The following is a 57,114-nucleotide window of genomic DNA, read 5'->3' as shown; positions in this document are numbered from 1 at the left end:
CGCATAACGAAGAATGAAGGCTGTCGGGTTAAGATCGTCCAGCACTGCTCCTCCGAATAGATAGGAAGCGCAGAGCTTGGACAGCAGTAATACGATGAGGGCAAGCGCCAGCAGCATGATGGAAGCCGCAACCGCTCCGCGAGATTGATAGCGGATTTCCCAGAACACGTCGAATGGATGGCGCAGCACGCGCAATGCCTTGCGTAATTGCCCTGCGACAGCACTCCCATATCGCATTCCCGCTGCTTTACTTCCCTGCTCCTGTTTCAATACTGTCACCGCCGGCATCCCGCTTCCTCCCTTCCTTACGCCTGATCCAGATGAACCGCCCCGCCAAGCCTAGCGCAAGCAGGGCCGACGCAGTCGTGAGTAGCCCCGAAGCATTGGCATTCATCCACTCCAGCCGCACATACCAGAACGAATCCGAGTAACCGACTTTATCGCCTGCGCTGCGATAATGATAACGCGCTTGCTCCCAATCCCGCTGCTTGAACGAAGCCTTCGCCAGCCCCAACTGGGCCATATTGAACTTGGTGTTCAAATGCAAGACTTCCTTCCACGGACCGGCACTGCTCTCATATTCCCCGGCCATGAACTTCTCATTCGCCTCATGGACGAGGCCCGCGAATTCCGTTGGCCGGAAGCGCTGAATAACGCCCAGCGTCTTCTCGAGCACGTTGAGGGTGCCGCTAGGTTCGATCGCAATGGCAGCCGGCTGCTTCAACAAGCCAACCTTGTTGTAGCCGTTATCCTTGCTGGAGAATACAAACAACAATTCGCCAAGCGCATTATACTGCCTGATCTCCCCCATGCCGGCATCCAGAACGCTCATACTGCCGGTTTGGCCTACGGCCACATCGAGATTCATCGTGTCAATTGCCAATGAAGCAATACGCTCTCCCAGCATATCCCGTCCGAAGAAATCAAGCTTCTTCACTTGGCCTTGTTTGACCGAGACGCTTGTCGTGTATAAGAAGCCATCCGGCCCTAACGTCACATTGGAGACAGATCCCGGAATTTTCATAATTTCCTTGCTGAGCTGCTGCTCGGTGTAAAACATGCGCTTCAGCGTTTCCGTAAAAGTCCGTTCCGTCCGATTAGCCCCATAGAAGCCCTGAAAGACTCCAATATCATCGAGCAGCAGCAAGCCCTGATAGCCGTTATGAGTCGCAACGTATATAAATCCCCGCTTGTCTACAACCAGCTTAATCGGCTCAAACAGGAAGCTCTCCGGCAGGAAGTCCGTCTCCGGTTTGTTATATTGCTTGATAAACCGGCCGCCTTGATCAAAGACGGCTATGCGCATGTTTTTGGAATCTGCAACATAGAGCATTCCGTCTTCCGTGACGAATATGCCCCGTGGGGCCGACAGCGAGCCCTCCCCCTCCTCCGTGCCGTAGACCCGAACCGGCTGTCTGTCCGCACCTAGTTCAATAATGCGGTTATTGCCCGTATCGGCAATATAGAGATGATTGCGTTGATCGAGGAACAGATCATCCGGCTGGTTCAGCGTTGGCGGCGCATCGGCCGCCCACCCAGGAATATCACCTTCCAGGAACACGTACAAGTACGTGTCCGGTACATAAGCCGCCTGGACGTCGACAAGCTTGCCCTTGTCGTCCGATGTATAGGTTCGATATGGAAGCTCCGCACTGGCACGGACCGGGAACGACGCGATCCCTGCGGCAATGACGATACCTGCCAGCAGAGAGGCAAGCCAACGATAGGTTAGCTGTTTCTTCATGGCGCGCCCTCCTATTTGATGCCCGAATGAGCCATCGTGGATATGACCCTGCTCTGCAGCAGCAGGAAGATGATGAAGTTTGGCAAGAACATTAACAGTGCTGCAGCCGCAGCGACCCCTTGCCGGGCCACGCTGTTGGCAAGTCCGCTCGTTAAGGTGCTGACATAGAATGGAAGAGTCTTCATCGTTTCATCCTCCATAAACAACTGCGAGGCCTCCAGGTTGTTCCAAGCGCTCTGAAACGACAGGATTGCAGCCGTTGCGACAACAGGAATACAAAGCGGTACGATGATGTTCATAAAAACGCGAAATTCGCTTGCCCCTTCCATCCGTGCTGATTCGAGCAAATCGTTGGGAATCTGATCAATAAACTGCTTGAACAGAAACACGATGACAGGAAGAGCGACCATCGGCAAAATATGCGCAAAGTACGTGTTCACGATACCGAGGCTGCTGATCACGTAATAACGCGGAATTTGAACCGTCTCCGGTGCAAACATCAGGCTGACCAGGATCGATGAGAACAACAGCGTCTTTCCTTTGAATTGATGCTTCGATAAGGGAAAGGCGCACAAGATGCTAATAAACGTTGCAGCAACAACCGTGAGTACGGATGTAAGAAGGCTGTTGAATAAATATCTGGAAGCCGGCACAATCGTCGATTTCGATACCGTAAGCAAATCAAGAAAATTCACCCATGTTGCATCCCGTACAAGAAAGGTGGGCGGGTAGAGAAATAATTCATGCATCGGCTTAAAGGCATGGTTGAACAAAAAGACGATTGGCATGAGCATAAAGACGGCAAGCAAGGTCATTAGCAGGACCAGCAGCAGCTGATATGGCGAGAGACGATTCAACCGGCTCTTTCGCGGCCAAAGGCGCATATAAGCATTCACTCCCCTCGTGATCCGAACAGCTTCATGCAAATCTTGCTAGTCGCATAGACGAGTACGAGCAAGAAGACCGATAATGTCGCAGCGTAGCCCATTTCAAAGCGAATGAAGCCAAAGTCGTCGATGTGATTAATGATGAGATGACCGGAGTAGCCCGGCGTTGGATTGACGCCTGACAATTCCATCGAGATCGCCCCTGCCTTCAGCGTGCCCACGACCGCCATAATTGCGCCAAACAGCATCTGAGGCTTCATCGCTGGAATCGTAATATACCAAATTTCCTGGAGAGCCGATTTAATGCCATCGATTTTTCCAGCCTCATACAGCTGTGTGTCCACATTCTGAATACCGGCAATCATCGCCAGGAATCCGATCCCCATACTGGACCAGATCGATACGATCATCATGATCGTCAGCAGGTATCTGGGGTCTTGTGTCCACAATTGCGGCGAATCAATGAGATTGAGACGGATCAGCAAGCCATTCAAGTAACCGAGCCGGTCACCGCTGAAGACAATCAGCCAGACAACCGCCATCGCTACACCAGCTGTCAGTGAAGGGGCATACATCGCCAGCGTGTAATAGGTGCGAAGCCGCTGCGGCAGCTTACAGATGAACCAGGCCAGGGCAAAGGACATGAAATAGCCGACCGGGCCTACGATAATCGCAAATTTAAACGTGTTGGGTATGGCATGCTTCCAGAACACGAGATCCTGCGTCAATAGATTAATATAGTTCGTCCAGCCGATGAATCTGGGCTGCTCAACCGCATTAAAGGTGGTGAAGGACAGGATTGCCGCTGCCAGTGTAGGAATCGCGATGAACAAGAGAAAGACGATGAAGAACGGTGCAATGAACGCATAGGACAAAGCACTCCTTCTTAACTCCTGTACGAACCGCATGCCTAAGCTCGCTCTCTGCGGTGGCGCAACCGGCAACGCAGTCGATAGTTCCGGCCTAGCCATCATTCTTGTCCTCCTCTTCTCCAAGGCTTGTCGAGTACGGGAACCTGCAGCGGTTTCAGTACGTGCCCGGTAGTGTCGATTAAATTGAATTCCCGCTGCTTTCTCGCAAGCTCCCGGTTCATTTCGAAGACAGCCTTCTCCAGGCTCTCGCGCGGATTCTCTTTGTACAGCACGGTTCTGTTCCAAGCGAAGCTCAGTTCCCGCTGCGTGAAGTAGCCGCCCGGCACATTAGGCAGCTCCTGAAACCACTGCCATTGCTTAGCCATGGCTTGCTTATCCTCCTCGGGCCATGGAAGCTTCTCGAATGCGTCAAAATTGGCTGTATTCCAGCGGAATTCCACGCCGTTAATGAGCTCCATGTCTGTACCGAATCGCGTCTGCGTCTCCTCCGAGAGCCACCATTTCAGAAACGACCATGCATCCTGCTGGCGCTTGCTGGAGCGGAAGATGACCCCGCTCTGCAGGGATCCCCCTGCCCACCTGTTAATCTCTCCTTGGTCGTCCTTCGTTCCAGGCAGTGGCGCAATCGCCCACGAGCCTGTCAGTTCCGGCGCTGCTACCAGCAGCTGCAGATAGGTATTCACATCCGCAATGCCGATTGGAAGGCTGCCGTTGCGAAAATGCATGTAGAAGTTCGGCACTTCCTTCGGAAAGCCGTATACATTGAACCAATCCGTCCACTGCTTGAAGGACTGGAACGCCTCAGGCGTATCGAGCCCGCTGCTCAGTCCGCCGGGCTTGTAGACCTCAGCGCCATTCTGCAGGAAGAAAGGCAAGTATCCGAGAGGTGAGTAAAAGAAGTTCATCCCCCGCTGCTGCAAGGACGGCAGCAGCTCGACGACTTCGTCCCAAGTGTTCGGGAGCGGGAGCTTCAAGGCTTCAAATATATCTTTGCGGTAGAACATCATAGGCAGCATAATCGTCTCCGGCAGTCCATATACGCCACCATCATATTGAAATGGCATCAGTGAGCCCGGGTGAAACGGCTCGATGGCTTGCTGGAAATCCGGAAACTGGCTTAAATCCGCCAATGAATTACGCATCGCGAGATCGGCCGGCAAGCTTTGGCTGACACCAAGCGCAGCATCAGGCTGCCGATCCGACGAACTGCTTAGGATAAGCAGCTGCTCGTTGGGCATCAAGTTAATATTGACAGGGATGCCCGTCGCCGGCGTGAATGTCTCATCCACCAGCTGCTGGAGTAAGGACACATAATCGCGGCCCCGATTCACCCAGATGGTTAATGCTTCTTCATCGCTTCGCCCGTTATACATGTAATTGGGCGAGAACGAGCGCATAAAGCCGCTGACATCATTACCGAGCTTCTCTTTCCAGCCCGGCATCTGCACATCCGGCTTTGTTCCGGCAGCCGTAATATAAATCTGGTCCAGCGACAACGGCTGGTACGTAAGCGTATCGACATACGACGCTAATGCATCTTGAATCGTCCCCAATAATTGCGGCTTGCGCGGAATCAGATTCGGATCCTTGGCGATGTCAAGCAAATCATATAGTGCCGAACGCAGTGCAGCGCTCCCATTATCATTGCCAAGCAGCTGCTGGAGCTCGCCAATTTGCTCATAGAGCAGTTTTGCGTACCCCCGAAAATCTCCCGCCAATTCAGGCGCGTTCTTCGTGATATCCCAATCCCGGTTGGGATCAATCATATTCGAATCATGTACGCCGCTGACCAGCTTAATCTGATAGCTGACCTGCTGCAGCTCCGCTTGCAGCGCTGCGAGCCGCTCCCGGATTCCGGATGTCTCCGCTGTCTGAACAGACATGCGTAAGGTATGCTGCCCTTCAGGCAGAAACACCGAGTACGCCTTCCCGTTCGCATCCGCGATCGCCTGAATGGACCAATCCCGGTTATATGGGAACGCTGCATGCTGCCACTCCTCGTATGGCGTTTTCCCATCAATCGTGATCATACGATAGGAGGTCACATCCCGATTGAGGTTTTGCAAATATTTCAGATGAATGTCATACCAGCCGTCCTTCGGCACCTCGAACGCCCATTCCGCCCACTGGCCACCCCTGTACCAACGCTCGCCTCCCAGCGTATTGAGAATGGTACGTCCTTCGGAAGGAGGGAAGGCCAGATCATCGTTGCTCGCCTGACTCTGCACAGACGGATCGGATTTCGCGGCCATCTGCTCCGCTTCAATGACCGTCTGCCAAGCTGCATCAGAGCCTTTGGGCAGCTCGACGCTGGATGCGTTGTACGCGTCTACGGTGTGTGGAGGGACAAATGCGATGGACTTTAATGCCACCTGCTCCCTGATCAGCCGGATCCGAACCGTATGCTTGCCTTCTGTGAGCATCCAGCGCAGCGGTTCACGATGCGATAGCTTGCCATCGCTTAAAGTTACAATACGCCAGTACGGTATTTCTTCCTGAAGCGGCCGCAGATGATCGCCCCGCTCATTGGTAAGAGGCGGATATACCGCATCGCGGAATACGCGTTCAAGCGTGAGATATTCCGCTTCCTTATAAGGTGAAGCTCCGTCCAGCTCTACGGCGATTTGGACCGGAGCGAATGTTCCTTTCAGCGGCATGTAGCCGATTTCTAATTCATACAGCCCGCTGCTCGTGACATCGAAATCGTATTCGACCCAGCTTTGCGGCTCCTGCAGCTCGATGGAATCGCCTTCTGCTCCAGGCTGCACGTGCTCCGATGTGCCGGATGGGGCAGCAGCCGTTAATGCAATATGTTGACCAGTCGCCAGCTTGTAATTCTCGTTCTTCCACTGCGTAAGCAGAGCGGTGTACGTCCCAGTCAATCGTTCCCCAATAGCTGCCGGCAAGGGAATATCCTCCCCTTCCAGCTCGGCAATGGAGAAGGAAGACGGCGTATCACTATATATCGTTCGAACGCCATAGATAACAGCAATCAATAGAAGAAGCGGCAGTAATAAACCTCGTATCCATCTTCTCATCTTCGGCCTCAATCCCGTTCATCCGGCAGCCGCTCTTCCGTATCCGCATGGAACAACAGGAGCGCCTCCGGATGAAGCACAATGTCCACCAGTTCCCCGATGGGCACGCGTTCATAAGCCGGTGCACGAAATACGAAGGCGTCTGCGCCAATATGAACATGGATATAACGATCTGCGCCTACCAGCTCGCTGAAGAATACCTCGCCCCTGATCTCCAGCCCATCCGATTTACCCCCGTAATAGGCGGGCAGCGACGCGAATTCAGGCCGAACACCCAGGAAGACATTCCGATTCATCAGGCTCTGGCTTCGGATTGTCGCTTCATACCGCTTCGGCAGGCGAAGCGTGAATCGCTTCGTCGTAAAGGCAAAGCCCTTCTCCCCCAGTTCAACCACGGTCCCCTGCATAATATTAATGGGAGGCGTGCCAATGAATCCCGCTACAAATAAATTCGAAGGGCGTGTATACACGTCTTCTGGTGTACCTACCTGCTGAATCTTCCCGTTCTTCATAATGCAAATTCGTGTCCCCATTGTCATAGCTTCGATCTGATCATGTGTAACGTAGATCGTCGTCGTTGCCAATTGGCGGTGGAGCTCCACGATTTCGGCCCGCATCTGGACACGCAGCCGCGCATCCAGATTCGACAGCGGCTCGTCGAGCAGGAATACCTGGGGCTGGCGTACGAGCGCCCGTCCAAGCGCTACACGCTGGCGTTGTCCCCCTGAGAGCTGGCGCGGCTTGCGTTCCAGCAGGTGCTCGATCTCCAGCACCCGGGAGCTTTGCTTAACCGAGGAATCCATGATGTGTTTCTCCGTCTTTCTTAGCCGCATTCCGAACGCCATGTTCTCATACACCGACATATTCGGGTACAACGCGTAATTCTGGAACACCATGGAGATATCACGCTGCTTGGGAGGCATGTCGTTGACAATCGTGGGACCAATATAGATATCACCGTCCGACACGCTCTCCAGTCCGGCAACCATCCGCAATGTTGTCGACTTGCCGCATCCCGAAGGGCCAACAAGCACCATGAACTCACCGTCCTCAATCGATAAATTGATCCGATCGACGACATTCGTTCCGTTTCCTTCGTATCTTTTGCTCAGATTAGATAGTCGTACACTAGCCAATTGCCCTCTCCCCTCTCTGGCTCAGACCGGTTTCGTGATGAAGTCCGGGAGAGCTCTATGATCCGCCCGCTCAATCGTAAACGCTTTCAAATAGAATGCGTTCCAGATGCTGGGATGTATCGTGAATCAACTGCAGCGGATTATGGTCATATGGCGTTAATTCAGCCGTTACCGTATCCGTATAGCCGATGTCCTTCAGTGCTTCACGCACCTTCTTCCAATTTACCTTGCCAGACAGCAGCGGCACGAAACCGTCCAGTGTTCCAACTTGTGGATTGTAATCCTTGACATGCACACGACGGATTCGATGGCCAAGTACCTGTATCCACTGGTCGGGGTAGCCAACTGCAAGCACGTTTCCTACGTCAAAGTACGACTGAACGAAAGGCGATTGGAACTGATCGATGAAGGCCGCCATCTCAATCGGTGAGTATAGAAATTTATTCCACACGTTCTCGATTGCCAGACATACGCCTTTGCTTGCCGCATAGGGCACAAGCTCGCGAATCGAACGGCTGCTCGTGTCATAACATTGCTGGTAGGTGGTATCCTCATTCACCACGCCGGGCACGACGAGCACGGTGTCGATCCCCATAGCCTCAGCTAATTCCACCTGCTTGCGTACAACTGCTATTCCTTCTTGGCGAATCGCTTCGTCCTGTGAAGACAGGGGATAATCCCACAGCAGAATCGTGGACAAGCTTCGCAGCTGCAGGCCGTAGCCGGCTGCCTGGTCAACGATGTCCTTGGCTTGCTCTGCCGTTGTGAGGCGAGTAAGCCCTACGCCTCCATCCGGATTAACATTTAATTCAACCGCTTTCAATCCAGCTGCTTGACTGACCGAAAAAACAGTTTCAAGCGATGTTCCTTCAGGGAAACACCATTGATTTACACCTTTTATCATATTGCTTCCTTCCTCTCTGTTTGTTATTCGTACGTAATCGACTGGAATGTTCTCGCTTCCGCTGAAGCAGTCGCCTTCAAGCACATCAAGGCACTGAACAGGCCTTCCTCAAGCGGAGTCTTGGACTGCTCCTCACCCCGGATAATTCCAACGAAGTTTCGGATTAATGCCGTATCTCCCCCACTGTGTGCATCCTCAGCCGCCAGCGTTACAGCGATCCGTTCCGGCTCCTTATCTTCATGATGGGGATAAATGACGATGTCGCTTGTATACCAGTCAAATTCCAACGTACCCTTGAACCCGAGCAACCTCGCTCCCCGCTTGCCAGCTGCCTTGCGGGCGAAGAAATTCTGGGTGTATACGGCATGCATTCCGCTCTCATACTCAATGAGCGCGCTCCCGGAATCTTCATTCCCGGTATCCTCCGCGAAGCAGCACTTCGTCCCATACGGCTGTACCAGAGAGCTTTCCGGGCAAGTCTCATACTCCTCGCAGTTCGGACATTCAAGGCCGGCTTGCTTTGTGCCCTTGAATATTTGCTTGGACTTCATCGCTGTAATCCACTGCGCCTTCTCGCCAGTTATATAGTTGATGTAGTCAAAGTCATGCGTCGCTTTCTGTAAGAACAACCCGCCCGTAAGGGTTTCGTCCCGGTACCAATTGTGAAAGTACACGCCGCCGTAATACACATTGTTAACTGCCTGCACATGTTCGATTTTCCCAATCTTGCCTGCGTCAATCTCTTCCTTCACACGCTTGATTAACGGCGTGTTGCGCAGCGGGAACGATACGACAACCTCTGAACGCGAGTTCTCATAGACATGCTTGAGGCGCTTCAGATCTTCAAGCGTTGTTGCTACCGGCTTCTCAAGAAACAATGGAATACCCGTAGGAAGCAGGCGAACCGCCAGCTCAGTATGCAGGTTGCATCGCGTGCCGATCATGATGGCATCCAGCTTCTCCCCGTTGAGCATCTGCTCGGGCGTATCATAGAATCGTGTTTCTTCCCCCACCGTTTGCGCCAGTTCTTCCTTGCGCGGATCGCATATGGCGGCAAGCTTCGTTTCCGGGAAGAGCTGCTTCATCTGGGCGTAGACGTAGCCCGCCCGTAATCCGTAACCAATAATACCAATTCTCATGTTCAGCCTCCTGTTCTGCTTATCGATCGTTTAGTTAAATACACTATTTAACTAACTAAATGTGAATAACGTGCGGGCAGAAGCATAGGGTTGGGGGTCAGCCCAATCCTATGCCGGCACTGACCCGACTTATGGTTCGCTAGTGCTGCTTGCTCAGCTCGTCTTCGATTTCCGCGATAATTTCGCTTCCGCCCTGGCTCTTCCATTTCGCTACGAAGGCATCGAACGCTTCTAGAGGTTCTTCGCCCATAATGATCTTGTACAGCGTTTCCGTCTCCAGCATCTGCAGGTTCTCCCATTTGCGCTCCATGGTCTTGGTCATCGCCGTGTATTCGTTGAATACTTTCCGGTCCGCCGGCTGCATGACGGCATCCCCTCCGCTGAGAAATGCGTAGGGCGGGGACCAATCCGCCGCGTTGCTCTTTGGATTGGCGTTATCGCGCTGCCATTGCTCGAATAATACCAGATCGCCGGATAACATGTCCTCGGGCTTCACTTCGCCGCTGATTGCCTGCTTCAGCTTCATATTGGTCTTCTCCACGACATCCGTGTCCACGTAAGTCGTGTATAGAGGATATAGCGCCGTGATTAGTGTCGGATCTAGCTTCTTGTAATCATCGAACCGCACCTGAGCACGGGCCCGTTCCTTCTCGTCCTCGCTCTTCAAATCGTCGCCGCCCGTATACCAGTTAATGTAGGTCATCACCGCATCCGGATGCTTGAACCCTTTCCTCACGACGACAAAGCGAGAGCTGATCGGCACCATATGTGTGTTCAGCTTCCCTTCCCTATCTGCAATCCAATAGGGCTTCCAATTCGCCGATGGATCATTCGCGACAGATTCGGACAAGTGCCATGGCGACCACCAAGCACCGAAGAACAAGCCTGCTTCTCCGCTCGTCAGAAGCTGATTCGGGTCTTTGCGCAGCGCGAATTCCTTGTCGATCAGACCCTCCGCATACATGGTGCGCAGCTTGGCGATGGCTTCCCTTGTCTCAACGGTCGTTGAACCATATACAATCGAACCGTCCTCTCCTTTGAGCCAGAGGCCAGGGTACGCATTATGGCTTGCGAAGAGTCCCGTGAAATCATGAATGCCTGCATAGCCATTCGCGTACAGTGACGAACCCGATCCAGTCAAACCGATCGTATCCGCTTGGTTGTCCCCATCGGGATCCTGCCCGACGAACGCCTTTGCAATCGCTTCCACATCCTCCACCGTTCGAGGTGCCGGGATGTTAAGCTTATCCAGCCAATCCTGCCTTACCCACAGCAGGCTAATGGATTCTGCAAGCCCGCTCAAATTAGGGATTGCCATCAATTTGCCTTCATAGGTCGCCTTGGCTAACGCCACGCCTTGAGTGGCTTCATACTTGCTCTTCAGTTCCGGCTGTGCATATTTGTTGTACACTTCGGTCAGATCCTCGAGCTGTCCTGCCGCAGCCAGTTGGCGGAAGGCCGTTTCATCGACCAGCATGACATCCGGGATGTCGTTGCTGGCGATCGCAAGCTGCTGCTTTCGCACGAAATCCTGCCCCGTCGCGTACCAAGCCACTTTAAAATCGATGTTCGTATGCTTCTTAACAAAACGCGAGAATGAATTATCCTCGATCGTTTCCCCCTCAGGCAGCTTTAAACCTGGCGGAACGTCCTTAATGATCGTAATTTCGACCGGTTCCTTGTACTTAAAATAATCGAATGCTTCTTCGGCCTGCTTATCCTCCTGCAGGGAATGATCGTTCCCGTCCTTCGGAGCACCCGGCCGATTGCCGGTCTCTTTGCTCCAACTGCATCCCGCCAGCATGACAATAAGCAGGATGGCCATGATAATGCCTATTCGTTCCCACCATTTGCTCCTCTTCATTACAAAGCCTCGCTTCAAATGTGATGGATGTGAACTTACATTTAGTATAGGGCAGACATCCCCTTCAGGGGTCCACATCGGTCTCTTTTTTCCACCATTTTCGTCTTTATTGCAAAACAGGTGCAATCCAGTAGATAAGATTGCACCTGTTTTCGTATCATTTGTGACCTGCCCCGTTCTGGCGATAGACGCTCGGCAGCAGTCCGGTTGCGCTGCGAAACACTTTGGCAAAATATTTGACGTTCGGGTATCCCGATTGGACCGCCACCCAGCTGATCGATTTGTCCGATTGCCGAAGCAGCGTCTTGGCCCGTTCGATCCGCAGATCCCGGATATAATCATTACAGGTAAACCCCGAGATATCATGGAAGCAGCGGCTAAAATAGCTTCGGCTCATGCCGACCATCCTCGCGATTTGCGGCATCTGCAGCTCCTCTTCCAGATGGTTCCGGATATAATCCTGCGCTTTCACGATGCAATTGAGCACTTCGGAGGAGTAGGGCAGCGTCCGTGTCAACTCACTAACCGCAAGCCGCAGCCCTTCCAGCCATTCCGTCCATTGCCGCCAGGTGTGCAATCCGTCCGTCTCCATGTAAGGACGAAGCTCCGGCAGGATCCGTTCCCATTGAGGCACAGCCGCTTCGAACAGCATCTCGATGCGCTCGGGAGTAAGGCGCCGCACCGACATCTCCTCCATCAGCGCCGCGAACCGTTCGTCGTCAACCATCCAATCGAATGAACACCATCGTTCCTTGAGCAACTGCAGCTCCTTCTTCCCCGTTTCCGCCGATCCGCTCCTTACCGAATACACCGGCCCTTCGTAGAAATCGTCTGCAGCCGGGATTGCTGCCGCGCTAACCTGCTCGTCCTCCGCAATCCGGATCGCAATGCGCCGCAGCACCTCATCCATGCGATCCTCTTCCAGCTCCACCTTCGTAATATAGTCGAGTGCGCCAAGGCGGATTGCTTCCTGCGCATATTCAAATTCGTGGTGAAACGTCAGCACCACCATATGAAGCCTCGGGAGTTGCTGTTTCGCTTGCCGCATGAGCTCGATTCCCGACATGATGGGCATGGCCAAATCTGTAATTAGGAGATCAACCGGATTATTGCGCAGAAAGGACAGCGCCTTTTCCCCGTTGCCCACATCTCCCACGACCCGCAGCCCATGCCGGCTCCAAGGCATCATCGTGATAAATCCGGTACGCACCAAATGGTCGTCATCTACCACAAGCACATTAAGCATCGCCTTCCACCCCCGTTATGATAGGCAGCCGGAGCGTGATGACCGTCCCCGTATCCGGCTTACTTTCGATTTCCAGCTTGGCACGATCTCCGAATTGAAGATTGACGACTTTCCTTACGTAATTCAATCCAATGCCAAATCCGGCGCTTGAACCACGGTCCGCTTCGGGATCCTTGAGCTTCCGCAGCTGCTCCTCCGTCATCCCGGTTCCGTCATCTCTAACCTCGATCAGCGCATCCTCCCCTTCCGCAGCAATGCGGACGGAAATCCGCCCGTCCTCCCTCAGACCATGAAGAAGTGCGTTCTCGACCAATGGCTGCAGAATAAACCGGGGGATGACCCAGTCCAGCATGCTTTCCTCCGCCTGAAACTCGATCTCGTAATGAAAATGATACCGGACGGATTGTACCGACATATAGTTATGGAGCGCTTCCAACTCATCGCGTATTTGCGCCGTTTCACCCTTGTCGAGATTGTAATGAAGAATTTTATTTAATGTCGAGACGAGCTTGTCAATCTCCTTCTGCCCCCGCATTCTGGCCAGCCAGCGGATCGTATCGAGCGCATTGTGGAGAAAATGAGGATTGATCTGATGCAGCAGCTTCTCCACTTCCAGCCGCGCTTTGCGCTGCTCTCTGTGCTCTGCCTCCTGCAGAAGCTCCTCAATCCGGGAGCGCATGGATTCGAACCCATTGTGGATGTGGTCGAATTCCATAATAGAGATAGATTTCCCGCTGCTTGAAGGCTTCGAATACGGAACCTGCCGCATATCCTGCGAAAGTCTCTTCAGCGGTTCATACACAGAGCGCCATAGGATCCATGCCACCAGAATACCGACAGCAAGCGACAGGACCGTCAGTACGCCAAATTGCAGCAGCCAGCTTCGAAGCTCGCTGTCATAGGAGGCCCTGGGAATGGCGCCAACCAATTTCCAGTTCTGCTTTTCGTTCGTTTCTTCGAAGAAATAGTGGCCCGCGTAGCGGTTCGGACTTCCCTCGCTGGATCCATACAGGCTCCCCGAAGGAAACGCTTTCTCATCTTCGCTGAATAGGATCCGTCCTTCATCGTTCACGATGAGATGAGCGGTATCGGCCGCCGACCGATCCATGCTCAAGAGCGATTCAGCCAGCTTAAAGCTCGTTTCGATATACACATACACATTCTTCTCGTCAATCAAACTCACGTTGCGGACGATGGAGAATACCTGATGTCCGTCCCACGGATTTAGAGAGCGGTGCGGTCCATTGTACGATATCGTGCTGAACCTGGACAGCACGGGGAGCTTACGAATATCGACATCCTTCTCGATGCTGTAATTTTCAAACATGACCTTCCCGGAATCCGCAAAATAATAAAACGCGAGACCCATGGAAGGGTTCGTAAAGGCAACCAGGCTGATCTCGTTCTTGATTTCATCGTGCAGCAGCTTTCTCTCATACACAGCGGCCTTCAGATAGCGGTCGAGGCTCTTGCCGATCCGGCCGTCCAAGGCCAGCTGCTGGGAAGCATGATTGAGCTGATCGAGCGTACTCTCCAGCGACAGCATGACCTGGTGAAGATTACTCCGTACGCCCCGTTCGGCTTTGTTCTCCAGAACCGAGTAAATCGACGCATAAGATATGGCGCCAACGAGTACAAGCGGAAACATGGTTGCCACAATCAGCATGATGGTCAACCTATTTTTGAGCGAATAGGGAACCAACCGTTTCATCGAAACCATCCTTCACCCTCCCGCAGCCCCACTGAAGTAAGCCGGTTATCATGCTATTGAATGTCCATAGGCTTAAAGATCGTAAAATGTTTGCTTATTTGATAGGGTTCGCTGTCGAAGACTGCGTTTCCTCCACCCATACTCACAGTTTGGAGTACGGATGCCAAATTATATCAAACGAATCGTTCTCGTAACAAGAGAAATTCTGCAAATAGAAAAGAGGAGCTCCCTGATCGGACTCCTCCATACACACAGCATCGCCACAATGAATGATTACTTGTCTTCCCTCTGATTTCTTAGCACTCCTGCAAGTAATCTTGCTCCAAACCAAAGCACGAGGATAAGGCCGATATCATTCATTATCATTTCTACTGCTTCAAAAATGGCGTTTCCTCCCGTGATGTCCCTAGTCCACTCCGTAATCAAAGGGAATTCCGGCCAATTAATGAATAGAAAGACTGTTCCGACTAACAATCCGATTAGATTGTCTATCACTTTACGATCCATTGCAATTCCTCCCATCTACTGCTATAGACAAACCCTCCCCGTTCTAGCTTTACTAGTCCCTTATTGCAGACTTGAATAATGCTTTCAATTCATTTCTTGCGTATTTCATTGTCCTGAAATCCGTATTATCCGTAATCAGGTCGATGCTGCCGATCAAGCGTTGTCCGGCTAACTGGTGAAGATCTGTATTTATAATTTGATCTGCAAGACGTCTAGCGATTCCTTCCCCATTCATGACCTTGAAGGGGCGGTCGTAAAAGTACGAAACATCTTTAGCGATATTTTCAGTGATGTTCAATTCGTTGTGCATTCTTGATAAATGTTCATAAACTTTATGGAATGCATGCTCGCGCTCTCTCCAAGCGGAGGCCGTTTGGGCCTTCCACAGATGAGGCATTAATTCACCGGAGCATTTCAGATGCTTGAACGCGGTACCGAACCATTTTGGATAAGGGGCATAATGTCGCTCCATTAAGAAGCCAAGATTCATGATATCGCGGACAAGGCGCGAAGCAATAAGTGCTGATCCAAGCTCATCTCCCATAAAACCCGATCGGAGCATGAGATGCTCTTCTTGCCCGATTCGCTGCCAACAGGATGCCATCAGGTACAGCCATATATCATGAGGGTAATACTCAAATTTTTCACGCATCTTGGCTAGTTGACCATGATCGTCCCTATAGACGGCTCCCCTGGTTATCTCCAGAAGGGACTGCGAAGGAAATGTCAGCCAATCCAACGGCTCGATAGGTTCAGCCCTGCTAATCGCCAGGATACTTTCGATGAACCCCGGCACCGTTGTGATCACAATCCTCCTGATATCCAGCTGGAATCCATACAACCGTTCCGGAGCCCGTTCTTGCAAAGAAGCTTGAATTTGTTCGGCATACTCGTCGATAATCTGTTGGTCAAGAAACAGATACACACGGGGTCCCCAGTCGTGATCCGTTGACATTTCCGTATCATATCCGAGCACTTCACTGCCGGGACCAACCAGCGCCGATGAATAGGACAAGTGGTGATAGTCTTCCATCATGAGCGGTTCAACGACTTCCGTATGAAATCGACGGCACAATTCAATACCCTTTATAAAAGACATGGATGATTACCTCCGGATTCATCAACTAGTTTGTGAAGAGAACTCGTGACCCCCAATATATGGTATATTGGATTAAATGCGTGATGCTAGGAGTTGATGGTCTGTGCACATTGGGATAGATTTGGACAATACCATTCTTGATGCAACATCTGCACATCTACAATACTATAATATAGCGTCTGGATTATCGTTTACACCTGATGATGTGAATGATTTCTATTTATATCGTTTGTATGGGTGGGACAGGGCAGAGCGTGATGCTATTTATAGCCAATACGGACATGATATTCATTGGAACTCAGCCCCCTTTCCAATGGCTGTAGAAATCTTACAGCAGCTATTTGAGCAGCATCTAATTTCCATTATTACGGCCCGTCCCTTACTTTTTCTTGATGTTACTACTGAATGGCTCAAGTACCATAATATTAACTATCATACGATTACGCTAATTGAAAACAAACTCCAAGCATGCGTTCATTCTAAGGTAGATGTATTGATTGATGACGGTCCTCACTATGCTGAGGAGTTTGCCCTTGCCAATAAGCCTGTTATTCTCTATGAACAACCCTATAATTTGTCCGTGACGAATGAATTCGTATATCGGGCATCCAATTGGATGGAGGTCAAACAGCATGTCGATTACTTAGCTTGTAAATTGAATCGAGCATAGTATATTACGTTAAACCCGCTTAGAACGACTATTTCACAAATATAAGAGCAGGCTGCCGTAGGCACCTGCTCTTCCACTAGAAACATCTATTCGCTATAAACCAATGTCAGATATGGATTATGATTTTTTGAATTAAATTCGTTTAGACGATTGATGACCTCCTTATAGCCCTCTGAATCCTCCTCCCTTAATTTTTCACAATCAAGGATATGGACTCTTCTTGATGAGCCGCGAGAATGAGCAGCTGCTTCCGTTAAAAATGAACTGATGTTCCCTTCAAAATAACAGTTCCCAAAGATAAATTTTTCTTCGATATCCGCCGTGTTGGATATCCCCTGTTTTCTTGTAACCATGGTTTGCATTTCCCATGCACCATATTTATTCCCATCCGGATCATAAAAATAAAACTCCATTCCGCAGCCACCGTTATCTCGAAGCTCTTCAACCTGAGCGCCGCTTTGTTTCAATGAGCGATGTAGATTTTCTATGTCCTCAACTTGAAAAGACAACATGTTCATGTCAAAATTTTGACCCGACCATGCGTCTGTTTTATACTTCATTGTTGTCCCATCTTTCACTTCAATGAACATAAGATCTGACCCATCATCTAAGGTAAGCCATGGTCCTTCCGTACTTGATAATTGAAAATGTTCAGCGAACCACTTCGATGTCCGATCTGGATTGGAGGACGGAATATAGATACAAGACACCTTTTTCAATAATCTTTTTGGTACCGTTTGTATGTTCTCTGTTATAACGACTTGCTCTTCTAAGTTATTGCTCATTCTTCCGCTCGCCTCCAATTACCATAATTTACCTCAACAATAGACTATCCCATACCTTTCCCCGTGTAAATCATTTTCATTATTCATTTCGACAACTGTTCTATGGCTTACAAAAAAACAAGGAGCAGCTGCCGTGGCAAACTGCTCCTTGAAACTCCGACTCGGCGAAAGTTATTCTTCTTTAGCCGTTTCCGCATATTTTTTAAAATTGTCTAAAATCGCCTGCCATCCGGCTTGCTGCATCTCGACGGCATTGGTCTCTTCCGCGTCGAACGATTCGGTGATTCGCGTGTCGTTGTCTTGGCGAATAAATGCGATCTTCACTTTCCTACCATCGGCGATTGTATAGGAGATGCTCTCGTTAATGCTCACCTCGTCATATACTCCGCCGAAATCAAATCCAAAGCTGCCGTCTTTGGCTTCCATTCTGGAGACGAATTTACCGCCGACCTTCAGATCATTCTCGGCATATGGCGTGTGCCAATCATCGGAAGCCTTATTCCATTGCATGATATGCTTCGGATCCGTCCAATATTTCCATACGCTTTCAACGGGTGAATGAACAATTGTTTCCACTGTTATCGTTACTTGATTACCTGTTCCCATTACATAACCTCCTTGGTGGTTAAGATACACAATTTACCTAAACCAATTATAGCATGAAGCGGCAGCTAGATTTCTTTTCAATTGCTATTATATAAATTAAATACAAGGAGAGCTGCCCGCGGCAAACTGCTCCTGCCGTTCAACGGAATGGTGCGGAACCGCCATACGTCAAGAACGTATTGCTAGTGTAAAATGAAGCCATAACCAAGTGAGGTGTCGTGTATTGGCAATAGAGATTTCTAAATTGGTTACATCAAGAGGGAAGTTACAATTTAATATTAGAGGAAACGGCAAACCCCATATTGTTTTAATTAACGGCGGGTCTGGCCCCATAGAAGGCTGGATGAAAATATTGCCTGAAATTTCGGAGTCGTCCTCTGTGTTTTCCTATAATCGTTTGGGTGTGGCGGGTAGTGATAAGCCTAAAGAACCCCAAGATGGACTAACAATTGTCGAAACCTTACAGGAGGCATTAAAGATAGTAGGATTCGAACCTCCATTCTTGCTTGTTGGGCATTCATTAGGGGGATTATATGCAAATTTGTATGCCCGGCGTTACCCAAATGATGTAGCTGGCATCGTCTTTTTAGAATCCAGCCATCCGAAAGATATAAGCCTTGATGAATATCAAGGTACGGTAGTAAAACGAATGAACAAGCTATTATCTACGTTCGATTCCTTCTCTTCCCATAAACAATTCAGCGAGGTTCATTTTGTAAAAAAAACGGTGGAACAAATCCATGCAATTGATCATTTTCCCGACATACCCGTATATGTGATTACAGGTATGAAAGAAAATCGTATGATGCCAGAGAAGGTTCGTAAAAAACGGATCGAGCATCAGTTGGAACTACTTTCATTATCTAGATACAACAAACATATCCCCGCTGAAAAAAGTGGACATTTCCCTCAATTCTCAGAGCCAAAAGTCGTCATAGATACGATCAAGGATTGTATCCAACAAATCAAACAAATCACGCAGTAGCAACGTCCTCCGCCACACTCTACTGCCCTTTAACTTAAAAACAAGGAGCAAGCTGCCGCGGCAAACTGCTCCCTTGTTTCATTGACTAGCGTGTCCCGCTAGCAGACTATTCTATTCTGATTCAACAAATATGATTTCCATCTCTTCTAATTGATTATGATCAAACTCACTTAAAATATCTGAGGAAACCCACTCATAATTAGTTAAACCCATTCGTTGAGCTATTAAATATGCTGGCTGATTTTCAAAGTTTATTTTGCTATCCTTAAAGTCGAAAATTTGCTCAAGACCAACTATGGAGTTACCTTGCTGCAAAACCAATTCTTCCAAGAACTCGAGATCAAATAGCTTCTTCTCAATGACTAGATCTTCTCCTGCCCAGTCAGCTTCATAATCAAACACAAGCTCATCTTTATTGTATATCTTTAATGTCCACATATGATCTTCAAGATAGACGTAATGGACTAGAATTCCAGGATTTAATTCGCTTATTATCTCGTCTACATTTGCCCCTCTGTAATCAACTACAAAGGTAACCCACCCCTGCTTTTCCCCATAAACATAACCCGTCATTTCAGAATCGCGCAGCAGAGTTACTGCTTTTGTTTGATCCAAAGTCTTAAGATGAAAACTTTCACTGAATTCACTCATGCTGAGTCAGCCTCCGCAATAATAATGTTATGAAATCACTCTACCCTTTAGCTTAACCCATTTTGATCGCGAACCACACGGTTGATTATATCTCGTCAAAAATGCATTGCTGGTTCATTCGTTCTCATTTGGACAACTTTCCAATTAAACCACCCACTACTGTGACGTCTTTTTCTCCAGCGGCTTGTTTGGCTTGCTGAATAGCAGCTTCGACAGTATCTACGAACGTAAAACTTATACGGCCATTTTCTTTTGGTTTTCTCTCTGGCGCTTGCTCAGTGATGACATAAATTGGAACCTGAAATTCATAGGCATCGGCGTAGGCATCAGGATCACTTGCCATTTCAAAGGTTCTACGGCCCATAACTACCGCTCCGGTTGTGCGGATCGACTCTTGCATCAGGTCGGTTTGCTCAAGCTCCTTCAGGTCAGGATAGAGCAAGGCGACACTGCCATTCCCATCATTAATGAATCCATCGAGTGACATCGTCATACCAAAGATAACTTTTGCCACAATGACTCCAACTCCAATCTATTTTGTTTATTGTTTTCATCAGAAACATGTTTAGCTCATGTTAGCATCCATCACACTACCAGGCATTACTGGTTCACGGATAGCTCGAAAAATTTATTTAGATGACCGAGCAATGACTGGGGTTGAGTAGAAATATACGAAGCATGATCTCCAGTCACGACGACTAGTTTTGTGTGAAGCAACTTTGCCATCTCACGAGCGTAATCCGGACGTATAATATCATTATCTCCGATTACGAGCAGGACAGGCACAGTAATGGATTGCAGCTGCTCCGGCTCCAGAAAATCCTGTTTATTCACGTTATTAGCCATCTCTGCACCTTTGGCGATCAGTTTGGACCAGTTTTCAGGATGTGGAGCTACACGTTCGTATTCATGCTTCATCTGGGATGGAAAAGCTTCGGCGGAAGCATGTTTAAGTCCTTCGACAATAGAGGGATAATAGCCATCCATACTATATACGGTTGAGGCTAGTGCCAGTTTGCGGATCAGGCGGGGATTCGACTTGGCCAGCTGCAATGCGACTGTTCCGCCAGCACTGTATCCGAACACATCCGCTTCAGCGATTTGCAATTGATTCAATAATTCAGCGGTATCACGGCTCATTTGAGCAAAACTTAAGGGGCGGTCAATGTCTGCCGTATGACCATGACCTTGCTGTTCAATTAATACTACCTGACGGCGATCGGCCAACTCCGGCAATATCGGATCGAACATACCGGTAGTCGTAAACTGACCATGGAGCAAAACTAACGGTTCGCCTCTTCCATGGATTTCATAATACATATTCAATCCATTGACATTCTTGTAACCGCTTTTTGTATCACTCATGCCTAAGCCTCCTCTGCGTCCTGACGGACGATCGTCATTATCATTTCAATAATAGTACAATCAATGTTTCTAAGTTTCTTTTGAATTGCTTTCTTTGTTCATGCACTCCACCCTTTTCCGAGAGATTGTTTTATACCAGAGTTGCAGTTATCGGGCTTTTTCACAAGAGAAAGAGAGGTCATCGTATAACAATACAAACACCTCCACTGAAAGTACATCACTACGTTATCCAGCCCTTAATAAAAACAGGAGCAGCTGCCGCGGCAAACTGCTCCTTGGTTCCTTCAACTAACGTTCCCTCTTAGCGCAACAACATTACCGATGCTACTGACGGAATTTTGTCTAATTCTCGTAACTTTTTAGTGGCATACCAACAAATTCTTTGAATGACTTGATTTGATCGCCCTCAAATTCGAAAACTACCGTAAGTTCATTGCGATAAGGTTGTTTATTCAATGTCCCCTCAGCCTGAAAAACTACGACTTCAAAATGGAGATCGTAAAGTACAATAAGGGGAGTAAGCTTTACGCGCAGCACTTCCCTTTCAAAGCTGACCAGTTCTTTAAACCGTTGCTTACCAACCTGTTTATCTTTCCAATCATCGTATGGTAAAGGGATCGAGAAATGAAATTCCTCTGTAGCAAGGGCGAGGAAATCAGTCGTGTCCCCATCTTCAAATGCGGAACGAAAAGCCTGAAAGGCTCGACTGCATGGCGAAGTTTTCACATCTCTTCCATTTGGCTGGCCTGTATAATTATCCTTCATCATTGTGGTAAACTCCTCTTTTGCTCAAAATTGATATTCTGTACGAATTTGGCCATTGTCATCTAAAATAAGAAAAACGATCCCACTTGCAACGACCTCTCCACCTTGTGACGGAAGCATATCCCAGCTATACACGACAGCATTTTGGAGTGCTTTAGAGAGATTTGCACGGACGAATATATAACCACCTTTTCTAACAAACTCATCGTGAGCACTAGCGATTCTTTTTTCGATCTCATCGTATCCCCTTGCCTCAATCCCTTCAGCGAAATGGTTACCATCCCGGGTCCAGAGTTCGGCAATAACCTTACGCCGGGTACTTTCATCTGATTCATTCCAAACCGCTACATACTTTTCAACGAACTTGTTTACCTCGATCACTTTTTGATTCCCTCCTGAAACGATAATCTTTTCTCCTGACAAAACAAGAATATCCTATAAACATGACAGGTACTTACATGTTTATGTGATATGATAAAAAAAAATAAGGGATGCGGGCTTATGTATAAATCTCAACGATTATTGCGATTGATGATGATCATTAATGCAAAAAAATCATTTACCATTCCGGAGCTTGCGATGGATTTAGGTGTTTCACCACGAACGATTTCTAGGGATTTAACCGATCTGGGAGAACTAGGGGTACCCCTTTATTCCATTCAAGGGCGTGGCGGCGGCTACAGGCTTCTAAATGAACGTATACTTCCACCAATAGCGTTTACTGAAAGCGAGGCTATTGCGATTTTTTTCGCCGTCCAGTCTCTACGATACTTTGGTGCACTTCCGTTCGGTGATCAAGCGGAATCTGCACTAGATAAGTTCTATCACTATTTGCCGACTGATGTGAGAGAACAAATTAACCGATTACAGGATAAAGTAGCAATTTGGTCCCCCAACCGGAGTATGTCGGCCACATGCCTCACCGTTTTATTACAAGCAATCATGATAAAATCTGCCGTTACGATTGAGTACAATTCAAGCGAAAACGGACTGGATACCAGAAAAATTCAGCCCATTGGACTTTATTCTGACCGTGGTTATTGGTACTGTCCGGCTTATTGTTTTACCAGACAAGCGTACAGACTATTTCGAGTGGATCGAATTTTGACCGCAAGTCTGAATGATAACGTTTCTTGTCTTGAAGATGTAGATAGGAAGTCAGTGTTCAACTGGGATGCGGAGGAGTTAGAGCGTCAAGAAAAAACATTATTTTGTGTTCACTTAACACAAAAAGGAAAGAGAAAATTAGAGGAGAACGGAAGGTTGAGAGATTTCATCGAAAGTCAGGACGATGGAGGAGGAATTATTCGAATGCTCATACCAGCTAACAAATTGGAGTTTTATACGGACATGATATGGGAGCTGGGACAAGAAGCAAAAATTGCTGAACCTATGGAAGCCATAACGTATATAAAGTGTAAGTTAGAAGGGATGAAAAAACTATATCCTTAATGTTGCATGATATTCAAGTAAGTAGAAATGCCCTGTTAAGTTAATCTGCCCGTTAGCTGAACAGGTCACCGATCTTATCGGCAGCCTCGTCCTTGTTAGTATTGAGCTATAGTTCTAAAACGAGATTGATTATTTGCTATTTTAGAAGGAAATGTTATTTATTTGTTAAATAGTGGTAATTGGGAAAGTAGCCGAAAAAATCAAAAATTTACTAAGGGAGTTGTCTTATGAATAGAGCTAATGCTTGCAACATACAAAGTGGTGATGTACGCAAATTAATTCTAGGAGATGAGTAGCTTTGAATCAAAGATTCCCGTTAACTGCAAATTATGATCCAAGCTGGATTAATGAGAACAAGATGGGACCCAATCCTCTTTGGTTAGTTGAAGAACTAGTTAGGGAAATGAACCTCACCCCAGGTATGAAAGTTCTTGATCTTGGTTGTGGTAAAGGATTAACATCTATATTTCTAGCAAAAGAGTTTGGAGTTCAGGTATGGGCGAGTGATTTGTGGATAGATCCCACAGAGAACTTATCTCGTATTAGGACCGCGGGGGTAGAGAGTCTCGTCTATCCTATAAAAGCAGAGGCACATTCCATGCCTTTTCCAGATGAATTTTTTGATTGCATAATTAGTATTGATGCTTATCATTATTTCGGAACAGATGAGTTGTTTTTATCATGGTATTTGAAAAAGTTAGTGAAGAAGGGCTCTGAAATCGGAATCGTAGTGCCGGGTGTAAAGCGAGAAGTATCAAATGAACAAGATCTCCCTTATAAATTAAGGGAACTATGGACCGACGATCTTTATACTTTTCATACTGCAGAGTGGTGGGGAAATCATTGGTCAAAAACAAAAACAGTCACAATCAATCAAGTGGAATATATTAAAGATAGTCATAACCTATGGTGGCAATCAAATTGTGATACAGAATTGTTAAATGCCGATGAAGAAGAATTACTTACTTTTGTCAAATTTATTGCAACAAGAATCGTATAACTGAAAAGAAGGCTGCCTAAAGCAGCCTTCTTTTATGTTTGAATCTTTCTAATCACAAATTCCTCCTGAATATTTCCTTTTGCCCATTAGAAGCTACAAAGAAGCCCCTTCACTATAGTGTCCCGTTTAGCTTAACAAATAACTTTTCCGTTGGGTTTGGACCTATCATATCGATTCCATCCTTCGGAGATATACATCTCAATTCTAATGAACTCAGCCGGATTCCTTAATTCGCCGGATTCCTTGCACGATCCGCTCCTTGAGACTCTCCCGCAGCGAGTAAATGACCGGTGCCGAAGGGATGTCGAATTTCAGATGGGAGTGGGGAATTTCCGTGAGTATGGTGCCGATCGGATTGCCTTGCTTGTCATGGATTACGTTCCAAAATATTCTCGATCTGTTATCTTCCGTACCCCATTTTTCAAGGGAGTTTCGGAAAATCAAGCGCTTGGCGATAACGAAATCATTCTCTTCGAGCTTCTCCATAGCGCTGAAACCGGCATCTTCCAACTGTTCGAATATGAACGGCATAAGCTGATCCAAATAAAGACCATAGGCCGCATCTTCGATTTCAACAAAAGCAGCCGTCAATTGTTCATGCATGGATTCGTACATGGACCTCCACTCGGACTCGATATAACTGTTGGCCACCTCACTTATTTCTTCGATCGCCATGTCTTGCCGGAAAATCGGGATTCCTTTCTTCACAAACAAACGCCTCCTTCTCTTCATTTCAATTCCATTGTACAACTTGCAAGCCAATTCGAAGGTTAAGCAAAAAAAGAGAAGGAATGTCAACAATTTTTATAGAAAACCTTATAAGCAAGTTTAATTATGATCTATTGTAATGAGGAGAGATGACGAGTTGACGATGCGCCCAAAAAAAATGGCGGCGAAATTCATGATTAGCGCCAGTACTATAAGGAATTACGAGGCTAAAGGCCTAATACCTCCAGCTGAACGATCATCAAATGACTACCGTATTTATACGGACCAGCACGCAGCCTATCTGTCGTGTATCCAAGCCATGGCCCCGGCATTCGGAATGGAAGTGACGGCCGAGGTGCTTCGTTGTCTCCATCAGGACAAACCGCAAACGGATCTGTGGGCGTCGTCGTGGCTCCTCTTGGTCAAATACTCTTCGTACTCGAACTCACCGTTGCGGAAGGCAAGATTACCGAAATCGAAATGATTGCCGATCAGGCACGTCTTCGCCAGCTCGACTTGGCAGTTTTGAACGATTGATAGGTTGCGAGTCAAAAAGCTATAGCCACACTAAAATAGGACTTAAAAACACAAAAGAACGCACTGTCGCGGTCGCAGACAATGCGTTCTTTTGTGTCTAACAGTAAAAGCGTAAGAATGCTATTCCTGTTTACGTCCAATATACATGAGATGTTCCGCTAAACTCAGCAAATCCTCGCGCTCACACACTTGCTCTGCCAAGTCCAGCCAAGCGGATACAACTTCATGCGATTGACTAAGCAGTTCCGCCTCACGCAAATATAAGAAGCTTTCGCAATTGAGCAAATGCAGCTTTTCCAGATGAAACGGTTGGAAAAAGGGAAGCACATCTCGCGGGCGGATAAAGAAATTTTCCGAAAATCCATGTCCGGTAAAGTTCGCATCGTCTACTATAGCATTGAGCTGAGATCGTTTCTCCTCATTCAGAATCATGCTTGGATCCTGGATCAGATAATCCCACACAAAAGAATAAGAAGAAACAAAGGCTACGAAAAGCGTCCCGTTCGGCTTTAATATCCTCAAGCATTCATTAATTGTGGTGATCCTGTCGCATTCGTCTTTTAGATGATACATAGGGCCCATGCAGAGCACATGATCGTATTGTTCATCTTCAATTGCTGGTAAATGACGACAATCCGCACGTAAACCGTTTAGCGGCAGTCCGAGCTCCCGTGCCTTATTCAGCGCAAAATCTACGTTGTTTTGGGAAAGATCTGCCAAGGTCACTTGGCAACCAATTTGCGAAAGGTATAGTGAATACTTTCCCGGCCCTCCACCGAGGTCGCACACCTTGTCATTTGGTTTGACATAACGGGTTATATAGCGTTTGCTAAGCTCGTATTCGACTTGGTGGCGATCGAGCCGCTTCCACTCGTAGTTAACAGTCTCATCATAGAATTTTCTTACGATTTCAATGCTGTCCATGTAACCCCTCCTAACTGTCATCGATTTATACGATCGTTAACTCTTGACTTGATGTCACAAAACAAAAAAATCCCACCCCCAAGAACATAGTCTCAGGGACGAGATTTAAACTCCTCGTGGCACCACCCAGGTTCGCCGATAGGTCACCCTATCAGCCTCTTTAAGTACGGCCCCCCCTTGGAATGCTTATACTCTAGCTCTGTAACAGGAGCTCCTGTCACACCATCCCCTCCAAAGGCGGTTCCGATAATGGGAGCAACTGCCCAATAAATTACAGCGTTTTCCGTATAAATTCTTTAATATACTTTTCTTTAAAGCCAAGGCTGTCATACAGATTTCTGGCATAATTCCCGACAACACACCAAAGGTCGACTTTCGCATTGCCACGCTGATAGATCTCGTTGCATAAATACATAACAAACTTTCTTCCGATCCCAAGCCCCTGAAAGTCTGTACGGACGGAAATACTGCTGAGTTCATGACCAGAAATGTGGCTATAGGCGACGATCTCCCCATTTATTTCGAAGACAAAACGGTCTTCCGCATCCTCTTTCCATGCTCTTCGTTCTTTTTCGCTGGGCGTTGCAATTACAGAATCGGGAAAACACCCTACACTAAAGCGCATTTCATGAAATGCTGTGGCATACAGCGACTGACTGGCAAGATAGTCTTCATCCGTATACAGCCTCACGGGAAGCTCCTCCAAGGGAAAGGGATCGCCGGTTCGCTGCATTAAAGCCGATGAAAAGTATTTGTCATAACCGAGCTTGCGTGCAAACGCAAGAGAAGATTGATGGCCGGCACGAAAGGAACTTCTGACTTTATGGGTTCCGCCCGTCCTCAATTCGGTTTCAGCATACTTTACCATAGCAGAACCGATTCCTTGCCTGCGAAACTGTGGCGCGACAAACACAGTTAAATAGGACTGGGATGCAGGCTCGTTCACTTGAGCCAGTGCAACCAGCTTATCCTCGATAAACGCGGTAATAAACAATTCCGGTTCTTCAGCAAGCACCCGAAGGATGTCTTCACCCGCCTCGAAGTCAAAGCTTAATAATTCTCTTGCTGCATGATCATCTTTTTCACTGAAGTGTTCGTATCGGATACCTGCTATATTCATCAGCCTCTTGATTCCTCCGTTCTTGTCATTCGTCACACCATATCGTCTTTCGTCTTTGAAGATCGCGGGCGTCTAGTAAAAACAGTCGCAGAGTGCCGGCGGTCATGCCGGTGCCCCTGCGACTGTTTGGCGCGTAGAAACTTAGTTCATTGAGCTTCCTCGTCGGCCGAGGGGCCGTAGATGCCCGGCACCGGAATATCGAGAAGCCGCAAGTATACCCCGAGCTGCGCCCGGTGGTGGACCATGTGGCTTAATCCGAAGGTGCGGAGCGCAATCGCCCGCGGCTCGCGGAGGATGATATGGTCGCCGTGGCGCAACGTCCATTCCTCGCTGAGCGTTTTCTCATCGCATTCGGCGATCAGCTTTTCCAGCTTGCCGACGTTCGCGTCGAACTCCTCGAGAACATCTGTCCGTCTTTCCAAAGCGTCTCGCCGCAGCGGCACGGTCGAAAGATCGAACTCCGGGTACTGAAAAATTGCGATTTGCCAGTTCAGCAGGTTGATCAGATGCGTGGCCAGCCCGCCAAGCGTCATCGATTTCTCGTGCGGCTTCCATGCCATATGCTCCTCTGGCAAGCGTTCCAGAATGCGGCGCGTAGTAGCCAGTTCATGCATTGCGTCGCCGAAGATCAGTTGTTTGACCATAAATCCCTCTCCTCCCTTATGGTTTAGCATACTATAAATTCCAGTAGAGAGGAAAGGAATGTCTCGGTCGTTAGACGTTCGGTCGTTCGGAATGGTCCGACGGTATGGATGCCGAGCAAACGTACGCCCACCGTTTCAACAGGGATTAGCCACCCCCGTAATCAGCAACGGGCTCCGGTAGCGGTCGGACGATCGCGTCCACTTTATAGCCGAAGCCGTACCCGCCGCTCATGTTGTCCAGCTTGACAACTCCGTTCGTACGCGTATACAGGCTGGGATGGACGGCGGCCTTCGTACCGGGACGCTTCGGGGTAAAACTGCATGCTATTCGTTTCCGCGGCCATTATCGTTCCGGCATGCCGGCTCAGTAAACTATTAGAGAAGCGATAATGTTACTTCAACAGCATTATCAATGATTATTCGTTCGGGTCGAGACTTCATGATTACGGTTAAACCGATTAACGACACAACTAAAGCATGCGCTAAAGCTTTCGGATTCGTATCGGCTTTTAGCTCGCCCGATTGTAATCCTCGTTCAATTGTTTCCTGGAACAGGACAGCGAGGTACATTTGATGTTCTCTCGTAATAATTTCAAATTTCTCATCATGAGGTGCAAGTTCAACCATTGTATTAATACAGAAGCATCCCGGACTACCCTCTCCCTTATATTCCTCATCGACCAAGCTTTTAAAAAACGCATGAAATGCATCCCTGACAGACGTTTTACTTTGGAGTTGCGCTCGAATGTTAGAGGCATGCACTTGTGTATACTTGCGTAGAGCTGTTTCGAATAACTGTTTTTTATCACCAAAGGCTAAGTAAAGGCTAGGTCGCTGAATTTCCATTGCCGATGTCAGATCGTTTAATGAAGTAGCCTCAAAGCCTTTCTCCCAGAACAAACGCATCGCAGCGTTCAAAGCTTTCTCCTCATCAAACTCCCGGTGTCGAACCATTCCTACCCCTCCCAATTTTACCGAATGGTATAGTATAAATAATAAACTCTGAATAAAAAGCTGTCAAATATGATTGGACTTTCACTTGACTTCTTCGATTTTAAAGGATATTTTATTTATAATCATTTTGTATCGAACGGTATAATATGATTAATAATTCACAGGAGAAAAACAATCATGAAGAAATTTGAAACCGATGAAATGCCACAGATGGAAACTTTTAAAAGAGACTCGCATGACGTTCAACAACCGGCTTCTATGTCTCGTAATATGGCATTACTATTTGCCGTTTCCTGTGGACTATCCGTTGCAAACATTTATTACGCCCAGCCGCTTCTGGACACTATAGCGGACGAATTCGGAATCGCGCATTCCTCCATTGGTATCGTTATTACGATTACGCAGATCTGTTATGCGCTGGGCCTTCTTTTGCTCGTACCACTTGGTGATATACTTAACAGGCGTTGGCTGATTCCAGGGCAAATGTTATTATCCGTACTGGCGCTAGTTGGAATCGGTCTCGCCCCGACAGCCGGGATGTTGTTCACGGGATTGGCTATCGTGGGTTTATTGGCTGTCGTCACGCAAACTATGGTTGCATATGCAGCGAATTTGGCCGCACCAACCGACCGGGGGCGTACGGTAGGCCTGGTGACCAGCGGCGTGGTAATTGGCATTTTGCTTGCGAGAACAACCGCTGGAGTATTAACGGATCTCGCCGGCTGGCGGTCCGTATATCTTTTTTCAGCAGCATGCATGCTCGTTATTTCATTCACACTAATACGGACTTTACCTCTTGATGTACAACGAAATGTTCCGATTTCCTATTTTCAATTGCTTCGTTCGGTGCTCGTATTATTTAGAGAGGAACGCATTCTTCGTATCCGCTCCGTGCTTGGTTTACTAATCTTCACTGCTTTCAGCATCTTGTGGACATCGCTCGTTCTGCCACTCAGCATGCCACCGCTATCCCTCTCACACTCAATCATCGGAGCATTCGGTCTGGCAGGAGTCGCGGGAGCATTGGCGGCAACTCGAGCCGGGAGGCTAGCCGACCGTGGTCTGGGACAAAAGACAACAGGAATTGCTCTATTGCTGTTATTGATCTCATGGCTGCCTATCAGCTACACAGAGCGCTCGTTGACGGCTCTTGTCACGGGAATCATTCTCCTCGACCTAGCGGTACAAGCCGTACATGTGACGAACCAAAGCATGATCTTGAGTGTACGCCCAGAGGCACGTAGTCGTCTCACCGCAACCTATATGATTTTTTATTCCATAGGAAGCGCTACTGGTTCCATTGCTTCAACGAGTATTTACAAATATGCCGGTTGGAACGGGGTATGCCTGCTTGGGGCCGCCGTAAGTGCTTTAGCGCTGCTGTTCTGGGGAGTAACCCGCCGCTTGTCATAATGAGGCTTATATCTCTTACTCCTTTCGAAGATAGCTTCCTTGGTATCCTGCCCATTCGCGCAACGAGGCTGCCGATCCGTGTCGGCAGCCTCGTCTTAGTTTGAGTGTTGAACGATCGTGCCCGTTAGCTCACACGCTAACTATCGAATAGCCCTCTGCCAATTAAGTTTGCAGTAACCGGCTTTTTTTCTAGCTCTCGAGACCATATAGACAATTGACCGATGTGGTGAATCTCGTGGGCGATCACGTGCCGCATCACTTCGCCGTATGTATGGGCTTCCCGCTCCCCTGTATCCGTGATTTTGAGGAAGTTTGTTGTCTATTATTCTTGGGTGTCTTCATCACTTTTGTATTCTAAAATGTCTCCAGGATGGCATTCTAATGCTTTGCAAATTGCCTCTAAAGTTGAAAGCCTAATTGCTTTTGCCTTTCCATTTTTCAATATAGAAAGGTTAGCCATTGTTATTCCAACCCTTTCCGAAAGGTCTGTTACGCTCATTTTCCTTTTAGCCAGCATCACATCAATATTGATTATAATTGCCACGATTATCCACCTCAGACTATTAAGTCATTCTCTGATTTTATATCGATGGCTAAAGCTTGATACAAGGCAACGAAAAACGGTGTTACCGTTATATATGCACCTATCAAAAAGGGATACTGCAAGTAGGCAGTCTCTGGATGCGCTGCTGCATCTTTAGCGGCTATCCATGGCAACCCAAATATACACAAAGCAAGAACTGGAGTTCCGGCAATAAAAACAGCTATCTTTAAAAAGAATGTTGAACCTTGTTTCATAAAAAGCACCTCACTATTTATTGCCAATTTGACTGTAACACACGTTTTATCGTTTTTCAATAAATAGTTATTGTTTTTCATTATATTAATGTTGTTATATAAATATCCTTTTCATTTATAAATGATTGAACTATCGTTCTCCGTTGGCCTAATCGTCATCTTTTTCCCGATTATTTTTTATTCTGCTTGAATATGTACAGCCTAGGCACGGTCACTGAATGTAACCCGGTCATATTCTCCTTTCTTCTGTGTGCTGACGGATAAGGGTATTAAAAATGAAGGTAATGGAAAACTATATACGACTTATGACCAGCTTTATAAACAAAATGTAACGGAGGAAGCATATGCCTATTTTCAAACCTTCACAAATTGTGCGATCAATTTATGACATAGACGGAGACGCGCTGCAACGGGCAGGAATTAAAGGAATAATATTTAACTGGAGTAATACATTAATTCCGAAAAATTCTCCGTCTGCATCGGATTCTATGAAGGAATGGCTGAAAGACTTTAAATCCCGATATGCGATTAAGCTGATTATCGTCTCGAACAGTAAACCTCCTTCGCAAGGAAACGAGCTGGTTAATGAGATTCCGGCTTTATTCGAAGCGAGTAAACCGAAGAAAAAAGCATTTATGGCTGCTTTGGATATACTCGGAACCCGAAAGAATGAGACAGCGGTTGTCGGCAATGGAATTATTACTGATTTATGGGGTGGAAATCGATTAGGAATGTATACGATTTTTGTTTCTCCTTCATGGACAAAACCCCGGATTATAGGTGTAATAAAACGGTTGATGGTAAAAGTGCTTCGAGTGTAAAAGGAAAGAATGACGCGGGGATACTCCTTACTGTAAGGCTGGTCATTTACCAGCCTTTTTACGTATACGGGGGATACCGATGCCCAGCCATCAGAATGCGGGTTTCAACCTCACAAAAAACTGGCATTCCTACTTTATACGGTTTAGAATTTCCACTGTTTGCAAATAATCAAAGATATCTTCCATAATGACCCCCTCAACGCACTTTCATAACCAACCCGATATGCAAGCCGATTCCATTAATGTTACTTTGTATGATTATATAGCAGTAGTTTGCTTATAAGGAACGGCATTGAGAGGATTAGGCAATCAATTAAGATAAATTAGATATCACTTCTATGTTCAGGAATGCATAATAAAGTCATGCCACATAGGTACTACTGTTATCGCGATGGAAGTAGTCATGGCGTCCGTTTCATGGGGTTTACCCGTACGATCACGAATTGCGGCGACGGAGTAAGTCTGTTATGGATGTAATGGATAAGATCAAACCGATTTACAAATAATCCTAAAAAATTGGAGGATTTTATATGCAAAAAGTAATTTTGAATAATGGTGTTGAGATGCCTATACTCGGTTTTGGTGTTTTTCAGATTGCAGATCAAAATGAGTGTGAACAAAGCGTTTATGACGCTATTATGGCGGGCTATCGACTGATTGATACAGCTGCCTCTTATCTCAATGAAGAAGCCGTTGGCAGAGCGATCAAACGGTGTGGCATAACAAGAGAGGAATTATTTATTACTACGAAACTTTGGGTTCAGGATGCTGGCTATGAGCGGACGAAAAAAGCATTTGAAAAATCACTGGAAAGATTGCAATTAGATTATTTGGATTTGTATTTAATTCATCAGCCATTTGGCGATGTGTATGGCTCTTGGCGCGCTATGGAGGAGTTATATCGTGACCTCAAATACATCAAATACATCCCCTGAAACAACAGAAGTCATGCAATTCAGAGTAACCCTACCGTTAATTACAGATACCAGCTCCCTTCCTTTTTATTTAGGGGAATTCAAACGACTCACAAGGAATATGGCAAAGAGAACAAGAGATTTAACACTCATTAGAATCAAGGATCAATATGGTCGATCCTCAAATTTATTGGATGGTAAAATGTGGATAGATCGAATATCCGAAAGAATTGAAGCAGGTACCATTGAAATTTGGCGAATCATCAATATAATCGATGATGATCCTCACCCCATCCATCTCCATTTGGTTGACTTTCAAATTCTTGATCGTCAACCTTTTGATGTTTCTCTTTTTCAAAAAACGGAAACCTTATTTTTACGGGACCTCCCTCTCCTCCTGATCCCTTTGAAACGGGATTAAAAGATACAGTTCAGACCCCCTTTGGTTACATTACATCTATTATAGCCCGTTTTGGACCCTTCACCGGACGTTATGTGTGGCATTGTCACATGCTGGAGCATGAAGATCACGAAATGATGCGTCCCATTGAGGTCTTTAAAGCACACTGGTGAGGGGTATAGACAACAATAGGTGCAGAGAATTTATTAAACTCCCTCAGTACGATTCAGTTTTCTCACGAATGCTCGCTTATTCGCAGGATTTCAACCTTGCCAGAAATGCAGAAAGATACGCGTCCTCTTATCGGTGTCCTTCGGGAGTTGAACGCGCTACGCCGGCCGTGCCGCCCATCCATAGTTTGAGCGACCATGAGTGAAAGTTAGACTACCTTATTGCCATACAACTGCTTGTTCTAACGGCAATACTCAATTTCGATTGTGCTACCGTTTACACATTCAGTTAGTTGCAGATTAGTAGCCAGTCCTTTTCTTCTGTGAGTTTCCGTAGTTGTCATCAGCCACTTTAATGGTCGGTGAATTAGGAACCGACAAGCATTTGGCGATTAGATTTAGGCTTGCGGAATGACGGACAAAGGAAAAGACCCGCCATTGGCAGGTCAATTTAGAGGCAAAACACGGTATTTGGTTTTGGGATGGAGCCAGAACTTCACGCCTCCAAAAGCAACATACCACTCCGTATCAAGCTCCAGATTGGCTGGGAAAAAATAGGCTGCCAAGCTCAAACATAATCGGATCGCCGCAATGTAAGGGGTATAGAAGTCTCATTCCATCGTAGACGCGCCAGCGCCGAGCGAAAAAAGCTACCCTCCCGCGGAGCCGGAACGCTCCGAACAGGAAGATAGCTTCGCGGGGCTCGTTACATGGACGGCAGGCTGAGCGCTGTCTGCATGCTCTGCAGATCCAGCTGCAGCTGCTCCTGGGTGTTCCAGGGATGATACAGCCCCTTTTGCATCATGTACATCGTAATCGCCTTGTGCATGTCGATCGCTTCGTCGAGATGACGCAGCAGCGTCGCCTTCACCTCCGGCGTGCCCGACTCCGTCACCGCCGCGGCATAATTGCGTACGGCCGATTTGGTTGTCGTCAGGTAATCCATCGCGATCACCTGGTCCGTCATCACATGCATGCCGGTTATATGCTCCAATATTGTGTTCATTTGTCCACACTCCTATTGCATCGCTTTGTTCATAATCCCGCCAAGCTCCTGCAGCTGCCGCGTCGTGAGCTCCACATCCCGCTGCAAAATCTGCTTGAGCGCCGGGTCCGAGACCAGCGCCTGCATCGTTTTCGACTTCGTCAGGCAGACCGTCTTGAACGCCGCCATCTCGTGAACCTCCAGCGTTTCGTGCAACGCATATCCCATAAACATTGCCCCCTTCTAAGGCTTAAGTACAACCTTGATGCAGTTGTCCTGCCGCGTATCGAACATTTCGTACCCGCGCTTCGCTTCGCTGAGCGGAATGACATGCGTAACGATATCGCCGGGGTCGATCTTGCCGGTATCGACAAGCTCATACATGTAAGGCATGTAGTGAATGACCGGCGCTTGGCCCGTCTTCACCGTAATGTTGCGCTGAAAAATATCGCCCATCGGGAACGCGTTGTACCGGCCTCCGTAGACGCCGGTCACCTGAATCGTGCCGCCCTTGCGCACGCATTGGGAAGCGATCACGAGCCCGCCCATTGCGCCGCCGTGCAGCTTGAGGCCCGAGGCGAGCTGCTCGAGCGGAGACATCTTGCCGCTCATGCCCGAGCAGTCGATCACGACATCCGCGCCGCCCTGCGTCATCTCCTTCAGCTCGTTACCGACATTCTTGTACTGCTCGATGTTGACGATTTCCACGTTGTTGATCCGTTTGGCGTGCTGCAGCCGGTAATCGAGGAAGTCCAGCGCGATGACGCGCTTCGCGCCCTTCATCCAGCAAAACTTTTGCGCGAACAGGCCGACCGGACCGCAGCCGATCACGATGACCGTATCGCCGTCCTTGACGCCCGCGTTGTCAACGCTCCAGAAAGCTGTTGTCATCGCGTCGGCGATCACTGTCAGCTTCTCGTCGGGCTGCTCGCAGCTTTCAGGGATTTTGAAATGGGTGAAATCCGCGAACGGAACCCTTAGATACTCGGCCTGTCCGCCGGGAATGCCTCCGGTCGTGCCGGAATAGCCGAAGTAGGCGCCCATATCGCCATGCTCGTTCGAGTTGTCGCACTGGCTCTCCAGGTGGTTCTGGCAATACCAGCACTGCCCGCATGCGATATTGAACGGGATGATCACGCGATCCCCTTTCTTCAGCTTGGTCACGCCGGGACCGACCTCCTCGACGATCCCCATAGGCTCATGTCCGACCACGAAATCCTCCTGCATATTCGGAATCATGCCGTGAAACAGATGGAGGTCCGAGCCGCAGATGGCGCTTGCCGTAATCCGGACGATCATGTCGTCCGGCTTCTCGATTTTCGCATCGGGCACCTCTTTGACCTGAACGTTTTTAATGCCTTGATACGTTACCGCCTTCATGCTTGGTGCCCTCCCATATGCTCGTCCGGCGTGCGGTCGAACATGCCTTTGCGTCTAGTATCGTCCGGGAACAACCGCAGCTTCGCAATGTCCATCGTCTGCGTCGCTCCGAGCATGTCCAGCTGGAACTGCTCCTGCAGCTCGTAAGGGTGAAACCATTTCTTGCGGATCATCAGCTCAGAGATCTCCTGGTGCAGCGCGATGCCTTGATGCAGCTGCGCGCGCAGCAGAGCCCTGGCCTCGGGCGAGGCCGTCTCCGTGATCGCGAACGCGGTGTTGCGAACACCGTCCTTCGTGCGGATCAGGAAATCCATCGCGAACGTCATGTCCGCCTTCTCCGGCATGTTTAGCGCTTCCGCCGGATCCAGATAATCCATTGTCATTGTAAGCAGTCACCTCAATTCAGAATGGGAGTGGGCCGTTTTTCCGGTACCGGGGCGCTGAACGGCGCCCGCTTATATAATGCCTGCAAGTCGGTCAAGCCTTGGAGCGACTGTTCCACGTCCTTTTGCATCAAATCCTTCAATTCTTGGTCAAAAACGAGACCTTGCATCAGCTTCGATTTGGCCAGGCAGAGTGTCTTGAAGTTAATCGCCTCGTGAATTTCCAACGCTTCGTGTGGAGCCAATGTGGTCATTGCTGGTCACTCCTTTTTTGTGAGACACAGCTATTTTTACCTGAAATATGCAGAGGTATTCTGGTCCGGCAATCCAGGCTTGTTCTTCATGCTGCAAGCAGGAGTGATGGTCGCAGCCCGCTTTGCGCTTCGGACCAGAATCCCTTCCGACGGCCAATGGCATCCTCTGCTGACAAGCGGCCTTCTGGTTTACATGGCTGCCGATATTGATCTATTATCGCTGGCAGTAATCGGCCCGGAAGCCTTGATGTATGCTGCTTCGCGGCTGATCGCTTTAGGGATGGCGTTAATCTATCCGATTCTAGTTACTTACTTGACCTTCGTCGTGTCAGTGCCACCCGCAACCTATTGATTGGCCTGTTTATCGCCATGTCGGATCTGGGTGTTGTCCTTGGAAATATTGTAATGGGGAATATCGCGGATCGGACGTCTTATTCGTTCATGTTTAGCTTTGTGCAGTTTTGGCACTGCCAGATTATTTTTATCCATTACCGGCTTCCGCTGAGCGAATTGGTCAGCGGCTCCATAAATGTCTTGTAATGTACCGCGACCTTCATTTGCGGCCATTCTTTTTGCCAATCCTTTCTTTCGATCCGACTCTGAAAAGCCCCTGAAGCGTATGATCCCATGTTCAAAGGATCCACTTTCAGCTCCTGCATTTTTTTGAAAAGCGATACGGTTTGTTTATCCATATAGGCTCCGATGTTCCGGTTAAGCTCATCTAACTGGGCAGGGTCCAGTAAATCTTTATTTCCGTGGTACTCCTCGATTCGGCATCGGATTTCCATGTTAATTGTTACTCTCGCCTGTCTGCGGTCCACCTTCCAGTCGGGCTTGACATGGACATCGCTGACGTTGACCGACAATTCGGGCAGAGAAAGATCCTGAAGGCGATGATTTTTGTACTGAAGCTGGAACATTTGTTCTTCGGTTCGGCTCAATACGGAAACCAGCTTATCTTTACGGAATAGACCGGTTCCCTCATAGGTTAAGTCATTCTGATCCGCCTGAAATACGGGCAGAACCGGATCCGCAAGCGGTGAATAGAGATTTTTTATATATTGATGCAGATTGACGACGGTCATTTCCCCAGGGCTTCTGCTTTCATAATGCTTGAATTTGCGATATATATAATAATCGATAAGCGGATCCTTCTTAATCTGCTTTTGCAAGTACCCCTGTAGATCTCCCCGATAAACGGCCAAATAAAGACGCAGTGACAATTTGGGATCCGCTAGTATGGTGTCAATAATGGGCCGCATCCCTTGCCTTGCGAACTCCTCGCTGATGAACAGGACCCGTTTCTGGCCGGTCTTCAGCTCCCGATGATAGCTTCGGTTAAATTCTTTTTTGCCCTCCTTTAGAAGATCGGTATGAAGTGTTATCATCTTCTTCTCTTCTCTGCCTAGAGGAGGCACCAGCAAGCTTATTTCCAGCATGCCGTCCTGACCCTGATCGATGGTCCAGAGAATGATAGGCGCGATTTCTTCAATAATATTGTAATCCCGGCTCGAGCATCCTGGAGTTACAAATAGAATACCCGCCATAGCCCATAATGCGGCTTTCGTTCTCCAACTCATGTTAGGCACGCCCCTTTATTCTTACTGCGGCTATCATAAAGGCGGGTACCGCCAAGAAGGATACCGCAGCGAAACAGACCTGAAGCACCGGCCAGAAATGTCCCTGCGTACCGGATTTCCAGAACCAGTGGTAGACGATGAGCATGCATAGAAACAGTACCATGAAACTCGCAATGAAGCCGGATCTGCTGGCTGGTTTCATGGCTTTTCCCGCAATGATCCGGAGAGAACCGTAGAACAGCAGAATGAGCAGCGCAATGGCAAACACATAGTGGAAAATATGGATGCAAATCATCATGATATCCAGACGTTCGAAGATCGGCGATTGCAAATAGCGTACCATGTTGATGACCGGGTAGCTGCTTTTTCTCAAATATTCCGGCCCAAAATACAACGTCGAGGCGATAAACAGTGCCAGGTATTCCACAATCGTCAATGCGTTCCCGATCGCCATCGGCCTAAGCAGCTTGTCCCGGGGGCTGAACCAGGCACCGATGCATATGAGGTATTCTGGTCCAGACAGCGATGCCCAGATCAGCAGCATGCCCTGCCAAATCCCGTCGTCACGTTCCATCGAAATGATCGGGTACAGATCATGTATCGAGGCGATAGGAGGCAAGAAGAAAGGAATGTACAGCAGGATCAACCAGAACGAGCATAAATAGGCGATGAAGATGAAACGAATCGTCTTCTCCATGCCTTTCACGGCCAGATAGCAGCCAACAGCAAATAGGAAAGCAAGCAGCCATTCCCTCTGGATGGACGGCAGCACGAATTGATGTATGATTTCGGTATAGCCGAGCGTAATCACCGTAATCTTGACAAAGATGAACAGCATTCCGATGAAGGAGAACAAACGAACCTTCCTTTCGCCGAAAAGCTCGACAAAGCCGGCATAGCCTTTGCCGGAATAGGGCGAAGCGAACCATTTGGCAAGCAGCATCAGATTAATGTTGGATATAATGCCAACGGCGATGATGGCCCAGACCATATTGGGATGAACCAGATACTGGGGCATAAGCAGCACAAATCCACTTTTTCAGGGGGTTCAAAAATAATGGCCGGCTTCTTAAAGATGGCAGAGGAGCCCGGATGAATAGATCCTTCCAATCTCTCCAGAAAAAAGGGGCGACCGGCGCAAAATAAGGCTGTTTGAGGGAAGATAGCCCATTCAGGTGGATGAGCAGCAGAATAATACCCAGCACGACACCCAGAAGTCCTAGGTAAGAGGCTAGAATGAGCAAAGCGAATTGAACCATCGTATTGGCTTTCGTGATCATATAGTTAGGCACCAGGAATGAAGCGATGGCCGAGATTCCGACAAGCACGATCAGCACCTTGCTGGCAAAGCCTGCTTCGACTGCTGCTTGGCCGATCACGATCCCCCCGATGACCCCCAGCGTTTGTCCCGACTTGGCGGGCATCCGTAGGCTGGCTTCTTTCATGATTTCCAGCGTAATCAGCATGCAGCAGGCTTCCCAGAAAGGCGTAAATGGAAGCTTGCTCCTGGAATCAAGAAGCACGAACAGGATCTGCAGCGGAACCATCTGATAATGGTGGGTCGTTAATGCCACATATAGCGGAATTAACGTGATGGAAAGCATGAAGCTTAGATAGCGGACTAGCCGAAGGAAGCTGGCCACGAGCCAGCGGTTAATATAATCCTCGGGGGAATGGAACAAATGGAAGAACGTCATGGGAGCGATCAGAACAAAGGGCGTGCCTCCCACCATTATGACAAGCTTGCCCGTACCGAGGTAGTATGCTGACGCATCCGGCCGGTCGGTCTGCATAAACTGCGGAAAAACGCTGTGGACATGGTCTTCCATAAAAAAACCGAGATGGGACGCTTCCAGAATCATATCATAATCAATAGCCTCGATTTTCTCTCTGGCTATGGCGACATGCTTCGGATTGGTGATGCCTTCCATGTACATGATCACGATCGTGGTTTTGCTGAGGGAACCAACTGAGAATTGTTCGGTTTTCAGATCGGGCGTCGGTAGCCGCCTGCGAATGAGCGTGATGTTTTCATCGATTTTTTCGCTGAAGCTGTCTTTAGGCCCTAAGATAATGGTTTCCGTATCGGAAGACTCGATGCTGCGACCCAAGGAACTCGGCAGAGACACCGCCCACCACCGGTCAATTCTGTCGTCGTGCACCAGCACGGAGCCCTGCATAAGAAGCAGCTTCGCTTTCTGCTGACCGGTAACTTCCGAAATGCTGGACGCGGTGATGCATTCGCAAACCGTATTATCGGAAAGGACACTAAGCGGCCCGATGACGGATTCATTCAGCCGCTCGAGATCGATTAAAGTTTTTATATAAAGGAGAGTAATTGTCCGCTCGTCAAGAGCCGTACGTTCAATGACTTCCGCATCGGACATATTGACCAATATCTGTCTGAGGGCGTCCATTGTTAATGGGATTTCATCCTTTTCAGGGGAATCCTCGTTGCCGCGGTCAAGCACGTTCGTTACCTTGTTCCATACCATGGTTACCATCACCTGAACATGTATTTGGCACAACGTGGTTATTATGAACGTTTGCAGGTGATTTCATCCAAGCATACGCTGTCACTGGTAACCATAGTACCTCATATAACATGCGCGTAACACACGTCAACCGAGACGGTATTAACATACCTTTCACCGAGCGTAACACTTTCATGGCTGAACAATGAGGGGAACTATCACTTAAAAAAAAGATGTTAATGCAAAAAAAATATAAAATTACATAAAATAAGTAACTATATTACATCATGATATATATAATTTACCAGCCTGAATACTGGACCTAAAAACTCATCCCACTTGTTCGATACATCTTTTAACCTAACGGGATTAGGTAATTTGACTTCGGGAAGTTCTACATTAAGATGTATAAACACTTGGACCACATTTCGTATTATGCATACACCATAACCTTTCCATCAAGTTTTACAAACTCAACCTTATCACTCGTCAGATTGCTTCCGTCAGCCTTATGGAGTTTGTCACCCACTTAGAGTTTTGAGCAACCCCCACAAAAATAAACAATACAGCATCGTGAAGACGGTTGCTTTTTCATCATATAGAGCACTTCCCACGACCTCTCCTAAAAAATAGCAGAAATAAAATCAAACGGTGTTACCTGACTAAATTGTGTTTTTCCTAACATCTTGGTAATGATGAACAAGCCCACAAAGCCCGATAACAGTTTAATCGTTAATTGGAGAAACAAGATTTCATCCCTTTCTATAGCCGGATACGAAGGATTGCAAAAATGAGCGTTTTATATTGCAGGTTATATCATCGGTGATAGTAGTCGCGCTCCTTGCTCCATTATGCGCTGTGGAATTGAGCGATGCTGCAAATCTTGGATGTGTAACTGGACTGAATCAATGAGATCCCGCTCGAATTGCTCTATGAGTTCCCTGGCTATATCGGTGCTGAAAATAACCTGGCACACCTCGTAATTCAAACGAAAACTTCTCATATCATAGTTCGCTGCACCAACCTCGGCGATCTCCCCATCGATGACCATTACTTTAGCGTGCAACATTCCTTTATTGTACTGATAAATCTGGACCCCGGATTCCAATAGTTCTCCAAAATAGGTACGGCTTGCAAGATCTACAATTTTTTGGTCCGAATGGTAAGGGACCAACAATCTCACACGCACCCCGCGCGCCACAGCTGTCTTTATCGCCATGATGATATCTGCATCGGGAACAAAATAGGGGTTTGTGATGTCAAGAGTCTTTACCGCTTGTGTCAGGCAAATGAAAAAGACTTCCCGGATCACTTGAGTAGGAATGCCAGGATTACCTTCAAACGTCTGCATAAACGCATTTTGCAATACTTCTGTATTCGTGGAGTTGTCAGCAATGTTGCTGCTTAGGATGCCCAATTCTGCCGCATATTCTGCCACTTGTCCGGAAACAGCACCCCATTGTGGAGTCATGCTACGTAATGGATGACTGGGCAACTCAATGGGCTTTTCTGTGTTTTCAACGGTGTTCTTACGTGCGCTCACCTTTAGCTGTTCCGGTGAAGCAATATCCCAGTGGACGTTAAATATAGTGTGCAGGTCGACAGCAGCTTCACCTATGATTCGCAGATGGGTGTCGCGCCAGAACCCTACGTTCGGCTTTAGGCCAGTATACTCATACCCAATATTGATACCACCAGTGAAAGTTTCCTTTCCGTCGATCACGACGATCTTACAATGATCCCGGTAATTCCAATTGGACAATATCCAAGGGAAGCGTATTGGAAATACCGTACGGCATTCAATCCCAGCATCCATCATCCGTATGATCTGCGCTCGCGGAAATTGTCTGCTCCCTAAACCGTCTCTCACAAAGCGGACTCGTACACCAGCCTTTGCCCTTTCAATCAATAAATCCGTGATACGTCTGCCAATTTGGTCATCCCGATAGACGTAGTATTCCAAATCAATCGAGTTTAGTGCACTCTTTATTGATTCCATCAGTCTCTCATAGGTTTCATTGCCGTTCTTAAGCACCTGTACTCTGCCGGTTCGAAGTCCATATACGGACAAATGCCGTAAAGAATGAGCGATTACCGAAGCAGATCGGCTGAATGAATCAGGCAACGTGTCCGACTCATTTTGCGGAGAAGTCAGTCTTTCTCGAGAAATGCGCATGGGATTTGTTATACTGAGATAGAATACGAAACCGATGACAGGAAAAACGAGGCAAATGGCTAGCCAATTCAAAGCCTTGGCCGGTCTACGCACCTCGCGGATCGCTATGATTAACATCAAGAGTGTATTGATTAGATACAACCAAATAATCCACAACAACTGAATTTCCTCCTTTGTTATCCAATAACATGCGCAAGTTTACGCATGTATACTCTTAAAGTGTCCGATTAATTACGCCAATATTCTACAGAAATTTTATATATGCTTATCAGTATAATATCAGCGCAAATATGGATATGCACAGTTTTTGCAGCCAATTCGAAATCAATGTGGTCTTTTTGGACGTTGACCGCCTGGTACAAAATTAATACAGGGATCTTGGCGTAAGCGAGTAGATTTTGCTATCGGAGTTCGAAAAACGGCCTCTACTAAATGAAAGAAGTTTTGACCGGTTGCTCTAGCCGTTGTTCTAGGCGGAATCGGTAACACCAAAAATAATCCCATCTCGGTGAATCAAGATGTGATTATTTAGCCTTCCCACAACCCAATTATCCTTTAGGCTTAACGAATGAAGACAATGATCCGAATTACGCCAATATGGGGTAGTACCACATGCCCATCAAGCTAAAATTTTCGAATACCCCAAAACGAAAAAAGCTATCCTTTATTTACAAAAAGAATAGCTTTTTTCGTTTTGGGGGGTTATTAATTTCTTAGCTTGATGGCTATGTGGCGGGACCCCAATACTACTGAATAGAATTAGAAAAAACCGCCTACAAGAGGCGGTTGCTTCACTAATTAAGTTGTAATGTTAAAGGTATAAGAATCTGATGAGTCAATGGTCCCTCCCGCTAATTTTACGGCAAAGCGGAGTGGAATATAGGAGTATCCGTCAATTCTAAGGGTCTTAAAACCAGAGAAATTGCCATTAATAAAGATTTTGTTCGTATCATTAAATATTTTTAAAGATAGATTACCCTTTTTCAATACGATATTTTTAGACTTATCGAATTCGATCGCAAAACCGAAGATATTGGCAAAATCCTTGATATATAAATATGTGCTATTTTGTGCGGATATCATCGATTTATCTAAACTGTGATACATCCCGTCAATAGTTAAAGTTGAGAACAGCGTATCGTACTTCATACCGTTATCGGTATAGTAATTACAATCCCATGTTCTTTCATAAAACAGAGTGTAAGAATTACTAGATGATGACGTATCTTTTACTTTTTTGCAGTGAGGATATGGTGGATATTCATTGAGTACAACTTTTGTCTTCTTCACCTTAGTCGATTTGTATGAATTTGTGTTTTCCGAATTAGAACTTGTGCTCAAGCTCACATTTGAACTTCCGGCACTTCCCCCATTATGATAATGATAACCAGTGCACAATCCTTTACGCTGCGATTTTTCTGAACAATTGTGCCCCCCACTGCTGTCCGTCCTTCCCGAATGGGCGTAGGCCTGTAACGGGATAAGCATAAAGACGACAATAATTGTAGCGATGAACGATAGTAATCTCTTTCTCATATGAGCTCCTCCTTTTTATGAAACCTCATAGATTATACCAATAAGTTGTTATATTACCATATGAGACCATGAAATTTCTTTGACAAAATGGGTTACCGAACAGTTGGCATGTTTGAGAAATAAGGGAGGATCGATGACCAGTTTGTGGATGTTATGATTATGAAAAAGATGTTATAATGCTAAATACTCTTCTTTCCCATTCTGCCCGTTAATAAAAACATTACAACAGGCCGCCGCGGCAGCCTGTTGTTTAATTTTGAGCTATCGTTAGCGTAACGACAGATAAGATGTGGCCGTCCGGACTCTCCTATTTTTCGATCGCTTGGACACTCTGGGGCCAATAGAAACTTTATATCGTGCATGATCTCCCCCTGCCCGTTAGCTGAACAGTCGTCTGCCGTTCGTGTTCGGCAGCAGCTCATGTTGCATGAGTGGACAATTGCCTTGGGATCGCCTCTCAAGTATGGCGAATGATTTCAATTCGGTCGTTGTATTCAAGATCGATTGAAGTCCTACAAGCTGCGCTGGCTTTTAACACCCCGGATCTATAAACCAATGAGAACGGCTATAGTTCCTTATATCGTAGCATGTAAGTACTATTCCCACGTGTTTCTTCAACTACCTCAATAATTCTGCCACCGTACATCTCTTTTATGATCAAATCTGGCACTTTGAATTTATCCATGTATTGCTGATGGATATCTAACTTGTACTTATCCTTTAAGGGGTATTGTATTAATGCCGGTCCGATTATAGGGTCTTTTCTCCTTATTTCCCGATTCCCCCAGGATTGATTCAATACTTCCTCTGTTGGACCATATGCTTCAGAGTAAGCGCACTTCACAATTCTCTGGTTGAAATACCTTGCCTTGTTGCTGTCAGTTAAAGAGCCCTGTAGCAGCATAATATTAGGACCGTATATATGAATGGCTTCTTGTTTTGGATTTCGCCTGGTAATAACCAACATGAGGGTTTTGGACATCGGAATAAGATATCCTTTACCCAAACCGTAACCGTAACGTTGCGCGTTAAACGTAGCATATCCCAGGTCACTTAGGACAAAAGGAGTTTTACTCTGATTGTGTAACAATCTCCACTCCGCATTACATAACAAGCCGCAATTAATCTGAAAGTCGATAAGCCGGTTGAAGTTGGTATTATCACTGACCCCATGTGGGCCAAAGTGTTCATCCAATTTTTCTAAAGCAGGAGCCCGGGCCAACAAAAGCTCTCCATAATCTTCCCCACGTACAAAGAGCTGCGCAATGAATGGAACTAAAATGGTCGACCAAATAGTTCCATTAAATAAAAGTGTTTTATTATGCTCTTCAAGTGTCTGGACTGCAGATGGTAAATTCTCTTCAACATATTTCCAAGTTTTGTCCACATATCGTTCTTCCAAATTTTCACCGTACAACGTGTAAATATGTTTACGGATCCCAAGCGTTTCTGCCTTGAGATCCGATGCATTTTTCATACCATCACGTCGATACCAAACAGGTCTCTTCCGTTTTGGTGTGATGTCGGAATTTGAGAAGCTTCCAATATGACTGGCAGGAATTATGTGCTGACGCACTCCAGGTTGTTGTGTCAATGTATATATTTCCTCCTCGAATAAACGTAAGATACTAAAACTAGAACACCTCGTATAAAAGTCGCTTTACCGAACATGGAAACCGGTAAGCGACTTTTATTTATTCGAATAATTCGTCCATTAAAGATTCGATCTCACGTTTCCGTTTTTTCGTGTCATCTGCATCAATCCGGAACGTATCGCCTTCGATGATGACGGTATCACCCGATTTGGCACCGCGCGGCAGCTTAGACTTTGGAACGTCAATCGTCGCCTCGTCCGTTTCAATGACTGCGATATCACCTTCAAATCGATCTATCACTCCACGCCGCATTACTTCACCTTCTTGATAGTAATCATCTTGCCATCGCTGACAGCTGTAACAGTCCCGTTCAGATCCGTACGATAAATAGTCGCTTTAGCGGCTTTTAAGGCATCCAAAACCGATTTAGTCGGATGGCCGTAGCTATTTTTCCCGACGCTTATCACTGCATATTTCGGAGATACAACTTTTAGAAATGCCGCTGAAGTGGACGTATTTGATCCATGATGGCCAACTTTTAAGACGTCAGCTTTTAACGTTGCTTTTGCCTTCATCATATCCGATAGCGACTTAGACTCCGCATCACCGGTAAATAGGAACGTGTTTGTGCCGTAAGTAAGATGTAGCACAGCACTCCAGTCGTTTAACTCACTAGCTGCGTATGCCTTAATCGGTCCTACGAATTTAGCAGTAACACCTTTTAGCGGAAGTGTTACGCCGGCTTTAGCTTCCTTGATCGTAAGTTTCTCAGCTTTTACCGCATTGAGAAAGTCTTTAAAAGTCTGCGTTGTATGCGAAACTTTCGGAGCGTACACATTCTCTACTTTAAAGGCCTTGAACACCGAATCTAGCCCTCCAACATGGTCAGCGTCCGGATGCGTGGAAATCATTACTTCGATGTCGTCCACGCCGAGTTGCTTAAGATACGCAACAACCGTATCGCCAGCGTTATTATTACCGCCATCGATTAGTATATCGTCACCAGCGGCAGTCTTAATGTACGTTGCATCCCCCTGACCTACGTTAAGATAATAAACGGACAATTTACCTTTTGTCGGTGCGGTCAATTTCTCCACTTTTAAGGATGCTGGAGTAGAATTCTTCGGCTCTTCTGTTTTCACCGGCTCCTTCTCGGTGGCCGCGCTACTACCATCATGCTTGTGATATTCACCGTCTTCTAACCCCCACTTAGCACAGTTAGTCCGACAGTAATGTCCACCATCTGCATCTGTGCGTCCTGGGTGCGCGATAGCAGGCAAGGTCCGTGCAATTGGGGTTAGTAACTTCCAGCCGGATCGTCTGATCGATTTGATTATTCATAATGAAGTCGTTCCTGCCGTAAACCAGGTTGAAACGCACCCTTTCAATCAGCAAATCGAAAGTGCAAATTTCATGAAGGAGAACAATGTTCAGATCCAATCCTGGGCGCCTTTTGCTGAAGGAAAAAATAACCTGTTCCAGAATGAGATATTGGTCTCGATAGCTGAAAAGTATAATAAATCCGTTGCTCAGGTGGCTTTACGTTGGCTAACACAAAGAGAAGTCGTTGTGATTCCAAAGTCTGTTCGTAAAGAAAGAATTATCGAAAACTACAATATCTTTGATTTTGAATTAATTCAAGAGGATATGAAGCTGATTACTGCGTTAGACACAAAACAGAGCCTGTTCTTTTCACATAACGATCCTGAAATGGTGAAATGGATTGGTACCCGTAAACTCGATATTTAACGATAGTTATTTCGAAAGGCCTGCGGCAGATTCTGTTTAAGCAAAAGAACCGAATTTAACAATAAGATATTAAAACAAGAAGCAGCTGCCGCAGCAAACTGCTTCTTATTTCGTTCAACTAACGTCCCTTTAGTTGAAGACCAGACTTTGTTTATGCACCGAAAGCGATGCCTTAACCATTATTATCACGGATGGTCAATTCACTCCATCCAGACTATCAACTTATTCGTTTAGAATTATGCTGCCACTAGTTTACTCATACAGAGGCCCGATTTTATCAATCCGATTCGTCCAAATACCGCCACTATAATTTGATGGCAGACGTTCAATGTCCTCAGGAGTATCCAACCCGCTTGAGAAATCACTACCATCCCCACCGACAACGATCACACGGGTATTGTTGCTTTCCATCCGATTTAGAAATCGATTAGGCCATCCCCATAACCAGGGCGCAATTTTCTCGGGAATGTGTAATTCTGTATGTTCACATGCGTTGGGCACATATCCGGTCCACCCGACTGCCAGATAGGGTAACAAACAGCTTTTCATTGTTGCCTTTGACATCACTCGCATATCAGGCATCCTTTCTTTCAAAGCGGCAATGGGTTTATCTCCTCCATATACTGCTAGCAAGCTTTGTTGGTTTTCCGGCAGCGCGGACAGATATTCAGCGAGTAGTTCTCCCTCATAGGGATCGTTGCTTTTTATATCAATTAAAAAGGATTTGTCAGGAAAATGGCTTAGAACTTCTGTTAAAGACGGCATCAAATCTATCCCTTTGCCACGGAACGGAAAGGTCTGCCCATGATCGGCCGTATATCCGTACCCAATATCCATTTTTTTCAACTCAGCCATTGTATAGTCCTTGGTCGTGCCTTCTGCATTCGTACGGCAGTCCAGTGTCCAATCATGAAAAACGGCAAATTGCTCATCTTTGGTAATATGTATATCAAATTCAACGACGTCTGCCCCTGCTTGAAATGCCGCTTCCATGGATGGAATCGTATTTTCCAAGAAAGGATGCTCTGGTTCATAAATCCGTTCGGCCGTACAGGTTTCGTTCGTGATGCCTTCCATCGTGAAGGTTTGTCCCAATCCCCGATGAGCTAGAAGTAGGGGGTCTCCACTGTCTTGTTTCGTGAGAAGAGAGCTGTTATTCAAATAAATGAAGACAATAAGCACTACGAGAAAAATTACGATCTTGTTTTTAAATATTTTTTTCAATCTATTCATCGGCAATTCCCTCCCATACCACATCCAACTGCCGTTGTAATAGTTCAAAAAGTTCTTCTTCATTCAAGCTCGAAGACCCATTTATTAATGTGTTTATAAATACACCGACTATAACGGAGGCGCTCATGTTTGGATCCCAACTACTTCGGAGGGCACCGCTTTGTTTAGCTTCTGTAATGATGGTACCCAATGTTTCTCTGAACATCGTAATGTTGGTTGATGCATCTTTTGTTTCGATTGTTGATTTTATCGTTTCTACTAAGGCTAGGCGTAACAAACCGGGATGTCGGAAATAAATAGATAATATATCCCGTAGAATACGCAGCAGACGCTCCTTAACCGTTCCTTCATGATGTCTATGAACAATTTGATCCATTAGCTGCATATAAGAATTCACTATATGCAATAATAGATGTTCTTTTTTCTGAAAATAGTTGAAAAAAGTGCCTTTGGCGATGCCACTTTTGAGTGCTATCTCCTCTACAGTTACATTTTCATAGCCCTTTTGTTTGAATAACTCAATTGCAACTTGAGTGATCGTTTCATTAATTTTCTTTTTTCGGACTTCTCTTAGCATTGAGTGCACCCCCTCTAATAATGACCACAGTCATATATGACTGTGGTCATTATACGTCAAAAATGGTATTGACGCAACGCGGCTATTCTCATTGAAAGCCGCTTACCTTGTCAGACGGCTGAAGACGACTCCCGGGCTGGATTTTATTTATACTGTACAGTCACGGCTGTGCCGAGTTTTCAGAAATATCATCGCCCAAGAGACACGAAAAGAACAGATCACCTCCATAAGTTCTAAACATCTCTCCCCTATGATGATAAGTAATAGTTCATTCACTGGAGGAATAAAGCATGATAAAAAACAATCCACTCGTCTCTGCAACCCGAATTGGCCTCACTTTGTTTGCCGTCTCCATCTTGCTGCTGCACGTTCTGCAGCCGGATATCACATTTCTTTACGATGCCATGAGCTACTATGTATTTGGATCGGGTGGGTGGCTACTCCCGGCAAGCCTTGTTAGCTTAGGGCTCGGCTCACTGACGTTGTCTCTTGGGTTGGCCCGTAGGGTGCGCGGAACGCGCGCCATCGCCGGAATCTCGTGCCTGGCGCTCTGGGGCGTCTGCCTGCTCGTTTCGGCTGTCTTCCCGACCGATCCCAAGGGTAGCTGGGACCAGCCCCCGTCCACAAGCGGAATGATTCACTTTATGGCCGCAAACCTTGCCTTTGTCTCCCTCACCATAGCCGCCCTTATCCTGGCACGGGAGCTCAGTAAAGACTCGCGATGGATGCCGGTGAAAAGGGGAATGGTCTGGATGGCAGTGTTAACGGCTGCTTCGTTTCTCCTGCTCATGCTCTCCATCGTCTCGATCTTCGCCTCGAGCGGAGCCCCTCTTTATTTCGGATTGACGGAACGCCTGTTTTTTCTTATGGGAGCTGGCTGGATTGGCATCGTTTCGGTAGGATTGATTCCCTATAACTAATAATCACATCCGAGCTTCAGGTCGCCTGATAACGAATTCGATTTTATTACTTCTTGCCCTTGGAGATAGGTATTCGGAAAACATTGTGATGAGCGTCTTTGGATGAGATAGAAAAATATGCATATAACTAATTACAAATCTCAGGAAAGGAGCATTAGAACATGGCCGATTCGATTAAGCCCAACGGTTCACAGCATGCCGCACCGCCATCGGACGATCCGAAGAAGCAAGGCAGATCCGCAGCTAAGAAGAAATCGAAGTAACTCTGATATCAAATGAATGGATAGGACGCCGGTTGGCGCTTGGATCAGCCGGCAGCCTTGCTGTTTATTGAACTATAGTCCCCGTTAGCGCAATGAATTTTTTCGTCGAATTCAAAAAGACCTCCAAATCAATTGGAGGCCAGGTATTCAAGCAGGTTATCTTGCGTTCTTAAGATTTGCACTCGTATGGCCAGCTGCTGCGGTGTGTAGATTCAAATATCGATGACACTGGACTCCAGTTACAGCCCCCCAGTAACAGGGGTATACGATCCGGTAATAAAACGCGAATCGTCGCTTGCCAGGAACGAAATAACACCTGCAATATCATCAGGTTCCGCCACACGCCTCAGTGGTGTAAAGCTACTAATGGTTTGTTTCTCTTCCTCTGATAAAAAGGCGGTCGCATCGGTTTGCACTAATCCGGGTGCAACCACGTTGGCTGAAATTCCTTGTGGTCCGAATTCTTGGGCAATATAGTCGGAAAAAGTATTCACCCCTCCTTTTGCCGTCCCATGAGCGATCATGTAAGGCGAGGGATCCTTACCTAAGCTGCTGGATACATAAATGATACGTCCGAACTTTTGCTTGATCATGGACGGAATAACGGATTTAGTCGTCACGAATGCCGCTTTTAGTTCATCGTTTAATTTCTGAGAGAACTCCTCCCAATTCATTTCGGCAAAGGGCTTCGCAGTGAAACTCATATTCGCGTTGCAGACCAATATATCAATTTTCCCAAAAGCATCTAAAACAGCGTCTACGAGCTTTGCAAATTGGTCTGAATCACGAACATCCGCCCGGAGAGCAATGGCTTCTCCGCCGCTGGATCGAATATCGGAGACCACTGCTTCAGCAGCATCTTGATTTTTTAAATAATTAACGACGACTTTCGCACCCCGCTGGGCCAATGATTTTGATGCAGCACTTCCAATTCCTCTTGCGCCTCCGGTAACGATAACAACTTTCCCCTGCAGATTCATAGTCATCTTCCTTTCATCCTACTATTTAATTTCGAATGTTCAAACTTTAGATTCGAGCTTCATAACAACATTCCGGGTAGTCTTAGCGAAGCTGACCAAAGAACTTTCGAATGTCATTAACTAATAGATCAGGAGCTTCCATTGCCGCAAAGTGACCACCGCGATCGAATTCCGACCAGTGCACGACATTATGCTCGCGTTCGACAATACCTCGGATCGAGATGTCTTTCGGAAAAACTGCGACTCCGGTAGGAACCGTAGAGCGCTGAGCAGGCATGCCCCAGGATTTCGCCTCCTCTTTATAAATCCGTGCCGATGACCCCGCCGTTCCAGTCAGCCAATACAATGACACATTTGTGAGCAAGTGGTCGAGATTAACGGCATCCTCCGGAAGATTTGCTATAGGGTCTGTCCATTCCTTGAACTTCTCAACGATCCAAGCAAGCTGCCCGATAGGCGAGTCAGTTAGACCATAGGCAAGCGTCTGAGGTCGTGTAGATTGTATAATCGCATAACCCGTTGTCTCATAGCTTTGTTGAGTCAACTTATCGTAGCGCGCTCGCTCAATTTCAGTTAAATCAAGTGATTCTGCGGGATCTCCGGACGGGAATGTTGTAAGCCCGTTTGCATGAATCCCAATGACAGAGTCTGGAGCAAATCGTCCAAGCTCCGGAGAGACCATTGCCCCGGTGTCACCACCTTGTGCGCCGTAACGTTCATAACTTAGTCGACGCATCAGTTCAGCCCAAGTTCTGGCTACTCGATTAATGTTCCACCCTACCTCGGTTGTCGGTCCAGAAAAGCCAAAGCCGGGTAGCGAAGGGATAACGACATGGAAAGCATCTTCCGGGTTACCGCCATGAGCGCGGGGATCGGTGAGCGGTCCTATAATGTTCATGAACTCTACGATCGAACCTGGCCAACCATGTGTGATGATTAGCGGCATTGCTCCAGGTTCCGGTGAACGAACATGTAGAAAGTGGATGTTCTGTCCGTCTATGGTGGTGGTGAACTGCGGGAATTTGTTAAGAGATTTCTCGTGTTTGCGCCAGTCATATTTGGATCTCCAATATTCCGCCAGTTCCTTGAGGTAATCAACAGGGATACCATAGTCCCAGCCTACACCGGCCAAAGCATCCGGCCAACGGGTGCGGGTTAAACGGTCTCGTAATTCATCAAGGTCAGCCTGCGGAACATCGATGCGGAAAGGCTTGATATCATTGCTCTGGTGGCCATTGCGTACACTTTGTTGTTCTGAATGAGCCATTTTTTTTTGGAAATCCTCCTCAAAATTCTCTGTATCTTCTTGTGACTGATTAATGTGTTCACTCTATTTAAACTCATAATAAACCAAGCTTGTTGACAACTGTGTGTCAACGAGCGATATAAAGTTTAGATATCTCCAAAGCACTTTTCCGTACCGCTTCAGCAATATGCGGGGGTTCAAGAATGAACAAATCCGTTCTAAATTGAAGTAAAAAACCGATTAACCAGTCGTTATCCGGGTATCGGACCCGAACGATAAGCGTACCATCGGGCTGCCGTTCAATTTCATCCGAATCAAAATGATCTTCTGCTGGAACCTTAGCCGGCCCTGTAAATCTAAGCACCAGATCGACCATCTTGGAATCGCGCTGCGGATCCCAATTTGCATTCAACTCAGACAGCGTCACCATTCGACGCTGGAACGTATCCTCAAGAATGAGTAGATTCCGGATCCGTGAGAGCCTGAACATGCGGTAATCATTTCGGTTTAAGCAATAGCCGTGAAGATACCACGTATAGCCTTTGAGCACCAGCCCCATAGGTTCAATACAACGTTCTGTTTCTCCCCCTTGTCCGTTGGTATATGTAAAACGGATCAGCCTTTTATCGCTTACGGCTTTATGCAGCGTGTCATACTTGTTTCGTTCTGAAGAGCTGCTTTTCCACGGATTTAAATCTACGATGACCTGATCAGCACCAGCCATACGACCTTGTTCTGCCTTCGAGACCAATGCGCCAACTTTATCGAGCAGCCCGTCCAAATTTTGGTTGCTAAATGCCTGTGTAGATTGAAGCCCTCGCAAAGCTGTAGAGAGGGCAATAAGCTCATCAAATGAAAGCATTTGCCGATCCAATCGAAAGTTTTCCATGATTTCGAATCCGCCTTCCGCTCCCGTGTACGAAACAATAGGAATTCCTGCAAGATTCAATGATTCCAAATCGCGATAAATCGTACGCAATGACACTTCCAGACGATCAGCCAATTCTTGGGCCTGTACGCGTTTGCGGTTTAATAGAAGGATCGTAATGGCCATAAGTCGCTCAAGTTTCACTGTTTTCCCCCTAATTCAAAAAATCTTGTTACAGTTTCATTTTCAAGGTAACTAATTAATAAAATGTTTCACTTCCACGAACACGTTGCCTTAACTCCTGCGGGTAAATAGGGTTCTTACTTACATAATAAACTTTCATTGTTGACAAGAGTCTGTCAGGATTAGATAATTCACCTGTGTGCCCCTATTTGTTTCTATGCCTGGTTCTTCTCCAGAGCAAGGAGGCGAGCAGTATCCCTGCCCAGAAGCCAGTGATTGGCGCTACGACCAACATTCCGATGATGTTGCCGCCCGAGGTTAGCAGCAGTTTACATCCTGTCATGAAGACTGCGACCATCACCGCGAAGCCCCAGTACAACAGTTTTTGTTTGTACGTGATGAATGGGATCTCTTTCGTATAGGGATCCGTTCTGTAAAGCGCGACTCCTACTGTGCCGACTATAACCATCATCCCGGTCATCGACAGACTGTGCTGTAAAATTTTGTACACCGGCAGGTCCAATAAGACGATAGACTGCAGCAAGGTAAGCTGCTGAACCATATAACCGCTTTCATGCGTGAAGGCGTCGACCGCAACATGCGAGAGAAAGCCGATAGAGACAGACACGATGTAGATAATCCAGTCGCGAAGCGTTCGCAGGCTCCATGTGCATAAAAGGCTGTACGCCCTCCGATTCAAGCCAAAGGCGGATGGCAGGTGCAGGACGAGTGATTCCTTAACAAAAGTGTGAATAAGATAGGCGAACAGGATACATAGCGGAATCACCTGAACGACCAAGCCTAAGAACGAATGACCAACTGTCCGATGCGGCTCCAAAGCAAGAAAATATTCAAAATCAGAAGCCATACTCCCCAGCACGAGGCCGGTTACACTCAACCATCGCGGGCTGATGAATTTTAAGGGGAAAGCAAACGTCGGGTGCGCAAAGGTAAAAGGCATCGGTTAGCGGCTCACCTCCTCTTTTTAGCTACAATTTTAGCACCTAAAACTCAATCAATTTATTATTTCGGTCAAAATACTGAATACCGCCCTGTCCTGTAGGGAATACAAAACACTTCTGATTTGGTTCTTTAGTAAAGGTACCTGCTCTGGTACCTGCTCTGGTTGTATACGTGTGTATTCGATTTAACATACTTTCATCGATGATATATTCAACTAAATATTTGTCAGAAAATCCACCTATAAATCGCTTCGGAATCTTTGTTCCCTCTATATTCTCCCAATGTTTTGAAAACGTCCCGTCACCTGTTTGGTCCAAGTAGAAACCTACCTCTGTATCGATCTTATATGCAATTGCTGTGTATTGCTTGTACTTCACCAACTCAATTACATGTATTTTATTCTAACTGATAAAGGCCTCAATCTCTTTATCATCTGGTCTGACTGGTTGTGACTTACATCCAAAAACAAGGGTAGTAACGACTACCATTGTTAGAGATAATTTTATAGGAGACATTGTTCACACTACCAAAGATTTGTATTTGGCCTATAATACTTTTCAGCATAATTTTATCATAACCATCACTCTGTTGATGGATCTCTGCCCTTTACTTGAGAAAAGGCAGCCGATCAGAACGATCGCCTGCCTAGGTATATTTATCCCATATCAAAGGTATACCAACCATGTGTCTGTAATAAATTGTTTGTTTCCTTAAAAAGTGCATTTGCCTTCCCGCTGTTTCCATTTTCTTAACTTCTCAATAAAGTTCCTTCTGTAAGGATACACAAACTTTGTCCTCGGTACCGTGAAGAATTCAATGTACATTGGAATAGCAAATGCATCTCTCCATCCAACACAATTAGTAGATTTAATGCTTCGATTATTTATTGTTTCTTTGAATTAGATCAATGATGACATGTCCATACAGTACGCCAGCCTTTTGGCTTCCAGAGGCAAACCGAGCGAAATAAGCTGGTCGCAGATCGCCTGGATAACTTCGTAATCATCCACTCCTTGGACCTGACAGTCGCGGATAAAGCCAAATAGCCCTGCTTGCTCCGCGCTAACAATATAGGACTTTAACTGTTCTAATTCCCGGTCCGGAATTTCTTTCATGTGCCACGGGTGAGGGACCGGTTTATTTTGGCCATCAACTGATGTGCTCCGTACTATGACCCCCAAACCATCAGAAGTGGTCACGATCAGTTCGTTCCATCGCGCTTGTCGTACCTCTTGCATATAGGCATATCCATCAAGGATGGGCTGAAATCCGAATCGCAGCATAGCGAAGTCACGTACCTCATTCTTCTGCCATTGCCATTTCTTCTTGTCGAAATACTCGCTCTCCTCGTCGTCTCCTTCCTGATCTTTCAAATAGGTCAGATAGTGTTCTTTGGATTCAAAATCGTTCAGCAAAAGACCTTCATGATCTGAAAAATGAAGGGTGAAAAAATCTCTGATATTTTTGGCGACTATTTTTGCACAATTTCCAAAATCCATAGGATCAACGCGAATAATAGGCGCCAAACTTAAATCAGTCACGGAACCGAACTCCGTTAGGAAGGAAAAATGAATACCATCCATGCCTGTACCCGCGAACATTATCGCATCAGCTGGAGAACTTCTGTACCCGCCGTTTTCGGTTGGGTCAAATTGCAGAAAATAGCCTGTCGGTGTCTCCAAGTAAGGGACTTTCTGCTTAATCTCCTTCTCCCATGTCATGATCTCTTCTAGCAAAGACGGTATTTCGTAGGAATGCACCATGATGCCCTCTCCTTCAAACAGTATTATTTGTTAATTATAGTATATTTAATGTAAAAGTCGCCCCCTCAACGATAGCAGATGCCGCGGCAAACTGCTCCTTGTTTCGTTCAACTTACGTTCTCCGTCCCTCGTTTTTAGGTCTTTATCTCACATATACTCACTCATTCGCAGGATTTC

Annotated in this window: 59 protein-coding genes and 5 pseudogenes (1 of these 64 only partly in view); 14 read left to right on the top strand and 50 right to left on the bottom strand. The window is 46.9% G+C overall.

What is annotated here, in order from left to right:
* The 13 genes from NNL21_RS32965 to NNL21_RS32905 form a co-directional block, all read right to left on the bottom strand.
* Positions 1-288 carry the 5' end (the start) of a YIP1 family protein gene (locus tag NNL21_RS32965; protein ID WP_204822024.1) on the bottom strand. 396 nt of this gene lie to the left of the window's left edge, so the window shows 288 of its 684 coding nt (coding positions 1-288); its start codon is at positions 286-288; its stop codon lies off the left edge, out of view.
* Positions 248-1,744, bottom strand: coding sequence for an NHL repeat-containing protein (locus tag NNL21_RS32960; protein ID WP_204822025.1), 1,497 nt, complete (start codon positions 1,742-1,744; stop codon positions 248-250). Before NNL21_RS32960 ends, NNL21_RS32965 begins: the two co-directional genes overlap by 41 nt.
* 11 nt (positions 1,745-1,755) lie before the next feature.
* Positions 1,756-2,628 (bottom strand): carbohydrate ABC transporter permease, encoded by an 873-nt coding sequence (locus tag NNL21_RS32955; RefSeq protein ID WP_204822026.1) that lies wholly within the window; start codon positions 2,626-2,628, stop codon positions 1,756-1,758.
* 8 nt (positions 2,629-2,636) lie between these two features.
* Positions 2,637-3,602 carry a carbohydrate ABC transporter permease gene (locus NNL21_RS32950; protein ID WP_373567629.1) on the bottom strand — a complete coding sequence of 322 codons (966 nt, stop codon included), beginning with the start codon at positions 3,600-3,602 and terminating at the stop codon, positions 2,637-2,639.
* On the bottom strand, positions 3,602-6,541 hold the full coding sequence (locus NNL21_RS32945) for an extracellular solute-binding protein (RefSeq protein WP_204822028.1): 2,940 nt from the start codon (positions 6,539-6,541) through the stop codon (positions 3,602-3,604). Before NNL21_RS32945 ends, NNL21_RS32950 begins: the two co-directional genes overlap by 1 nt.
* Before the next feature lie 8 nt (positions 6,542-6,549).
* Complete coding sequence (locus tag NNL21_RS32940; RefSeq protein WP_204822029.1) at positions 6,550-7,677, bottom strand: ABC transporter ATP-binding protein; 1,128 nt, start codon at positions 7,675-7,677, stop codon at positions 6,550-6,552.
* 70 nt (positions 7,678-7,747) lie between these two features.
* Entirely contained in the window at positions 7,748-8,581 is an 834-nt protein-coding gene (locus NNL21_RS32935) for a sugar phosphate isomerase/epimerase family protein (protein ID WP_204822030.1), read from the bottom strand.
* A 23-nt stretch (positions 8,582-8,604) separates the two neighbouring features.
* Positions 8,605-9,720: a Gfo/Idh/MocA family protein gene (locus NNL21_RS32930; RefSeq protein WP_204822031.1), complete on the bottom strand. Its 1,116-nt coding sequence runs from the start codon at positions 9,718-9,720 to the stop codon at positions 8,605-8,607.
* Between the two features lie 139 nt (positions 9,721-9,859).
* Entirely contained in the window at positions 9,860-11,584 is a 1,725-nt protein-coding gene (locus NNL21_RS32925; RefSeq protein ID WP_204822032.1) for an extracellular solute-binding protein, read from the bottom strand.
* 157 nt (positions 11,585-11,741) lie between these two features.
* The gene (locus NNL21_RS32920; RefSeq protein WP_204822033.1) at positions 11,742-12,830 is read right to left on the bottom strand and encodes a response regulator; all 1,089 of its coding nucleotides are present in this window, start codon (positions 12,828-12,830) and stop codon (positions 11,742-11,744) included.
* Positions 12,823-14,550, bottom strand: coding sequence for a sensor histidine kinase (locus tag NNL21_RS32915; RefSeq protein WP_204822034.1), 1,728 nt, complete (start codon positions 14,548-14,550; stop codon positions 12,823-12,825). The genes NNL21_RS32920 and NNL21_RS32915 overlap by 8 nt, the downstream gene beginning before the upstream one ends.
* A 264-nt stretch (positions 14,551-14,814) precedes the next feature.
* Complete coding sequence (locus tag NNL21_RS32910) at positions 14,815-15,048, bottom strand: hypothetical protein (RefSeq protein ID WP_204822035.1); 234 nt, start codon at positions 15,046-15,048, stop codon at positions 14,815-14,817.
* A gap of 52 nt (positions 15,049-15,100) precedes the next feature.
* The gene (locus NNL21_RS32905; protein WP_204822036.1) at positions 15,101-16,147 is read right to left on the bottom strand and encodes a DUF4037 domain-containing protein; all 1,047 of its coding nucleotides are present in this window, start codon (positions 16,145-16,147) and stop codon (positions 15,101-15,103) included.
* Between the two features lie 103 nt (positions 16,148-16,250).
* Between NNL21_RS32905 and NNL21_RS32900 the strand changes: the two genes are divergently transcribed.
* Complete coding sequence (locus NNL21_RS32900) at positions 16,251-16,817, top strand: 5' nucleotidase, NT5C type (protein ID WP_204822037.1); 567 nt, start codon at positions 16,251-16,253, stop codon at positions 16,815-16,817.
* A gap of 86 nt (positions 16,818-16,903) precedes the next feature.
* Here NNL21_RS32900 and NNL21_RS32895 read toward each other — a convergent pair whose 3' ends face one another.
* The gene (locus tag NNL21_RS32895; RefSeq protein WP_204822038.1) at positions 16,904-17,602 is read right to left on the bottom strand and encodes a VOC family protein; all 699 of its coding nucleotides are present in this window, start codon (positions 17,600-17,602) and stop codon (positions 16,904-16,906) included.
* 171 nt (positions 17,603-17,773) lie between these two features.
* The gene (locus NNL21_RS32890) at positions 17,774-18,208 is read right to left on the bottom strand and encodes an SRPBCC family protein (protein WP_204822039.1); all 435 of its coding nucleotides are present in this window, start codon (positions 18,206-18,208) and stop codon (positions 17,774-17,776) included.
* Between the two features lie 223 nt (positions 18,209-18,431).
* Here NNL21_RS32890 and NNL21_RS32885 point away from each other — a divergent pair, with 223 nt between their 5' ends.
* Positions 18,432-19,193, top strand: a complete 762-nt coding sequence (locus NNL21_RS32885) for an alpha/beta fold hydrolase (RefSeq protein WP_204822040.1) — start codon at positions 18,432-18,434, stop codon at positions 19,191-19,193.
* 111 nt (positions 19,194-19,304) lie between these two features.
* Here the strand turns inward: NNL21_RS32885 and NNL21_RS32880 are convergent, their stop codons facing one another.
* The 5 genes from NNL21_RS32880 to NNL21_RS32860 all read right to left on the bottom strand — a co-directional run bounded on the left by NNL21_RS32880 (position 19,305) and on the right by NNL21_RS32860 (position 22,397).
* The gene (locus NNL21_RS32880) at positions 19,305-19,844 is read right to left on the bottom strand and encodes a hypothetical protein (protein WP_204822041.1); all 540 of its coding nucleotides are present in this window, start codon (positions 19,842-19,844) and stop codon (positions 19,305-19,307) included.
* A 124-nt stretch (positions 19,845-19,968) separates the two neighbouring features.
* Complete coding sequence (locus NNL21_RS32875; protein WP_204822042.1) at positions 19,969-20,358, bottom strand: dihydrofolate reductase family protein; 390 nt, start codon at positions 20,356-20,358, stop codon at positions 19,969-19,971.
* 86 nt (positions 20,359-20,444) lie between these two features.
* Positions 20,445-21,209 (bottom strand): alpha/beta fold hydrolase, encoded by a 765-nt coding sequence (locus NNL21_RS32870; protein WP_204822043.1) that lies wholly within the window; start codon positions 21,207-21,209, stop codon positions 20,445-20,447.
* Positions 21,210-21,551: 342 nt separating this feature from the next.
* Positions 21,552-21,977 (bottom strand): nuclear transport factor 2 family protein, encoded by a 426-nt coding sequence (locus NNL21_RS32865; RefSeq protein WP_256555644.1) that lies wholly within the window; start codon positions 21,975-21,977, stop codon positions 21,552-21,554.
* Positions 21,978-21,998: 21 nt separating this feature from the next.
* The gene (locus NNL21_RS32860) at positions 21,999-22,397 is read right to left on the bottom strand and encodes a hypothetical protein (protein WP_204822044.1); all 399 of its coding nucleotides are present in this window, start codon (positions 22,395-22,397) and stop codon (positions 21,999-22,001) included.
* Positions 22,398-22,475: 78 nt separating this feature from the next.
* Between NNL21_RS32860 and NNL21_RS32855 the strand changes: the two genes are divergently transcribed.
* The gene (locus tag NNL21_RS32855) at positions 22,476-23,426 is read left to right on the top strand and encodes a helix-turn-helix transcriptional regulator (protein ID WP_204822045.1); all 951 of its coding nucleotides are present in this window, start codon (positions 22,476-22,478) and stop codon (positions 23,424-23,426) included.
* Positions 23,427-23,724: 298 nt separating this feature from the next.
* Positions 23,725-24,426, top strand: a complete 702-nt coding sequence (locus NNL21_RS32850) for an SAM-dependent methyltransferase (RefSeq protein ID WP_204822046.1) — start codon at positions 23,725-23,727, stop codon at positions 24,424-24,426.
* Between the two features lie 213 nt (positions 24,427-24,639).
* Here NNL21_RS32850 and NNL21_RS32845 read toward each other — a convergent pair whose 3' ends face one another.
* Complete coding sequence (locus NNL21_RS32845; RefSeq protein WP_256555643.1) at positions 24,640-25,134, bottom strand: DUF6022 family protein; 495 nt, start codon at positions 25,132-25,134, stop codon at positions 24,640-24,642.
* A gap of 139 nt (positions 25,135-25,273) precedes the next feature.
* Between NNL21_RS32845 and NNL21_RS32840 the strand changes: the two are divergent.
* A pseudogene (locus tag NNL21_RS32840) lies at positions 25,274-25,447 on the top strand (MerR family DNA-binding transcriptional regulator); the annotation flags it as partial.
* 50 nt (positions 25,448-25,497) lie between these two features.
* Complete coding sequence (locus tag NNL21_RS32835; protein WP_204822114.1) at positions 25,498-25,671, top strand: hypothetical protein; 174 nt, start codon at positions 25,498-25,500, stop codon at positions 25,669-25,671.
* A gap of 120 nt (positions 25,672-25,791) precedes the next feature.
* On the opposite strand, the gene NNL21_RS32830 is transcribed toward NNL21_RS32835, so the two are convergent.
* The 4 genes from NNL21_RS32830 to NNL21_RS32815 all read right to left on the bottom strand — a co-directional run bounded on the left by NNL21_RS32830 (position 25,792) and on the right by NNL21_RS32815 (position 29,313).
* Entirely contained in the window at positions 25,792-26,595 is an 804-nt protein-coding gene (locus NNL21_RS32830; RefSeq protein WP_204822048.1) for a class I SAM-dependent methyltransferase, read from the bottom strand.
* 271 nt (positions 26,596-26,866) lie between these two features.
* Positions 26,867-27,715, bottom strand: coding sequence for a GNAT family N-acetyltransferase (locus NNL21_RS32825; RefSeq protein WP_204822049.1), 849 nt, complete (start codon positions 27,713-27,715; stop codon positions 26,867-26,869).
* Between the two features lie 146 nt (positions 27,716-27,861).
* Complete coding sequence (locus tag NNL21_RS32820; RefSeq protein WP_204822050.1) at positions 27,862-28,359, bottom strand: DinB family protein; 498 nt, start codon at positions 28,357-28,359, stop codon at positions 27,862-27,864.
* Positions 28,360-28,734: 375 nt separating this feature from the next.
* Positions 28,735-29,313, bottom strand: a complete 579-nt coding sequence (locus NNL21_RS32815; RefSeq protein ID WP_204822051.1) for a TetR/AcrR family transcriptional regulator — start codon at positions 29,311-29,313, stop codon at positions 28,735-28,737.
* Positions 29,314-29,514: 201 nt separating this feature from the next.
* Between NNL21_RS32815 and NNL21_RS32810 the strand changes: the two genes are divergently transcribed.
* Positions 29,515-30,726: an MFS transporter gene (locus NNL21_RS32810; RefSeq protein WP_256555650.1), complete on the top strand. Its 1,212-nt coding sequence runs from the start codon at positions 29,515-29,517 to the stop codon at positions 30,724-30,726.
* 136 nt (positions 30,727-30,862) lie between these two features.
* Here the strand turns inward: NNL21_RS32810 and NNL21_RS32805 are convergent.
* The 3 genes and pseudogenes from NNL21_RS32805 to NNL21_RS32795 form a co-directional block, all read right to left on the bottom strand.
* A pseudogene (locus tag NNL21_RS32805) lies at positions 30,863-31,015 on the bottom strand (DinB family protein); the annotation flags it as partial.
* Between the two features lie 33 nt (positions 31,016-31,048).
* Positions 31,049-31,270: a helix-turn-helix domain-containing protein gene (locus tag NNL21_RS32800; RefSeq protein WP_204822053.1), complete on the bottom strand. Its 222-nt coding sequence runs from the start codon at positions 31,268-31,270 to the stop codon at positions 31,049-31,051.
* Between the two features lie 11 nt (positions 31,271-31,281).
* Complete coding sequence (locus tag NNL21_RS32795; RefSeq protein WP_204822054.1) at positions 31,282-31,524, bottom strand: DUF2975 domain-containing protein; 243 nt, start codon at positions 31,522-31,524, stop codon at positions 31,282-31,284.
* Positions 31,525-31,868: 344 nt separating this feature from the next.
* Between NNL21_RS32795 and NNL21_RS32790 the strand changes: the two genes are divergently transcribed.
* The 4 genes and pseudogenes from NNL21_RS32790 (at position 31,869) to NNL21_RS36670 (ending at position 33,832) form a co-directional block, all read left to right on the top strand.
* Positions 31,869-32,345, top strand: a complete 477-nt coding sequence (locus tag NNL21_RS32790) for a YqeG family HAD IIIA-type phosphatase (RefSeq protein WP_204822055.1) — start codon at positions 31,869-31,871, stop codon at positions 32,343-32,345.
* Between the two features lie 530 nt (positions 32,346-32,875).
* Positions 32,876-33,259: pseudogene (locus NNL21_RS32785) on the top strand (aldo/keto reductase); the annotation flags it as partial.
* Complete coding sequence (locus tag NNL21_RS36675) at positions 33,210-33,680, top strand: multicopper oxidase domain-containing protein (RefSeq protein WP_309145366.1); 471 nt, start codon at positions 33,210-33,212, stop codon at positions 33,678-33,680. The pseudogene NNL21_RS32785 and the gene NNL21_RS36675, both read left to right, overlap by 50 nt.
* The gene (locus NNL21_RS36670) at positions 33,632-33,832 is read left to right on the top strand and encodes a multicopper oxidase domain-containing protein (RefSeq protein WP_309145367.1); all 201 of its coding nucleotides are present in this window, start codon (positions 33,632-33,634) and stop codon (positions 33,830-33,832) included. Before NNL21_RS36675 ends, NNL21_RS36670 begins: the two co-directional genes overlap by 49 nt.
* A 703-nt stretch (positions 33,833-34,535) precedes the next feature.
* Here NNL21_RS36670 and NNL21_RS32770 read toward each other — a convergent pair.
* From NNL21_RS32770 to NNL21_RS32750, 5 genes are read right to left on the bottom strand one after another with little or no spacing between them, the layout of a single operon-like run.
* Positions 34,536-34,835 carry a spore coat protein gene (locus NNL21_RS32770; RefSeq protein ID WP_204822056.1) on the bottom strand — a complete coding sequence of 100 codons (300 nt, stop codon included), beginning with the start codon at positions 34,833-34,835 and terminating at the stop codon, positions 34,536-34,538.
* Between the two features lie 12 nt (positions 34,836-34,847).
* Positions 34,848-35,042, bottom strand: a complete 195-nt coding sequence (locus NNL21_RS32765; protein WP_139607840.1) for a hypothetical protein — start codon at positions 35,040-35,042, stop codon at positions 34,848-34,850.
* Between the two features lie 15 nt (positions 35,043-35,057).
* The gene (locus NNL21_RS32760; protein ID WP_204822057.1) at positions 35,058-36,194 is read right to left on the bottom strand and encodes a zinc-dependent alcohol dehydrogenase; all 1,137 of its coding nucleotides are present in this window, start codon (positions 36,192-36,194) and stop codon (positions 35,058-35,060) included.
* A complete protein-coding gene (locus NNL21_RS32755) occupies positions 36,191-36,577 on the bottom strand; it encodes a spore coat protein (RefSeq protein WP_204822058.1) in 387 nt (128 codons plus the stop codon). Before NNL21_RS32755 ends, NNL21_RS32760 begins: the two co-directional genes overlap by 4 nt.
* A 14-nt stretch (positions 36,578-36,591) precedes the next feature.
* Positions 36,592-36,831, bottom strand: a complete 240-nt coding sequence (locus NNL21_RS32750) for a spore gernimation protein GerQ (RefSeq protein ID WP_139607843.1) — start codon at positions 36,829-36,831, stop codon at positions 36,592-36,594.
* A 19-nt stretch (positions 36,832-36,850) separates the two neighbouring features.
* Between NNL21_RS32750 and NNL21_RS32745 the strand changes: the two genes are divergently transcribed.
* Positions 36,851-37,183, top strand: coding sequence for a hypothetical protein (locus tag NNL21_RS32745; RefSeq protein WP_204822059.1), 333 nt, complete (start codon positions 36,851-36,853; stop codon positions 37,181-37,183).
* A gap of 136 nt (positions 37,184-37,319) precedes the next feature.
* Here NNL21_RS32745 and NNL21_RS32740 read toward each other — a convergent pair whose 3' ends face one another.
* From NNL21_RS32740 to NNL21_RS32705, 9 genes and pseudogenes are all read right to left on the bottom strand, one after another.
* On the bottom strand, positions 37,320-38,411 hold the full coding sequence (locus tag NNL21_RS32740; RefSeq protein ID WP_204822060.1) for a Ger(x)C family spore germination protein: 1,092 nt from the start codon (positions 38,409-38,411) through the stop codon (positions 37,320-37,322).
* A gap of 1 nt (position 38,412) precedes the next feature.
* Complete coding sequence (locus NNL21_RS32735) at positions 38,413-39,429, bottom strand: GerAB/ArcD/ProY family transporter (RefSeq protein ID WP_256555642.1); 1,017 nt, start codon at positions 39,427-39,429, stop codon at positions 38,413-38,415.
* Positions 39,359-40,906: a spore germination protein gene (locus tag NNL21_RS32730; protein WP_256555641.1), complete on the bottom strand. Its 1,548-nt coding sequence runs from the start codon at positions 40,904-40,906 to the stop codon at positions 39,359-39,361. The genes NNL21_RS32735 and NNL21_RS32730 overlap by 71 nt, the downstream gene beginning before the upstream one ends.
* A gap of 500 nt (positions 40,907-41,406) precedes the next feature.
* A pseudogene (locus NNL21_RS37065) lies at positions 41,407-41,633 on the bottom strand (DUF421 domain-containing protein).
* Positions 41,634-41,696: 63 nt separating this feature from the next.
* Positions 41,697-43,220: a phospholipase D-like domain-containing protein gene (locus NNL21_RS32725; RefSeq protein WP_204822061.1), complete on the bottom strand. Its 1,524-nt coding sequence runs from the start codon at positions 43,218-43,220 to the stop codon at positions 41,697-41,699.
* A 639-nt stretch (positions 43,221-43,859) separates the two neighbouring features.
* Positions 43,860-44,597: a YHYH domain-containing protein gene (locus NNL21_RS32720; RefSeq protein ID WP_204822062.1), complete on the bottom strand. Its 738-nt coding sequence runs from the start codon at positions 44,595-44,597 to the stop codon at positions 43,860-43,862.
* A 565-nt stretch (positions 44,598-45,162) separates the two neighbouring features.
* Positions 45,163-46,191, bottom strand: coding sequence for a DUF4238 domain-containing protein (locus NNL21_RS32715; RefSeq protein WP_204822063.1), 1,029 nt, complete (start codon positions 46,189-46,191; stop codon positions 45,163-45,165).
* Positions 46,192-46,291: 100 nt separating this feature from the next.
* On the bottom strand, positions 46,292-46,504 hold the full coding sequence (locus NNL21_RS32710) for a DUF3006 domain-containing protein (RefSeq protein ID WP_204822064.1): 213 nt from the start codon (positions 46,502-46,504) through the stop codon (positions 46,292-46,294).
* Complete coding sequence (locus tag NNL21_RS32705; RefSeq protein WP_373567628.1) at positions 46,504-47,517, bottom strand: MBL fold metallo-hydrolase; 1,014 nt, start codon at positions 47,515-47,517, stop codon at positions 46,504-46,506. The genes NNL21_RS32710 and NNL21_RS32705 overlap by 1 nt, the downstream gene beginning before the upstream one ends.
* Between NNL21_RS32705 and NNL21_RS32700 the strand changes: the two are divergent.
* Positions 47,468-47,941: pseudogene (locus NNL21_RS32700) on the top strand (aldo/keto reductase); the annotation flags it as partial. The gene NNL21_RS32705 and the pseudogene NNL21_RS32700 overlap by 50 nt on opposite strands.
* A 252-nt stretch (positions 47,942-48,193) precedes the next feature.
* Here NNL21_RS32700 and NNL21_RS32695 read toward each other — a convergent pair.
* Entirely contained in the window at positions 48,194-49,174 is a 981-nt protein-coding gene (locus tag NNL21_RS32695; RefSeq protein ID WP_204822067.1) for a glycerophosphodiester phosphodiesterase family protein, read from the bottom strand.
* Complete coding sequence (locus NNL21_RS32690; protein WP_204822068.1) at positions 49,167-49,751, bottom strand: TetR/AcrR family transcriptional regulator; 585 nt, start codon at positions 49,749-49,751, stop codon at positions 49,167-49,169. Before NNL21_RS32690 ends, NNL21_RS32695 begins: the two co-directional genes overlap by 8 nt.
* Positions 49,752-50,041: 290 nt before the next feature.
* Here NNL21_RS32690 and NNL21_RS32685 point away from each other — a divergent pair, with 290 nt between their 5' ends.
* Entirely contained in the window at positions 50,042-50,671 is a 630-nt protein-coding gene (locus NNL21_RS32685) for a DUF998 domain-containing protein (RefSeq protein ID WP_204822069.1), read from the top strand.
* A 502-nt stretch (positions 50,672-51,173) separates the two neighbouring features.
* Here the strand turns inward: NNL21_RS32685 and NNL21_RS32680 are convergent.
* The 6 genes from NNL21_RS32680 to NNL21_RS32655 all read right to left on the bottom strand — a co-directional run bounded on the left by NNL21_RS32680 (position 51,174) and on the right by NNL21_RS32655 (position 56,937).
* Positions 51,174-51,920 (bottom strand): SDR family NAD(P)-dependent oxidoreductase, encoded by a 747-nt coding sequence (locus tag NNL21_RS32680; RefSeq protein ID WP_309145365.1) that lies wholly within the window; start codon positions 51,918-51,920, stop codon positions 51,174-51,176.
* Between the two features lie 76 nt (positions 51,921-51,996).
* The gene (locus NNL21_RS32675) at positions 51,997-53,181 is read right to left on the bottom strand and encodes an epoxide hydrolase family protein (RefSeq protein WP_204822070.1); all 1,185 of its coding nucleotides are present in this window, start codon (positions 53,179-53,181) and stop codon (positions 51,997-51,999) included.
* Positions 53,182-53,287: 106 nt separating this feature from the next.
* The gene (locus NNL21_RS32670) at positions 53,288-54,232 is read right to left on the bottom strand and encodes a helix-turn-helix transcriptional regulator (protein ID WP_204822071.1); all 945 of its coding nucleotides are present in this window, start codon (positions 54,230-54,232) and stop codon (positions 53,288-53,290) included.
* 184 nt (positions 54,233-54,416) lie between these two features.
* A complete protein-coding gene (locus NNL21_RS32665; RefSeq protein ID WP_204822072.1) occupies positions 54,417-55,172 on the bottom strand; it encodes a DUF4184 family protein in 756 nt (251 codons plus the stop codon).
* 43 nt (positions 55,173-55,215) lie between these two features.
* Positions 55,216-55,491 (bottom strand): hypothetical protein, encoded by a 276-nt coding sequence (locus NNL21_RS32660; protein ID WP_204822073.1) that lies wholly within the window; start codon positions 55,489-55,491, stop codon positions 55,216-55,218.
* 582 nt (positions 55,492-56,073) lie between these two features.
* Positions 56,074-56,937 (bottom strand): hypothetical protein, encoded by an 864-nt coding sequence (locus NNL21_RS32655; protein ID WP_204822074.1) that lies wholly within the window; start codon positions 56,935-56,937, stop codon positions 56,074-56,076.
* Between the last annotated feature and the right edge of the window lie 177 nt (positions 56,938-57,114).

It is taken from the genome of Paenibacillus mendelii (assembly GCF_024498075.1).
GTDB classification, from domain to species: Bacteria; Bacillota; Bacilli; order Paenibacillales; family Paenibacillaceae; genus Paenibacillus_Z; species Paenibacillus_Z mendelii.
Note: the sequence above shows the minus strand (reverse complement) of the source record. Positions and strands in the feature narration are given on the sequence as shown.

What these genes read in the sequence shown, in the direction of transcription:
- NNL21_RS32890 (WP_204822039.1), bottom strand. Translation starts at nt 18,208, where the DNA reads ATGGGAACAGGTAATCAAGTAACGATAACAGTGGAAACAATTGTTCAT.
- NNL21_RS32770 (WP_204822056.1), bottom strand. Translation starts at nt 34,835, where the DNA reads ATGAACACAATATTGGAGCATATAACCGGCATGCATGTGATGACGGAC.
- NNL21_RS32830 (WP_204822048.1), bottom strand. Translation starts at nt 26,595, where the DNA reads ATGGACAGCATTGAAATCGTAAGAAAATTCTATGATGAGACTGTTAAC.
- NNL21_RS32925 (WP_204822032.1), bottom strand. Translation starts at nt 11,584, where the DNA reads ATGAAGAGGAGCAAATGGTGGGAACGAATAGGCATTATCATGGCCATC.
- NNL21_RS32855 (WP_204822045.1), top strand. Translation starts at nt 22,476, where the DNA reads ATGTATAAATCTCAACGATTATTGCGATTGATGATGATCATTAATGCA.
- NNL21_RS32870 (WP_204822043.1), bottom strand. Translation starts at nt 21,209, where the DNA reads ATGAGTGATACAAAAAGCGGTTACAAGAATGTCAATGGATTGAATATG.
- NNL21_RS32820 (WP_204822050.1), bottom strand. Translation starts at nt 28,359, where the DNA reads ATGGTCAAACAACTGATCTTCGGCGACGCAATGCATGAACTGGCTACT.
- NNL21_RS32910 (WP_204822035.1), bottom strand. Translation starts at nt 15,048, where the DNA reads ATGGATCGTAAAGTGATAGACAATCTAATCGGATTGTTAGTCGGAACA.
- NNL21_RS32935 (WP_204822030.1), bottom strand. Translation starts at nt 8,581, where the DNA reads ATGATAAAAGGTGTAAATCAATGGTGTTTCCCTGAAGGAACATCGCTT.
- NNL21_RS32690 (WP_204822068.1), bottom strand. Translation starts at nt 49,751, where the DNA reads ATGCTAAGAGAAGTCCGAAAAAAGAAAATTAATGAAACGATCACTCAA.
- NNL21_RS32720 (WP_204822062.1), bottom strand. Translation starts at nt 44,597, where the DNA reads ATGAGAAAGAGATTACTATCGTTCATCGCTACAATTATTGTCGTCTTT.
- NNL21_RS32750 (WP_139607843.1), bottom strand. Translation starts at nt 36,831, where the DNA reads ATGACCACATTGGCTCCACACGAAGCGTTGGAAATTCACGAGGCGATT.
- NNL21_RS32790 (WP_204822055.1), top strand. Translation starts at nt 31,869, where the DNA reads ATGCCTATTTTCAAACCTTCACAAATTGTGCGATCAATTTATGACATA.
- NNL21_RS32945 (WP_204822028.1), bottom strand. Translation starts at nt 6,541, where the DNA reads ATGAGAAGATGGATACGAGGTTTATTACTGCCGCTTCTTCTATTGATT.
- NNL21_RS32795 (WP_204822054.1), bottom strand. Translation starts at nt 31,524, where the DNA reads ATGAAACAAGGTTCAACATTCTTTTTAAAGATAGCTGTTTTTATTGCC.
- NNL21_RS32655 (WP_204822074.1), bottom strand. Translation starts at nt 56,937, where the DNA reads ATGGTGCATTCCTACGAAATACCGTCTTTGCTAGAAGAGATCATGACA.
- NNL21_RS32865 (WP_256555644.1), bottom strand. Translation starts at nt 21,977, where the DNA reads ATGATGAAGGATAATTATACAGGCCAGCCAAATGGAAGAGATGTGAAA.
- NNL21_RS32740 (WP_204822060.1), bottom strand. Translation starts at nt 38,411, where the DNA reads ATGAGTTGGAGAACGAAAGCCGCATTATGGGCTATGGCGGGTATTCTA.
- NNL21_RS32680 (WP_309145365.1), bottom strand. Translation starts at nt 51,920, where the DNA reads ATGACTATGAATCTGCAGGGGAAAGTTGTTATCGTTACCGGAGGCGCA.
- NNL21_RS32950 (WP_373567629.1), bottom strand. Translation starts at nt 3,602, where the DNA reads ATGGCTAGGCCGGAACTATCGACTGCGTTGCCGGTTGCGCCACCGCAG.
- NNL21_RS32815 (WP_204822051.1), bottom strand. Translation starts at nt 29,313, where the DNA reads ATGGTTCGACACCGGGAGTTTGATGAGGAGAAAGCTTTGAACGCTGCG.
- NNL21_RS32755 (WP_204822058.1), bottom strand. Translation starts at nt 36,577, where the DNA reads ATGACAATGGATTATCTGGATCCGGCGGAAGCGCTAAACATGCCGGAG.
- NNL21_RS32810 (WP_256555650.1), top strand. Translation starts at nt 29,515, where the DNA reads ATGCCACAGATGGAAACTTTTAAAAGAGACTCGCATGACGTTCAACAA.
- NNL21_RS32825 (WP_204822049.1), bottom strand. Translation starts at nt 27,715, where the DNA reads ATGAATATAGCAGGTATCCGATACGAACACTTCAGTGAAAAAGATGAT.
- NNL21_RS32765 (WP_139607840.1), bottom strand. Translation starts at nt 35,042, where the DNA reads ATGGGATATGCGTTGCACGAAACGCTGGAGGTTCACGAGATGGCGGCG.
- NNL21_RS36675 (WP_309145366.1), top strand. Translation starts at nt 33,210, where the DNA reads ATGTGTATGGCTCTTGGCGCGCTATGGAGGAGTTATATCGTGACCTCA.
- NNL21_RS32895 (WP_204822038.1), bottom strand. Translation starts at nt 17,602, where the DNA reads ATGAGCAATAACTTAGAAGAGCAAGTCGTTATAACAGAGAACATACAA.
- NNL21_RS32665 (WP_204822072.1), bottom strand. Translation starts at nt 55,172, where the DNA reads ATGCCTTTTACCTTTGCGCACCCGACGTTTGCTTTCCCCTTAAAATTC.
- NNL21_RS32955 (WP_204822026.1), bottom strand. Translation starts at nt 2,628, where the DNA reads ATGCGCCTTTGGCCGCGAAAGAGCCGGTTGAATCGTCTCTCGCCATAT.
- NNL21_RS32915 (WP_204822034.1), bottom strand. Translation starts at nt 14,550, where the DNA reads ATGGTTTCGATGAAACGGTTGGTTCCCTATTCGCTCAAAAATAGGTTG.
- NNL21_RS32880 (WP_204822041.1), bottom strand. Translation starts at nt 19,844, where the DNA reads ATGAGTGAATTCAGTGAAAGTTTTCATCTTAAGACTTTGGATCAAACA.
- NNL21_RS32920 (WP_204822033.1), bottom strand. Translation starts at nt 12,830, where the DNA reads ATGCTTAATGTGCTTGTGGTAGATGACGACCATTTGGTGCGTACCGGA.
- NNL21_RS32905 (WP_204822036.1), bottom strand. Translation starts at nt 16,147, where the DNA reads ATGTCTTTTATAAAGGGTATTGAATTGTGCCGTCGATTTCATACGGAA.
- NNL21_RS32695 (WP_204822067.1), bottom strand. Translation starts at nt 49,174, where the DNA reads ATGAATAGATTGAAAAAAATATTTAAAAACAAGATCGTAATTTTTCTC.
- NNL21_RS32675 (WP_204822070.1), bottom strand. Translation starts at nt 53,181, where the DNA reads ATGGCTCATTCAGAACAACAAAGTGTACGCAATGGCCACCAGAGCAAT.
- NNL21_RS32960 (WP_204822025.1), bottom strand. Translation starts at nt 1,744, where the DNA reads ATGAAGAAACAGCTAACCTATCGTTGGCTTGCCTCTCTGCTGGCAGGT.
- NNL21_RS32930 (WP_204822031.1), bottom strand. Translation starts at nt 9,720, where the DNA reads ATGAGAATTGGTATTATTGGTTACGGATTACGGGCGGGCTACGTCTAC.
- NNL21_RS32710 (WP_204822064.1), bottom strand. Translation starts at nt 46,504, where the DNA reads ATGCGGCGTGGAGTGATAGATCGATTTGAAGGTGATATCGCAGTCATT.
- NNL21_RS32760 (WP_204822057.1), bottom strand. Translation starts at nt 36,194, where the DNA reads ATGAAGGCGGTAACGTATCAAGGCATTAAAAACGTTCAGGTCAAAGAG.
- NNL21_RS32730 (WP_256555641.1), bottom strand. Translation starts at nt 40,906, where the DNA reads ATGGTATGGAACAAGGTAACGAACGTGCTTGACCGCGGCAACGAGGAT.
- NNL21_RS32685 (WP_204822069.1), top strand. Translation starts at nt 50,042, where the DNA reads ATGATAAAAAACAATCCACTCGTCTCTGCAACCCGAATTGGCCTCACT.
- NNL21_RS32735 (WP_256555642.1), bottom strand. Translation starts at nt 39,429, where the DNA reads ATGCCCCAGTATCTGGTTCATCCCAATATGGTCTGGGCCATCATCGCC.